Source organism: Ruegeria sp. P10 (genome assembly GCF_056534925.1).
The window spans coordinates 1-55,571 of sequence record NZ_JBQERJ010000009.1 but is presented as its reverse complement, the minus strand read 5'-3'; the positions used below and the strand labels follow the sequence as shown (position 1 = coordinate 55,571).

Here is a 55,571-nt window from a genome sequence, read left to right as displayed (position 1 = left end):
GATCAGAGCAGTACCGGCAAGGCAAGCCGCCGAGAGGTGAAAGACCGAGCGAACCATTGCGACACTCCCTTCTCTTGATATCCGTAAATTTTGTGAGGGCTGAAACGTCAACCTGACTTTGCCAATTGCTGTTTCAGCCTTTGGTTTTCCGCCTGCAACTCTGCCAACTGCTGCCCCAGCCTGTTCAGATGAGGGCGCAACTCTGCTTCGGTGAAGCGCGGCGTGATGTGGCTTGGGCAGTTCCAGTCCAACGCCTCGACGCGGATGACCACGGCCCGTTCGGCCGGTGCCTCGGCCTCTTCCGGGTAAAGGGTGGCGGCCGCTGTTTCGCCTTCCGTGAACACGACACGCCCAAGGATCTTGAGACGGCGTCGGTTGGCGTAATCCATCAGGATCATTGCAATACGATCATTGCCGTCCAGATTCCCGCGCGAGATATACTGTTTATTGCCGGAAAAATCCGCATATCCGATGGTCTGAGGGCCAAGCACCTTCAGAAACCCTGTCGGCCCGCCCCGATACTGCACATAGGGCCAGCCGGTCTCGGACACGGTGGATTGATAGAACCCATCCCGCGCCTGAATGAACTCTTTCTCGGGGTCTCCGATCAGATGGCCTTGCCGCGGGCCACCTGCAATGAACTTGGCATAGGTTCTGGCCGATCCCATCCTTTCTTGATGGGCGCGGACTGCGGGTGTGAAGGTCAGTTCGGAAAAAGCGCGGGGCATTGGAAAATCCTTTCAAAGACCCAGTTCGGACAACCCGGGGTGGTCATGAGGGCGTTCGCCCAAGGGCCAATGGAACAGCCTGTCATCTTCGGCTATCGGAAGATCGTTGAGCGAGGCATGGCGATGTGACATGCGCCCGTCATCGGCGAACTCCCAGTTTTCATTGCCATAGGATCTGAACCACTGACCGCTGTCGTCGCGCCATTCATAGGCATAGCGTACGGCAATGCGATTTTCGGCAAAGACCCACAGTTCTTTGATCAGGCGATAATCCAGTTCCTTCCGCCATTTGCGGGTCAGAAAGGCGTGGATGTCGGCATGGCCGGACAGGAATTCAGCCCGATTCCGCCATTGACTGTCATCCGTATAGGCGGGCGTCACGCGGTCGGGATCGCGGCTGTTCCAGGCATTTTCCGCCGTGCGCACTTTTTGAGTGGCAGTTTCCAACGTGAAGGGAGGCAAGGGAGTTCTGGACATTTCGCAAAGGCTTTCAGGTGAGGGAGGCGGCAAGAAGAGCCATGGTCAGAAGGAAGGGGACGTACTGAGGTGGAAAAATGCTGGCGCGACGTTTCATCGGTCAAATCCTCGGGTGTACAGATCGGTTAACTTACAGGCAAAGTGTACCGATCTGTAAACTTTTGCAAGTGGAAATTTCATGGTGAGACAAGGCGCCTGGTAAAACTATTTCAAAACAACGCTTTGGCCTGGGGTCATTGTACTTCACGCTCCATGGTAATATGTACAGAACGGTACACCATGGAGCCGAATCATGCGCCCAAACAAACGGGATGAGTTGGTCAGCAAGGCCCTGAAAGTCTTTTACCGCGACGGGTTTCACGCAACCGGCATGGACAAGCTGGTTGTGGAAACGGGCGTGTCCAAGACGTCGATGTACAAGCATTTCCGCACCAAGGAAGACCTGATTGTCGCCGCGCTGCGCCTGCGGGATGAGAACTTTCGCAACTGGTTCTTTCAACGCATCGACGAGATGGCGGAAACACCGGCCGAGCAGATCCTCGTCAGCTTCGATGCCCTGAAAGAGTGGTTCGAAGAGGACGGGTTCCGGGGCTGCATGTTCATCAAGGCCGGGGCCGAGTATCAGGACAAGGATCACCCGATCCATGTACAGGCCGCCGAACACAAACAGCTTTTGCTGGAACACTTCACGGCCATAGCCCAGCAAGCCGGCGCGCATGATCCTCGGAAGCTCGCGAGTCAGATCGTGTTGTTGCAAGAAGGAGCCATCGTATCCGCGGTCCTGCTCAAGAACTGCGATCCGGCGGAAGACGCCAAGGATGCGGCCAAGCACCTGTTGGCCAAAGCACTGGCTTAACCCCGCCGGTCAAAAGGGATTCTCTGACATTGCAGGCTGAGGAACGTTGCGTTGTTCCTCAAAGGGACGCCGCGTCACAAGGATTGGCGTGAATCGAACACGGCGCTAGCCTTTCCGGAAAGACCGATTGGAGGGCGTTCAATGTCACTTTTCACTTCGACTGCGGCATGGGTCACTGATGAACACCGCATGTTCGCGGATATGGCGGGTCGGTTCATGGATGACGAATTGTCGCCCAATATCGAAACCTGGGTTGAAAACGGCGTTGTGGATCGCGATTTCTGGCGCAAGGCCGGCGAAACCGGCCTGATGGCGGGTGCGATCCCCGAAGAATATGGCGGTGTCGGCGGCGGCATGGGCTTTGACGCCATCACGGCCTATGAACAGGGCGCGCGGGGTGATGCGGGTTGGGGTTATGGCATTCAGTCGATCGTGACCCACTATCTCACCGCTTATGGCAGCGAAGATCAGAAGCGGAAGTGGTTGCCCAAACTGGCGTCGGGTGAATTGGTCGGCGCGCTGGCAATGACCGAACCCAGTACCGGTTCGGACGTACAGGCGGTGCGGACGACTGCCGAGAAGGACGGCAACTCCTACCGGTTGAACGGGTCCAAAATCTTCATCACGAACGGACAGACTGCGGATCTGATCATCGTGGCCGCCAAGACCGACAAGTCCGCCGGCGCACGCGGCGTTTCGTTGATCGTGGTGGAAACCGACGGGTGTGAAGGTTTTCGCCGGGGGCGGAACCTCAAGAAACTGGGCATGAAGGGCAATGACACTGCCGAGTTGTTTTTCGAAGATGTCAAAGTGCCGATGACAAACCTGTTGGGCCCCGAGGAAGGGCAGGGTTTCTATCAACTGATGAAACAGCTGCCGTGGGAACGGCTGAATATCGCGATCATGGCGCTGGGCGCGATCGATTTCGCCATCGCCGAAACAGTGAAATACGTGCAGGAACGCAAAGCCTTCGGGCAGCGGGTGATGGATTTTCAGAATACCCGGTTCAAACTGGCGGAATGCAAGACCAAGGCCGAGGTTCTGCGCAGCTTCATCAATGATTGTATCGGGAAGCTGGAAGCAGGCGAACTGGACGCGGCCACGGCCTCGATGGCCAAATACTGGGGATCCGAGGTGCAGAATGAGATCATGCATGAATGCCTGCAACTGTTCGGCGGCTACGGGTTCATGATGGAATACCCGATTGCGCGTCTTTATGCGGATGCCAGGGTGCAGATGATCTATGGCGGCACCAACGAGGTCATGAAAGAGCTGATCGCGCGATCGCTCGACGTCTGAGCCCACCACGCGGGCTCTCCCGCACGTCGTCATCATTCCTGACGGAATGACTCCTCCGGTTGGGCCCGGCAGGCCCGGGCAAAGCCCGTTCCTGCCGGGCCTGTTTCGTTGTCGCAGCACGGGTCAAAAGGCCGCTTGCAAAGGGGGGGTGTCGGTATGATGATCCGCCGACAAGACTCAGAGGCCCGACGTGAACGATCCCGAGCATGCACTTTGGCAGACCACTTGCACCGAGACAGTCCCCGCACCGCCCCTGACCGCTGACGCAGAGGTTGATCTGGCTGTCATCGGAGGTGGCTATACCGGCTGTTCAGCGGCTTTGACCGCAGCCCGCGCCGGCGCGTCGGTCTGCCTGCTCGAGGCGCAGGAGATCGGGTTTGGCGGTTCGGGGCGCAATGTCGGTCTGGTCAATGCGGGGCTGTGGTTGCCGCCGAACGACATCCGCACGCATCTCGGTACTGAAACGGGGAACCGTTTGATCGACTTGCTGGCCAAGGCGCCGTCGGATGTGTTTGCCTTGATCGATGAATATGGCATTGCGTGTGAGCCCGTGCGCAACGGAACCCTGCATTGCGCTCATTCCGCGTCGGGTTTGAAGGACCTGCAAACGCGTCATGCGCAGTTGAGCGAAGCCGGAGCGCCGGTTGAGTTGTTGTCGGCGGACCAGGCCGGTGAACGCACCGGTAGCCAGGCCTTTCACGGTGCCTTGTTCGATCCACGGGCGGGAACCATCCAGCCTTTGGCCTATGCGGTGGGTTTGGTGCGCGCGGCGTCACAGGCCGGGGCACGGATATATACCCACAGCCCCGTGCAGACCATGACATATGAGGCTGGGCACTGGGTTCTGATGACACCGGGCGGGACGGTTCGGGCAAGATCGGTCATTCAGGCGACGAATGCCTATCATCTTGCGCTGCCGGAGACCGCGACTGCCTATGTGCCGGTCTACTATTTCCAGTACGCCACGGTCCCGCTGACCTACAACTTGCGCGCCAGTATCCTGCCATGGAAAGAAGGGTGCTGGGATACCGGGCTGATCATGACGTCATTCCGGCTGGATCAGGCCGGGCGGATGATCATTGGCGGCATGGGAGATCTGGGACATGCCGGTCGGGTTGCACATTCCGGTTGGGTCCGGCGCAAGCTGGCCGAGCTCTATCCGCAATTGGCCGACCAGCCGTTCGAACACGGGTGGCACGGGCGGATCGCAATGACATCGGATCATCTTCCGAAGATCACGCAGATCGGCCCCAACGCTTTGGCCGCACATGGGTATTCCGGTCGCGGCATCGGCCCGGGCACGGTGTTCGGCCGCATGATGGCCGAGAGCCTTCTGGCGGATGATCCCTCGCTTCTGCCGGTTCCCGCCGTGTCGGAACACCGCGAAAACTGGACGCGCGTGCGCCGCGCCTTTTTCGAATCCGGCGCGGCGCTGACACATCTTGTAAAGGCGCGGTTCTGAGCTCAGACAGACCGGGTGATACCGCCGTCCACCCGGATATTCTGTCCGGTGATGTAACCGCCGCCTTCCGAGGCAAGCAGAGCGACGACCGAGGCGATCTCGTCATAGCTGCGCCCATAGCGCCCCATTGGAATGCGGCTGCGGAATTCTTCCTTCTCGGGCAGGCTGTCAATGAAGCCCGGAAGGACGTTGTTCATGCGGATATTCTCGGCGGCATACTTGTCCGCGTACAGCTTGGTGAAGGCGGCCAGCCCGGCCCGGAACACGCCCGAGGTCGGGAAAACCGGATCCGGCTCGAACGCGGCAAAGGTCGAGATGTTGATGATCGAGCCCCCCCCCTGCGCCTGCATGATCGGGGTCACAAGCCGTGTGGGACGCACCGCGTTCAGGAAATAGACATCCATGCCGGTGTGCCAATCCTCATCCGTCAGTTCAAGGATCGGAGCGCGGGGGCCGTGACCGGCGGAATTGACCAGAACGTCAATGCGCCCCCAATGGGCCATGGCGGCATCGACAAGCTTCTGCAAATCCTCGGTGGACTGGTTCGAGCCGGTAATGCCAACGCCGCCCAACTCTTTCGCCAAGGCTTCTCCCTTGCCCGAGGAAGACAGAATGCCAACCTTGAACCCGTCCGCCGCCAGCCTCCGGGCGGAATCCGCACCCATGCCACTGCCGCCCGCTGTAATAAGTGCTACCTTTTCCATCTGACATCTCCGTTTTTCAGTTGATCCCAGGATGGCGGTCAGAGAGCGGTTTGACCAATCAGTTCTGCTGGCCTTATGCTGTAGAAAATCTACAGGACAACACGATGGCCGCCCTTCCACCCCTGAACGCTTTACGTGCCTTCGAAGCTTCTGCGCGTCATTTGAACTTTCGACTGGCCGCCGAGGAACTTGGCGTTACACAAGGTGCCGTGGCGCAGCAGGTGCGCGGGCTTGAGGCGCGATTGAACGAGGTTCTGTTCGACCGCCTGCCGCGCGGGTTGCGCCTGACGGATGCCGGGCGGCGGTTTCACGCGCCCCTGCGACGTGCTTTCAGGTTGATCGAAGAGGCTGTGGCCGACTTGTCTCCGGACCGGCGGATCACATTGTCGGTCACGCCCAGCTTTGCCTCGAAATGGTTGGTGCCGCGTTTGTCGGGCTTCACGGACCTGTATCCGGACGTCTCGGTTCAGGTGGATGCGCGCGAGCGTCTGGCGGATTTCAGTTCGGATGGCGTCGATCTTGCAGTCAGGCAGGGTCGGGCGCCGTTTGCGGCGGAACTGGAGGCGGTGCCTTTGTTCTCGACCGAATTCATCCCGGTATGCAGCCCTTCTGTTGCGGGCGGAATCAGCACCTCTTCTGATCTGCTGACGCAAGTGCTGCTGAACGACACCCACGGATTGTGGCCCTTGTTCCTTGAACGGGTGGGGGTAAGCGGAAAACCCAGAATGATGAGCTTCAGCCAGACCAGCCTTGCGATCGATGCCGCAGTTTCGGGGCAGGGGATAGCACTGGCCAATGCGCCTCTTGTCGCGCCCGAGGTGGCCTCGGGCCGTCTTGTTCAGCCGCTTGCGGATGTCCTGGTTGCAGATCTGGGGTTTTACGTGGTTGCGCCCCGCAAGCCGCGCCAGCCGCAACTGGTCAGGATCATGCGCGACTGGCTGTTGTCTCAGGTCTGAAGAGACGCGGCGATCGCCTCGATCCGGGCCCGCAACCAGCGATGTGCCGGATCATTGGCCGACCTTTGGTGCCAGACCATGTAGATCGACACCGGGGCGCATTCGAACGGCAGTGGCGCGCAATCCAGCATGGCCAGCGGGCCCTGTTTCATCAGCGCCGTGTCGGTCGAGATCAGGTCGCTGCCCAGTATGAAGGCCGGGATGGCGTTGAAATGCGGCAAGGTCACCACCGCTGGCCTGATCTGGCTTTGATCGACGCCACGCATGACGGCGCGGGCATTGCGGCCATCGGCAAAGCGAACCTCGACATGATCGCAGTTGCAATAGGCGTCCCAACTGTCCGGCGGCGTGCGCTGTGTGGCGTCATAGAACAGCATCAGCGGGCTGGTCATCAGGCGTTTTTGAAAGATATCCGGCCCATCCGGTGGCAACGGGGTCAGCATCAACTGGCATCTGTCACTGCGCAGCAGCTCGGGGTCGGGCACGCCTGAAGGAATGAATTCCAGCCGCAGACCTGCGTCTTCGGCACGTGTTTCTCGTAACAGCTGCGGAAAGATCAACTCGCGCGGCATGTCATTGGTGGCGATGCGGATCCTGATCTGTTCAGACTGCGGATCGAACGGCCGCCCTTCGGTCAGCGCCCGCATTCCGTCCAGCACCTTTTGTGCGGGCTCCTTCAGGGACAAGGCGCGCTCGGTCGGGGTCAGGCCCTGACCGGACCGAACAAACAACGGGTCGCCCAGCACCAGCCGGAGCTTGGCCAGCGTGTGGCTGATGGCCGATTGCGTGACGCCCAGCCGATCCGCAGCTTTCGAAACCGAGCTTTCCTCGAGAATGGTCAGAAAGGTGCGCAGAACCTTGCCGTCGAGATCAGTGAAATCGATTTTCTTCATACCGCTTATGATTATGCATGAATGGTTTCGCTGTCCATGACGGGGTAGGGGATGAGTGGCAACAGGAGGCGCATAATGGGATTCCGCTTTTTCTCGGACAAGAACCGGCCCGTTCACATGGGGCGATACCCGTTGGAGCGTTTGACCCGACAAGATACCATGCCGGATTTGTCGCGCGTGCCCGCCATGGGCGAACTGAGTTTCCTCCGGCCGGAACGGCCCTACAGCATCGTCAACGCCATGGGCGAGTTTCAGGCGATGCTGGACGCGATCCGCGACGGGTTGGTGAACCCGATTGCATCCGAGATCCCCTCAGATCCGCAGGAGCGCGCCAACCATCTGAAGGCATTTGGGTATTTCAACGACGCATCGATGATGGGCTGTGGGCCGTTGCCGTCGGATGCACTGCTGGAGGAACCACGCCGCAACCCCGATATCGACCGGCTTGCCCACGCATTGCGCACGCGCCAGACCAAAACGCTGGCCTCTGGGATCGATCTCATCATGGCCGATCTGAAAGACAGTATGGAGGCCGCGCCCAAGCCGATTGACGACCACCGTCACGCCATCGTCTTTCTTTACGAACACAACCGCGACCCTGACCCTTCCGAACCCGGTGCGGACTGGATCATCGACGCGCAGGATCATCGTGCCTGCCTGCTGGCAACCGAGAATGCCGTGGTCATCGCCAACTATATCCGACTGCTGGGTTTTGACGCCCGCGCGCACAGCATGATGTCGTCCGAAGTTGATCTGGGCAAGCTGGCCATGGCCGCCGGTCTGGCCTCGGTCGAGGGCGACCAGCTGGTTGCGCCTTGGCTGGGCACCCGGTTTGGCCTTGCTGCCGTGACGACCGAGATGCCCATCGCGCATGACCGGCCGCTGAGGCCCATGCCGCAACAGCCGTGGTTTCGGACCCAAGGTCCGGCATGGTGGCTGGGCACGGGATTTGCCAAGAACGCCCTCAACCGTGACCCATATGCCAAACGACGCTATGTGGACGGGGCCCATCCCTTCGAAAAGCTCAAACGGGTCGAGGCTCCGACAACCTATATCGACGAAGAGAATGTGGCCCGCGTTCCCAAGCGCGCCGACATGTTCGCCCGCGCCCAGTTCGGCGACATGGGCAAGTCATTGCAGGACGCCGCGAAAGGCGGGTACTACGTGCGCAAGGCCGCGCCCAGCTTTGCCCAGCGTCGCGCGCTGGGTGCATTCGTTCTGTTGCAGGATGGTGAAAGCGCCGAGGTCGCAGGACCCACCGATGCCGAGCGCAATGCGGCGAACATCAAGGCGGCGACCTATTTCCTTGGGGTCGATGCGGTGGGCCTCAGCCGCTGCCCGGAATGGGCGTGGTATTCTCATGACGCCACGGGCGAAGAAATCGTGCCGCCGCATGATCAGGCCATCAGCATGATCATCGATCAGGGCTATGAAACGATGGAAGGTGCCAGCGGTGACGACTGGATCAGCGTCGCCCAATCCATGCGCGCCTATCTGCGCTTTTCGCTGCTGGGCGGCGTGATTGCCCAACAGATCCGCAACCTGGGCTACAAGGCCAAGGCGCATACGGTGATGGATGGCGAGGTGCTGCAACCGCCGCTTTTGCTGCTTTCGGGGTTGGGAGAGGTCAGCCGGATCGGAGAAGTTATCCTGAACCCCTATCTGGGCCCGCGCCTGAAATCAGGCGTGGTGACGACCGACATGCCGATGACGCATGACAAACCCATCGATTTCGGCCTGCAAACCTTTTGCGAATCCTGCAACAAATGCGCCCGCGAATGTCCCTCGGGCGCGATCACCGCCGGACCGAAGCTGATGTTCAACGGTTACGAAATCTGGAAATCCGACAGCCAGAAATGCGCCACGTACCGTGTGACGACCCCGGGCGGCGCGATGTGCGGGCGCTGCATGAAGACCTGCCCGTGGAACCTCGAAGGCCTCTTCGCTGAACGCCCGTTCCGCTGGGCTGCGATGAACATCCCCACCGCCGCGCCCGCGCTGGCCAGGCTGGACGATGCGGTCGGCAATGGCGGGCTGAACGACACCAAGAAATGGTGGTGGGATATCGAGTTGCAGCCCGACGGCGCCTATCGCCCTACGACGCACCCGTTGAACCGGCGCGATCTGCAAAAGGATCTGGACCTGAAATATGAGGATCAGACCCTGGCCGTCTATCCCGCTTATCTGGCTCCGCACCCATGGCCCTATCCCTTTGCAATGGACCGAGAAGCCGGGATTGCAGCCTATGAGGCCATGGTGACGGCTGCCGAGTACAAGGCCCGCAAGGCAAGCGGGGACATGTCGATCATCCATCGCTATCAGATCGCCGGTGATGCGCCCGTGATGCGGGTCGCCGTGACCAAGGTTGAAAAGATGACGGCGGATGTCACGAAATACGAATTTGCATCGCTGGACGGTGCGCCCCTGCCGGGATGGACAGCGGGCGCACATCTGGACGTTCTGGTCGCGCCTGAATTTCTGCGGCAATATTCCATGTCCGGCGACCCGTCGGATCGTACGAAATATCAGATCGGAGTGCTGCGCGAGGATGACGGGCGCGGCGGGTCCGCGCTGTTGCATCGCATCTTCACCGAGGGCCGAAAGGTTTTCGTGTCCAATCCGATCAACCACTTTGAATTGGATGAAAGGGCCACCAGAACATTCCTCATGGGTGGCGGCATCGGCATCACCCCGATGATCGCATTTGCCCATCGTCTGCATGCGCTGGGCCGCGAGTTCGAATTACACTATTCGGCCAGCACACGGGGCGGGGCGGGGTATCTGGATGATCTGGCCGCCATGCCCTGGGCGGATCGAGTTCATTACCATTTCTCGGATGAAGGCACCCGCGCCGACCTGAATGTAATTCTGTCCGGCTACCGGGATGGATGGCATGTCTATACCTGCGGGCCGGATCGTTACATGGACGGCGTGGTTCAGGCGGCCGAGCAGCAGGGCTTTCCTGAAGAGGCGCGTCACCTGGAATATTTCTCGGTTCCTGAAACGCCTGAATATGAAAACCACGCGTTTGAGCTCAAGCTTGCGCGTTCGGGCCGGACACTGCCCGTGCCCGCAGACAAGGACGCCGCACAAATTCTGAACGAAGCCGGTATTCATGTGGATGTGAAATGCGCAGACGGCATCTGCGGCGTCTGTAAATGCGGTGTCATTTCGGGCGAGGTCGAGCATCGGGATTTCGTTTTGTCCCGCAAACAGCGCGAAGGCGCCATGATCCTGTGCCAAAGCCGCGCGGCGGAACCTGATGGGGTGATCGAGATCGATCTCTGAACCCTGTCCAAAAGCGACATTTGGAAGTTGAATTTTGATCGCTCGGCCCATGGACGCCGGACGAGGGGTGAATTAACGTCGCCGCGAACCCAGATATTCCTGACCAACAGGTACGAGGTAGCTTCATGGATTATCACAGCCCTGCCAGCTTTGCCGAAGCTTCGGCTCTGGCCGCGAACGCGACGGGCATCACACGTTTTCTGGCGGGCGGTACGGATGTACTTGTGCAACTGCGCTCGGAACTGGTGACGCCCGATACGCTGATCGACATCAAGAAGATCGACGGCGTGCGTGACATCACCCGCAATGCCGACGGCAGTTGGACGATCGGCGTGGCCGTCACCGGCGCCGAGATGAGCGAGCACCCCGAGCTTGGCCGCGACTGGCCCGGTTTGGTCGAGGCGATGGACCTGATCGGTTCAACTCAGGTTCAGGGCCGCGCGACGCTGACGGGCAATCTGTGCAATGGCTCACCTGCGGCTGATTCCGTGCCCGCCATGGTGGCCGCAGGCGTGACCGTCACCGTAACCGGCCCCGATGGCACGCGTGACGTTGCGGTCGAGGACATCCCGACCGGGCCCGGCAAGACCTCGCTGGCGAAGGGCGAGTTGATCTCGGCCGTCAACATCCCTGCCCGAGGCAAGAATGGGGGCGGCGCCTATCTGCGGTTCATCCCCCGTACCGAAATGGACATTGCGGTGGTGGGCGTAGGTGTGAACCTCCGTCTGGACGGTGAAGTCATCACAGAGGCGCGCGTGTCGCTGGGTGCCGTGGCACCGACCGTTCTGTTGGTTGAAGACTGTGCCAACGCGATCATCGGCAGCACTTTGGACGATGCCGCCCTTGACGCACTGGCCGCGGCCGCGTCCGCCGCCTGCAATCCGATCGACGACAAACGAGGTACGATCGCATTCCGTACCGAAGTCGCCGGCGTTCTGGCCAAACGTGCCGCAAAGATCGCCTATGCCCGCGCGAAGGGAGAAAACGCATGAGCAAGCTCCACGTATCCACCACCGTGAACGGGGACGCAGTCGAATACCTGTGCGACCCGCGCGAAACCCTGCTGGACTGTCTGCGCGACAAACTGAACCTGACCGGCGCCAAAGAGGGCTGCGGCACCGGTGATTGCGGCGCGTGTTCGGTCACCGTCGATGGCCGTCTGGTGTGCTCGTGCCTGATGCTGGGTGTCGAGGCCGAAGGCAAGCAGATCGAAACCGTCGAAGGGATTGCGGATGGTGACATCCTGCACCCGTTGCAGAAGAAGATGATCGAATACGCCGCGCTGCAATGCGGCATCTGCACCCCGGGCATTCTGGTGGCGGCGAAGTCGCTGCTGGAGAAGAACCCCAATCCGACCGAGGAAGAAACGCGTTATTGGCTGGCGGGCAACCTATGCCGCTGCACCGGTTACGACAAGATCATTCGCGCCGTGATGGACACGGCGGCTGAGATGCGGGAGGCGTCATAATGGCTCTGGACGATCGCAAAACTGACTTCACCTTCGTTGGCACCCGCCCCGATCGCCCTGACGGTCTGGACAAGGTGACGGGCCGGGCCAAGTTCGGTGCGGATATCTCGGCCCCCGGCATGTTGCACGGCGCGATTCTGCGCTCACCCCATGCCCATGCCCGGATCGTCAGGATTGATACCTCGAAAGCCGAGGCATTGAAGGACGTCAAAGCCGTCGTGACCCGCGCCGATTTCGCCGATGTCCCGTTCAAGCCCGGGCTTGAAGGCGAATTCTGGAATGTGCTGGAAAATGTCATGGCGGGGGAAAAGGCGCTCTATGACGGGCACGCGGTAGCTGCGGTGGCGGCCACATCTGCCTTGGCGGCACGTGATGCGCTGAAACTGATCGAGGTCGAATACGAGGTGCTGCCGCACGTCACCGATGTGGACAAAGCGATGGCCCCGGATGCGCCGGTGATCCGGGAAGGTGCTGCGGATTATTCGGTGCCGGAAGGGATGCACCCGAACGTCGTGCGTTATCACGAAAGCGGTCACGGTGACGTCGAGGCGGGCTTTGCCGAGGCCGATCTGGTTATCGAAGACAGCTTTGTCACCGAGGCGACCCATCAGGGCTATATCGAACCGCATGCCTGCCTGGGCATGCTGGGCAATGACGGCAAGGGCGAGTTGTGGTGCACAACCCAAGGCCACTGGATCGCGCAAAAGACCTGTGCGGCGCTGCTGGGAATCGAAACCTCTCAGCTGCGCGTCACGGCGTCTGAAATCGGCGGCGGTTTTGGCGGCAAGACCACGGTGTTCATCGAACCCGTCGCGCTGGCGCTCAGCCGCAAGGCCAACCGTCCGGTCAAGATCGTGATGACCAGGTCCGAAGTTTTTCGTGCCACCGGGCCGACCTCTTCGGCGTCGATGGACGTGAAGATCGGCATGAAGAAAGACGGCACGATCACGGCGGCGCAGGGTGTCTTCCGCCTGCAAGGCGGGGCCTTCCCCGGCGCCCCGGGCGATATGACGGCCATGTGTGCCTTTGCGCCCTACAACCTGACCAACGTCAAGCAGATCGGTTACGATGTGATGTCGAACCGTCCGAAACAGGCCGCGTACCGCGCGCCGGGCGCTCCGATGGGCGCCTTCGCCGTTGAATCCGTCCTTGATGAGCTCTGCAACAAGCTGGGCCTTGATCCTATTGATGTGCGTCTGAAAAATGCCGCGCATGAGGGCACGAAGGCCAGCTATGGCCCGACCTACGAACGCATCGGTCTGGTGGAAACGCTTGAGGCTGCCAAGGCGCATCCCCATTACGCGGCACCGCTGAAGCCGGGTCAGGGGCGCGGGGTTTCCTGCGGTTTCTGGTTCAACCACGGGGGCGAGACCAGCGTCTCATTGGCACTGTCCGAGGATGGTTCGGCGCAGTTGATGGTCGGCACACCCGACATTGGCGGGTCGCGCGCATCCATGGCCTTGATGGCGGCCGAGGTTCTGGGCATTCCGTATGAAAATATCCGCGTGACCATCGCCGACACGGCGACGCTGGGTTACAACGACGTGAGCCATGGTTCGCGCGTGACCTACGCGTCGGGCCTCGCGACGATCAAGGCAGCAAGACACGCGGTCGAGAAACTGTGCGAACGTGCGGCGGCCAAGTGGGGCATCCCGGTCGATGCGGTGAAATGGGAAGACGGCTGCGCGGTGCCCTCGGGGCCCAATGCGGGGGATTTCGACGCGATGCCTTTGGCCGACATCACGGCGGATATGGGATCGACCGGAGGCCCGATTTCGGGCCATTTCGAAGCAACCCCCGAAGGCGCGGGCGTATCCTTTGGCACCCATATCGTCGATGCCGAGGTCGACCCGGAAACCGGCAAGACATCGATCACCCGGTACACGGTCATTCAGGACGCCGGCAAGGCGATCCACCCGACTTATGTGGAAGGGCAGTTTCAGGGTGGCGCCGCACAGGGCATCGGCTGGGCACTGAACGAGGAATACATCTATGGCGAAGATGGCCGGTTGCAGAACTCGATCTTTCTTGACTACCGGATTCCCGTTGCCAGTGACCTGCCGATGATTGACACGGTGATCGTCGAAGTGCCCAACCCGGGCCACCCGTTCGGGGTGCGCGGCGTGGGCGAGACGGGCATTGTGCCGCCCCTGGCCGCCATTGCCAATGCGGTGTCCAATGCGGCGGGTGTTCGGATGAAGCAACTGCCGATGTCTCCGCCGCGCATTCTGGCGGCCCTGAAAGAAAATGGTTGAGGTCCACCTTTGGTCCGGCCTCCGGTCACTGACCGGGGGCCAGCAAGTGGTTGAGGTCGAGGCCAAAACCACCGGAGAGCTATTACGGGCTTTGGTCCGTGCCCACCCACAGTTGCAGGCCCCCATTGATGCAGGGGTCTCCATCGCGATCGACGGGCGCGTCATAGCCACCGGGCTTACCGAGCCGATTCCCGAAGGCAGTGAAGTCTATCTGATGCAACGTCTCAGGGGCGGTTAGGCGTCAGGTGACCAGGGCTCGCGCCCGACCATCCGGTCAGCTTCTGCCGTGATGTCGTTCATGTGCTGCTCCAGGCTCAGGCGCAGGGTCTCGATTTCCTCTTCGCTGGCCTTGCGGGGCACTGTTTCAGTCCATTCCCGGCACAGAAACACGCCTTCATTTCGCCAGGGGCGGGGCATCAGAAGGTGATCCCAGGTTCCCGCTTCGCGACCATGTTTCGCGGAAAAGGTGATACCGAATACGCGCTTGCCCGAGGTGCGCGCCCATACCAACGGAACCGTCGACAGAACCCGTTCCGGCCCGCGCGGTCCGTCTGCCGCGATCCCAATAGAGATACCCTGCTTCATCTTGCCCAGAACCTGGCGTGACAAGGCAACGTGGCGTGTCTTGCTGGCCATGGCGATCGTGTCCATGCCAAACAGCTTTTGTACCCGGCCCACCATGCTGCCCGCCCGGGCAGACGAGGTGATCGAACAGATGCGCCCCTTGTCCAGCGGGAAGAAATAGGGCGACTGCGCCAGCCGTTGGTGCCACAGCACAACGATGACCGGTTCACCTTGTTCGGCCAGCTGATCCAGTTCTTCGTATCCGATGCGCTGCCAGCGTGTGTTGCGGTTGACCAATCGAATGTAAGTGGCGATCCGGCGGGCCACCCAGTTCAGCACGGCTTCGCTGTCTGCGATCTTCTTGCGGAGGTTCACACGGGGTTCCTTTTGCTGACCGGACCTTGTCTTAGCGCACTGCACATTTTGCGCAACTTGTTTGTCCGCTCAGATAGTGGCGTGGAATTCGAAAAAGCCTCTTGAGTCCGCCGCGCGGCTGTCATATCTGGGGCTCACCATAGGGGTATAGCTCAGTTGGTAGAGCGACGGTCTCCAAAACCGTAGGTCGCGGGTTCGAACCCTGCTGCCCCTGCCATCCGCATTAAAACACCATTCGGCAATCGTGCCTGGCGCGTTTCCAGCGCGCGCGGCTTTCGGCTATGGCCGGGGCGGACCGGCAATAAGAACGCATGCAGGCTTTGTGAGCCGCAGTGCAGCCAAACCCTATATGCCATCTAAAAATACCGGCCCAGAGTGTGAACAGCGTCACTGACGGATGTTGGAAAGTCTGGTTGTTTGAGAATGTCAAAGAGTTGGCGTTCAGGTTCTGCACAGAACGCAGGTTTTCAGTTTCTCCCTTGTGACTGGGGCGCGCTTGTGGTCGAGCGCGCCCTTTCCGTTTCTGGTCAGCAACCCATAGTGACGATATCAGAACGTGCAGAGAATCCGTCCAAAGACGGTACTTGAGCAGAACCCGCAAAATCGGGCTTTGCACCATAGAAAGGTGTTGGGCGACCGGTCAGTCAGGCCAGCAGCGCCAGATCCCCGATATTTGTCTTGTGCCGGGTCGGCATCGTTTTTGCCGGATGGCCGTCGATCGTCAGGGCGAGGTCCTCATAAAACCCGCCGCTGTCGAACCACCAGCGATGCGACTTCATCATCTTGCGCTGCCCTTTGGGGACGTCTCGTTGATATTGGTGGTCACAGAAAATATCCCAATGACCTTTCGAGGTCAGCTTCGGCATCCCTACACGACCAGCGCGACGCCGACCGCCGTGAACAATCCCGCCGGCCAGGGCCAGCACCTTGTCTTTCCGGCTATAGTAATTGGTGAATCGCTTGCACCGTTTTTTCAGGACCAGATCGCCCCATGCGCCCTTTTCCAGCCATTCTGAATCGATGTCCGCTGATGCAAACATGACCTGATCCGCCGACCATATCTTGTTGCCTGGCCCGGCCGAATCCCCGAAGTCCGAGAAAGCGCGCAGTACCACCAACGCCCCCATGGAATGCGCGATCAGATGCACCTTGGGGCGTGGCGACATCCCCAACAGCGGCAAGATCCCGTCCCCCACCAGATGCGGCGCCACCGCCTTGGCATCGGAGCGGTCCGAGTCGTAGGTGTGCACCGATCCGTCGCTGGGCCGGTCAAAGGCAACGACCGCGCCCTGATACCCGTTGCCCCTGAGATTGGTTTCTATTTTCCCCAGCCGGTCCAGCATGTCCTTCTGGCTGGTGTTGAACCCGTGAACATAGATCAGGACGGCCGAATCCCCGCCCTCCTGTCGCACGAGATCCAGCCATTTGGTTTTTTTGATAATACTACCCTTACGAATTTTTCCACCAGGGCTTTGCTGGGTGATGTGAACATACCTGGTCTTTGCCGCCGGCTTAAACGTGAACTTTTTCTTCGGGGCGTTATAGGTGCGGCGTGAAAAAAACAGTGCCAAGTCGGAAACTCCCTTCTGAACAATTCCTGAATTGTGCCACGAACTGCCATTTTCACAAAGGGTTGGCCTTTAACCTCTTCGGGGCCAAATCGGCGTCGTTGGGAGAATGCGGGAATGCGCCAAGGTTGCATACCGGGGCATCCTGACGTCCAATGCCTGTTTCCTCTGCCGGCTTAATGCCCTAGTGTCCGCTGCAAACGAACACACGCACGAGGCCCCATGTCGCGTTTTGATGGATATTTCCTGCGGCAATTGCTGATTCTGTTTGGCTTTTTCACCCTGGTGCTTGTCGGTGTGTTCTGGATCACCCGGTCTGTCAGCCTGTTTGACAGGGTCATCAGCGGTGGGCAGTCGGCGATGGTCTTTCTGGAATTCACCGCGCTGACTTTGCCGACCCTGATCCGCACGGTCATGCCCATGGCGGTGTTTGCCGCCGCCGTCTATGCCACAAATCGCCTGAGCCGCGAAAGCGAACTGACGGTTATGCTGGCCACCGGATCCAGCCCTTGGCGGCTTGCCCGGGCGGTGCTGCTGTTCGGTGTGATTACCGGGGTGATGATGGCGATCATCAGCGTGTTCCTGCGCCCGGCCTCGGTTGAACAGCTGGAAATCCGGCAGGCTGAAGTGGCCGGAGATGTGACGGCTCAACTGCTGAACGAAGGCGAATTTCTGCACCCCGCCGAAGGTGTCACGGTTTACATAGGCAGGATTGATCTGGACGGCACACTTCATGAAGTCTTCGTGTCTGATCGCCGCGATCCTGAAAACGCGGTCAGCTATTCAAGCGTAACGGCCTATCTGGTCAACAATGATGCTGGCATTCACCTTGTGATGGTTGATGGGGTTGCATTGCGCCTGAACAAGGAAGGCAAGGTGTTGTCATCGACCCTGTTCCAGGACGCGTCCTACGACATCTCGGAACTGACGAATAAAAATCCGATGGCCCGGCGCAGCCTCGAAGCCATTCCAACCGCCGACCTGATCCGCAACCGGGATGAGGTTTCAGCCACGGAAGGGTTCAGCCAAGGCAAACTGATCGAAGAGCTGCACCAGCGGTTCTCGTGGATTGCGATTTGCATCGCCGTGGCGCTGGCCGGGTATTCAACCCTGATGCTGGGCAGCTTTTCCCGGTTTGGATTGTGGCCGCAGATATTGGGCGCCTTCACCATTCTTGTGCTGCTTGAAGGTGTGCGCGGGTTTGTTTCCCCGGTGGTGATCGATGACCCGGAGCTTTGGTTTCTGCTGTACCTTCCCGCAATCATAGGGGTGCTGATCTCGGGCCTTTTCCTGCTTGTTGCTGGTCGGCCGCTTGTGCGAAAACGGCAGCGCGATCCCCAGATCATGCCGACACCGGCCTGAGTTCTAGCAGCGAAGATCCACCAAACAGCTGTGAATGTCGTCAAATTCCTCGCGATCACCGCGGGTGACCAGATACATGGGCAGCGGCAAGCTGATACTGTCCTCGACCCGCTCCAGAGCACCCGAGGCCAGATGTTCGGAAATGACGTAATCGGGGAAATAGCCGTTTCCGCCTCGGTGCAGAACATATCGCAGCGCCATCATGCAATTGCCAAGAAACACTGTCTGACCCGACGCCCGTCGCGCAGCCGATCTGACATGGTCCTGATAGACCTCGCCCAGTTCAAGGTTGACGAAGATCATGTCATCGTCCGTGCCGTCAGCCTGTGGCGTCCGGACCAGGGACAATAGCTCGGGTTCAAGCGCGTACCATGTGACACGCCGGTCCGCCGGCTTTTCATGTGTGATCGCCGCGTCCAGCACATGGGTTGCCACCGCTTCGACCATGTTCAGGTCGTGGTCATAGTTCAGCGTCAACAGCAATTTGCCAAAGCGCTGTTCAAACCGAACCGCCAGGTCCACCAGCAACGGATCCCAGATGCTGAGCTGGCCGCCCAACCGCAGTGCCGGGCGGTTCTGTGCCTGTCCCGGCAGGTCGCGCGATGCAAAGCCCCAAAGGGACAACATCTGTTCCGCATAGGGTTTGAACTGCCGGCCGAACTCGGTCAGCGCCGTTCCTCCGGCACCGCGCGTGAACAGCGCCCTGCCGGTTTCCTCCTCGATCAGGCGAATACGCGCGCTGACAGCGGTCTGCGTCACATTCAACTTGCGAGCGGCGGCATGAAAGCCACCGGCTTCGGCCACGCAGAGAAAAGTTTCCAGAGCTTTGAATTGCATGTCGAAAGTATTTTTTGATCATTGCGATAAAATCAATTCATTTTTTTAAAGGGTGGTTTCGAACTACGCTTTCGCTCAGGACACATGCCAAAGGATCAGCCATGCTGGACAAAAGCCACAAACCCACCTGGACCAGTTTCGAAACAGCCACTAAGGCCGACTGGGACGCCGTGATGGAGTATGAAGAGGCGTATAATGCGGCCCTGCCAGACCGTATCCTCGATGCCATCCGCTCGTTGGACGAAGAATGGACGCCCTATCCGGTCAACCGCTACCAGCACAGCCTGCAAGCCGCGACCCGTGCTTACGAGGACGGTGCGGATGAGGAACTGGTGGTGGCGGCGTTGATCCATGATACCGGCGATATCCTGTCGCCCTACAATCACGGAGAGCTGTCAGCGGCGATGATGAAGCCTTACGTCAGCGAAAAGACGTATTGGATTCTCAAGCATCATTGTGTGTTTCAGGGGTACTACTACAACCACCATCTGGGCGGCGACCGCAACGCGCGCGACAAATATCGCGACAGTCCTTATTGGGAAGATTGTCGCTATTTCTGCCATGAATATGATCAGAAGGCGTTTGACCCGAATTATCCGACCAAGCCGCTGGAGTTCTTCGAACCTATGCTGCGCCGCGTCCTGAACAGGGGCGAAGGCCATATGGAGCTGAACGAAACCGCCGATGACGGCAAAACTGGCTAGGAACCGGATCAGGCGGGCCAGCCCGGCCCGCCTGTCTGATCAGCAGCTCGCCATCAGGCGATAGACGATCTGCGCCGCGGTGAAATCCCAGGCGGCATTGCCGTCGGGGGCCAGTTCGACCACGTCGAAGCCGACGCATTTACGACCCTTCAACGCATGTTCCACCAGGCGAAGCGCCTGATAGTATCCCAGCCCGCCCGGAACAGGCGTGCCGGTCGCGGGCATCTGCGCCGGGTCCAGCCCATCAACGTCAAAGCTGACATAGACCAGTTCGGGGAAGTCGTCGGGCAGGTCGACGGCATGGATGTTGCCGGTCACCAGCTCTTCGGCATCCACGTGGAAGACGTGGTTCCTCAGGCGGCTTTTGGCTTCCTCGGTGGAAAAGGCGCGCACGCCGAACTGGGCCAATGGGATACCTTCCTCGGCCAGCAGATGCATCACCGAGGCATGCGAGTGTTTTTCGCCCTGATAGGCGTTGCGCAGATCGGCATGGGCGTCGATCTGCACGATACCGACGGGCTGGCCCAGGGCGCGGGTCACACCCATGACCGCGCCATAGCTGAGCGAGTGTTCACCGCCCAGCGTGACCGGCACCTTGCCGGCACGGACGGCGGCCTCGGTGTGCTGGGCGAGGCGCTCCATGACGTCCGGCAGCGGGCCGGCGCAATCCAGTGGGGCTTCGGTAAAGATGCCTTCGACGCAGGGTTCCGCGTGACCCGTGATGCGTTCGAGTTCATTGCTGGCCTCGATGATCGCTTCGGGGCCTTTGGCGGTGCCAGACCCGTATGAGACCGTGCGCTCCAGCGGCACCGGGATCACACGGAACCGGGCGTCTTCGCTGCGTTCGGCCTCGGTCAGTTCGCTGTCGAGGAAAATGCTCATGAAAGTCTGTCCTTAAAGTCGTCATAGCCGAATTCCCTGATGATCTTCAGGTCATCGGTTTCGCTGTTCCACAGGGCGATGGTGGGCAGGGGCACGCCGTTGAACGTGTTGGTCTTGACCATCGAGTAATGCGCCTGATCGAGGAAGGCAAAGCGCTGCCCGATCCGCAGCGGCTCGGCCCAAGTGTAGTCGCCGATCACGTCGCCCGCCAGGCACGAGGGGCCGCCGAGGCGGTAGGTGTGGCCAGCTTCGGCCTCGTCCATCAGGGCGGGCCGATAGGGGGCCTCGATCACGTCGGGCATGTGGCAGGTGGCTGAGATATCGGTGATCGCCAGATCCATGCCGTTGTGCGGCAGGTCGAGGATTTCGCCCATCAGGATGCCCGCATCCAACGCCACGGCCTCGCCGGGTTCCAGATAGACTTCGACGCCGTATTTGGCGCGGATGTGTTTGATGAACTCTACCAGCCCGTCGCGGTCATAGTCGCTGCGGGTGATGTGGTGGCCGCCGCCGAAATTGAGCCACTTCAGGTCGTTCAGGAAGGGGGCGAGTTTAGGTTCGACCGCGGCCCAGGTGCGCGCCAGCGGTTCGAACCCCTGTTCGCAGAGCGTGTGCATGTGCAGCCCGTCCACGCCCTCCAGCGCCTTGGCGTCCAGCTGGCTGACCGGGGTGCCGAGGCGTGAACACGGTGCGCAGGGGTCGTATTTCGCGACCTCGCCTTCGGAGTGTTCAGGGTTGATGCGCAGCCCGACCTGCCGCCCCGCGGCCTGTGCCTTGGCAAGAAAGCGGTCTTTCTGCCCGGGGCTGTTGAAGATGATGTGGTCCGAGAGCGCAAGGATTTCGTCGATGTCGGAATCCTTGTAGCCCGCGCAGAATGTGGCGACCTCGCCGCCATATTCCTCGCGGCCCAGCCGGGCCTCGTAGATGCCGCTGGCGCAGGTGCCGCCGAGATACTGTCGCACCAGAGGGGCCAGCGCGAACATCGAAAAGGCCTTGAGCGCCGACAGGACATGCGCGCCAGAGCGCTCACCGATATCGGCCAGAACCTCCAGATTTCGCTCTACCGCCTTTTCGTCGACGACGAAACAGGGTGACGGCACGCGTGTCAGGTCGAAGTGGCGGAAGGCTCCGGCGTCTCCGGCCTGTGTGGTCATCATGTCGGACATGTCGGGCGTCTCCGATTGTGAAAAGCCCGGGGGGACTGCCCCCCGCACCCCCGGGGATATTTTTAGCCAGATGAAGCAGGGCGGTCGCGCGGACTGCCCCGAGGGATCAGAAGTCGACGGGGCCGTCGAGTTCGTGGACCTGCCAGGGAAGGCCGTGGGTGTTGAGCATGTCCATGAAGTCATCCGGGTCGAGCTGTTCCATGTTCCACACGCCCGGCTGGGTCCAGTTACCTTTCAGCACCTGTGCTGCTCCGATCATCGCGGGGACGCCGGTCGTATAGCTGACCGCTTGTGATCCGACCTCGGCATAGCATTCTTCGTGGTCGCAGATGTTGTAGATGTAATAGGTCTTTTCGCCCGATCCGTCCTTGGCCTGACCCGTGGCGATGTCGCCGATGCAGGCCTTGCCCTTGGTTTCGGCGCCCAGATCGCCGGGATCGGGCAGCAGGGTTTTCAGGAACTGGATCGGGATGATTTCCTTGCCGTCATGCATCACCGGATCGATGCGGGTCATGCCGACATTTTCCAGCACTTTGGCATGGGTGATGTAGGCGTCGCCGAAGGTCATCCAGAAACGCGCGCGTTCGATCTCGGGGAAGTGGGTCGAGAGCGACTCCAGTTCTTCGTGATACATTAGGTACATGTTCTTGGGGCCGATGGCGGGAAAGTCGAACTCGACCTTATGGGTCATGGCGGGGGAGTGTTTCCACTCGCCACCTTCCCAGTGGCGCACCTCGGCCAGCACTTCGCGCAGGTTGATCTCGGGGTTGAAGTTGGTGGCGAATTCTTGGTCGTTGCTGCCGCCATTGGCGTCGAGCACGTCGATCTGGCGGATCGTGTCCAGCTTGTGTTTCTTGAGCCACTTGGCGAAGACGGATGTCACGCCCGGATCAAAACCCGAGCCGAGGATGGCGGTCAGGCCAGCCTGTTTGAACTTGTCCTGATAGGCCCATTGCCAGTGATATTCGAACTTGGCCTCATCCTCGGGCTCGTAGTTCGCAGTGTCGAGATAGTGGCACCCGGCCTCGAGGCAGGCGTCCATCAACACCAGGTCCTGATAGGGCAGGGCCAGGTTCACCAGGATCTCGGCACCGGTTTCCTTGATCAGCTTGACCGTGTCTTCGACCTTGTAGGCGTCAAGCTCGGCGGTGGCGATGTCAACGCCCACGCGCTCTTTCACCGATTTGGCGATGGCGTCGCATTTCGACTTGGTCCGGCTGGCCAGTGTGATTTCGGTGAAGATGTCCGAATTCATCGCCATCTTGTGCACGGCGGCGTGGGATACGCCGCCCGCGCCGACAACCAGTGTTTTGCCACTAAGTGAACCCATGGGGGTAATCTCCTCTCACAGGGGGTTATTCGTAATAGGTGTAGCCGTTGATCGAGTCGCGATAAGCGCTCATCAGGGTTTTGCGGTCCTTGGCTTTCAGAGTACCGGTCGAGATCGCCTCGTCCACCATTTTGCGGAAGGCGGCGACGCAGTCGGTGGGGTCGAATTCGACATAGGACAGCACCTGACTGATCGTGTCGCCCTCTTGTTCGTGCAGCAGGTCGAACCCTCCGTCAGCGCGCAGGTCGATGGTGACGACGTTGGTGTCGCCGAACAGGTTGTGCAGATCCCCCAGCGTTTCCTGATAGGCGCCGACGAAAAAGACGCCCATGAAATATTCATCATCTTCCGGCAGGGTATGTACCGGCAGACTGGGTGAAACACCGTCTGCCAGGATGAACCGGTCGATCTTACCGTCGCTGTCGCAGGTGATGTCGGACAGGACTGCCCGGCGGTCGGGTGTCTGGTTCAGGCCCTGCAAGGGCACGATGGGATGCAGCTGGTCAATGGCCCAGACGTCTGGCAAGGACTGAAACAGAGAAAAGTTGCAGTGGTAGATATCGGCCACTTTCTCAAGCTGGTCGTCCACGTCGGTTTCCAGATCGTCACTGGCCGCCAGCGCCTTGAGGCGGGCCATCAGCGACAGGTAGATCCGTTCGGCCCGGGCCATCTGGCGCAGGTCTACATATCCACGGCGGAACAGGGCGCGCAATTCGTTGCGATAGAAGGTGGCGTCGTTCCAGCATTCCTGAAGACGGTCTTTGCTGAGATAGCCGTGCACCGCGGCAAGGTCTGAAACCATGTGGTGATCGTCGGCTTCAACCTCGGGGCCGTTGGGCGCATCATAGAGCGTGCTTTCCAGCACGTTGAACACCAGCATCGACGACGTCGCCACCACCGCGCGGCCGCTTTCGGTAACCAGCGTCGGGTGGTCCATCTCGGCCTCGTCCATGGCATAGGCCACGGTTTCCACCACATTAGCGCAGTATTCCTCGACCGTGTAGTTGATCGAGTTTTCAGCCGCCTTCTTTTCACCGGTATAGTCCACCCCCATACCACCGCCGAGGTCCAGATGGGTCAGCGGCACGCCCTCGCGCGTCAGTTCGGTGTAATAGCGGCAGGCCTCGCCCACCGCGCGGCGCACGTCGTTGACGTCCTGCACCTGAGAGCCCAGATGCGAATGCTGCAACTTCAGGCAATGCAGAAGGCCCGCGTCGCGCAGCTTGTCCACCGTGGCCACCAGTTGATCGGTGTTCATACCAAAGGCGGACCGGTCGCCCGAGCTTTCTTCCCATTTGCCGCTGATCTGGTTGGTCAGCTTGACCCGCACGCCAATCAGGGGTTCAATGCCCAGCTCTTTGTATACTTCGATCACCGTGTCAGCCTCTTTCGGGCTTTCAAGAACGATCACCGTGTTGAACCCGATCTTGCGGGACAGGATGGCCAGCTGGATGAATTCGGCATCCTTGACGCCGTTGCAGACGATCAGCGCTTCGCTGGCCAGCCGATGTGCCAGTGCGATCACCAGTTCGGGTTTGGACCCGGCCTCGAGCCCATAGTTGTACTTCTTGCCGAATTCGACGATCCGGTCGACGACCTGGGCCTGCTGGTTCACCTTGATCGGGAACACACCGCGATAGCTGCCCATGTAGCCGACGCGGGCGATGGCTTCGCGGAAGCTTTCGTTCAGATGTGCGATCTCGTGTTCCAGATAGGAAGAGACGCGCAGAACCATCGGGGCCTTGATGCCTCGGTCGTTCAGATCGCTGAGAATACCTGGCAGGCTGATCGCGCCAACATCGGGAGCCAAGGGATTGCGCAGACCGATCTCGCCCTGCTCCGTCACCTCGATGAGGCCTTTGCCCCATTTCTCAACTCCGTAGATCGAATGCGGTGCGTCGGGCGTCTGTTTCAATCAAGTCGGTCCTTAACGTTGGGGTGCCAGTTTCGCGCCCGGCAATACGGCAGCTGTTTGATTCTTCCAAGTCTAAACTATGTGACGGAAAAATCCGAATTTCATGCCGGTGGGCTGATCGGGACCAGATGATTGTCCCACTGGCACATCGCGCGGGTCCGGATCTCGGGGTGCGCAGTGGTCAACGCGCCGAACACACCGGTTCCGGTGGTGAAAACCAAATCGTTTGGGCCGGAACCAAGCCCGCAGACATCCTCAAGCTCGAACGCATCGCTGAATGTGCCACTGGCCACGTCGAACCGCTGCAACGCATTGCCGCGTGGACAGGTGATGGCAACGGTTGCACCATCCGCCGAAAACGCGATGCTGCCCGCATAACCTTGCAGCGTGCTCTGATCCTGCACCGGCGCAGACAGAAGGTGCGGGTTTTCCCCCTGACGGTGCAGGCCCAGCAAGGGCGGATGTTCGGCTTTGCTGCCCTGCCACTGCATCGCAAAGCCCACCAGCCCGTCGCGACGGACCGCCAGATGGCGGATCGAGTTCTTGTGAAGCGCAGGCGACAGCGACACCTGTTCCTGAACCAGGCCCGTCAGGGAAAGGTAGGTCAGGTTGGGCTTCATCGTCGGCAGGTTCAGTTTCGTGCGCCCGGTTTCGGGATGGGTTTCGATACCGCCATTGGCAATCACAAGCGTTTTCCCACCCGGCATCAACCGCATGTCATGCGGCCCGACGCCGCCGGACGGGAATTCGCCCAAGCGCGCAAAGGTTTCAGCGTTCCAGACGCCTATGATACCTTTTCCGGCCTCGTAATCGTTTTCGGTGGCAAAGAAAATCGTGCCGTCGGCTGAAAAAGTACCGTGACCATAGAAATGCCGGCCTTCCGGCGCCGTCAGCCGCGCGATCGGTGATCCCGTCACGCAATCAATCACCACGGCAAAGGTGCCCGGACGGCGCGCAAAGGCGACGGCCTGTGCTTTGACCGGATGTGCCGCCGCCGCATGCCCGCGCGCGGGCAGGGGCACGGAAAACAGAAGGGTTCCCTGTGCATCCAGCCCGGCCAGTCGATACGAACCATCCGGAAACAGCGCTGCGGCCAGAAACTCCGGCGTGCCCACCGAGGCCCATCCATGGATCGGAGGAAGAGAGGTTGCAGCAAGCCCTGCAAGGAAACGGCGGCGCGATGTCACGGATCAATCTCCGTCCAGAGAATTGAAGCCTGCGCTGATGCCCAGCGTCGGGCCAAGTTCAGTCGAAGCAATGGCGCGAATATCGTGGATGGACTGTTGCAGGGCCTCGATACGGAACCGGGCCTGCGGATCCGAAACGCCCGCCAGCGCCGGGTCGTCAATGGGCTGGGCATTCTCAATGGCGCGCGCAAAGGCAGCATCCAGATCCGCGGCGATATCGGGATGATCAAAGGCCAATCGCGATGCAAGATCACGAAGGGCCATCAGCGAAAGTTCGACATGGCGCAAGGATCGCTTCGACCGCCACGCTTCGGCGCGGTTCGGACGCGGGCGGTCGAACGTGCCCAACGGGCGACCAAGCCGAGTGTCGGCCGTGAACTCAAGACCCGTGGACAACGCCTTGAACAGTTCCTGCATCGCTTCGTCCTGCGTTCGGTAGCGGCCGTTCTTGCCGGGCCGGGTCAGGCTGGGGGCATAGCTTTGCCAGTCATCGGCCATCGCCCGTGCGTTGGCATCAATGTCCGCCGCGATCGCCTGAATCAGCGCGCAGCGGTAATCCGCATTGCCCTGCTCTGCAAAGGCGGGATCGAACAGCATTCGTTCCAGCGCAAAGAACCCGCGTCCGGCTATGGATGTCTCGGCATAGGCTTCGGGGTCTTGCACGGCGTCATCCTCGGTTGCGATATGCTGGGACAGGGCTTTGGAGGTGAACCCTTTCGTGTCGGGCCAGAACGCCATGGCAAATGCACGATCATCGACCTCGGTCGGACCGAACCGCAGGTGACTGGCGGAAATCCAGCTGTCGAAGGCCGCATCATAAGCCGCGCGCAACGCAGGTGAGGTCGGATCGCAATCCACCCGCGATGCACTGACCAGAGCCCCGGTCGTTTCCGGCAGCTTGTCGAACCTGGGCAGTATATGTGTCTCGGCAACGTCCATCAGGATCGGTGCGCGGTCCTGCGCCTGTGCGGCAAGCGGCATCATCAACGCGGCAATAATTGTAAGAATACGCATGGGTCAGAGGCTCTCCAGAAAACGGATCAGGGCGTCGCGGTCAGTTTTCGGCATCGACACAACCGCATCGCGCGCGGCCTGGGCTTCGCCGCCGTGCCACAGGATCGCCTCGAGCAGATTGCGTGCCCGCCCGTCATGCAGAAACTGCGTGTGGCCCGAGACGCGTTCGGTCAGACCAACACCCCACAAAGGCGGCGTCCGCCATTCGCGCCCCGTCGCGCGGGCCTCGGGGCGGTGATCCGCCAGACCTTCGCCCATGTCATGCAGCAGCAGATCCGTGTAAGGCCAGATCAGCTGAAAACTGTGCTCGGGCCGATCTTCCAACCGGTGGGTGACATGGGCCGGAGTATGACAGGATGCGCAGCCGGTCGTGTGAAACACCTCTTTGCCGCGCAAAACCTCGGGGTCGTCGACATCACGGCGGCCGGGCACGCCCAGATTGCGGCTGTAGAAATCCACCAGGTCCATGCCCTGCTGATCGATCTCGAACTCGCGGGTATCGGTGTCGCCATGCGGGGCCTCGACGCAGTTCACCTGCAAGTCCGTGCAGTCCCCCTGAGGTGCCGGGTAAAGCGGGCTTGAAATACCGATATCCCCGGCAAAGGCTGCGGCGGATTGCTCCATCACCGTCGGCATGCCTGCCTTGTGCCCGAACCGGCCCATCATCGGGGCGCCGTATTCAACAGACCAGACGATGTTCGGACGGCCCGAGATGCCATCCCCATCCACGTCGTCGGGATCAGCCTTGGCCAGAAGGTCTTCGACCGGGATCGCCTCGAGCAGGCCAAGCCCGATCATCTGTGGTGCGACCCGCGGGCTCAGCATTGCATCCGGGTGCAGCGGGCCATAGCCCAGATCAGCGGCCCTGTAAGTCGGGCGGCGCAGTGACGCGGTCTCGCCGTCAGAGAGTTCAACAGGGACTTCTTCGTAAGAGATATCCAGCCGATATTCCGCCGGATGCCCCGTAAGCGCGAAATCCTGCATCTGCCCGCCATAGTTGGGATCGGGCCGGGTGGCGATGTAATCCTCGATCTCGGCATACCCGTCTTCCGGCGCGCCGGGGATCGAGACCCGAAGGAACATTGAGACCGCGTTGTCATCGGGCCCGTTCGGTGTGTGCCCCCGCCCATCCTTTATATGGCAACGCTGGCAGGATCGCGCGTTGTACAGCGGCCCCAACCCGTCAGAGGCCAATGTGGATGATGGTGACGACACCCAGATTTTCTTGAACAACCCGTTGCCGACCTTGAAATCCAGCTCCTGCTCGAAGCTCAGATTGCCCGAGGGTTGCGAGAACGCATCCGCGTCGTTGCGGACCCGGACAGTTGCCGCCCCGGCCGAGAGTTCTTCGAACGGCTGCGACACGCCAAAATCCTGCGGGGGTGCCGTCACGGCGGCAATGCGGGCGCGTTCCTCGTCGGTGCGGGGGGTGAATTTCAGATGCAGGTCCCGCAGCTCGGCTGCCAGGGAGGGGGTGGCCGCCAGGGCGGCCACTGACAGGGCAAAAAGACTATTCGCCTTCGTCCATTTTCGATGCGTTGAGTTGCGCATAATTGGCTTCGCCGATCCTTTCATACAGGTCGAGCTGCGTTTCGAGGAAGTCGATATGTCCCTCTTCATCGGACATCAACTGTTCGAACAGCGACATGGAGACAAAGTCGCCGGCCTCCCGACAATACTCGCGCGCTTCCTTGTAAAGTGCCCTGGCGTCGATCTCGGCCGCCAGGTCGCATTCCAGCGTTTCCTTCGGCGTCTGACCGATCCGCAACGGGTCCAGTTTCTGAAGGTTGGGGTGACCTTCCAAAAAGATGATCCGTTCGATCAGCTTGTCCGCGTGGCCCATCTCTTCGATGCTTTCCTCGCGGCTTTTCTTGGCCATATGGCCAAGGCCCCAGTCTTCTTGCAGGCGGTAATGCAGCCAGTATTGACTGACGGCAGTCAGCTCATGCCGCAGAGACTTGTTCAGATATTCGATGACCTTCGGATCGCCTTTCATCAGCCTTCTCCTGTGTTGCTCCGGCACGCAAAGTGCGGAGTTGCATGGGGACTTCCAGATTACCGCTGGCCCGCATTGTGTCTAGGAACAGCGGCATGCACCCGCCACAATCCGCCGATTTGCCAAGGGCATGGTAGATCTTGCCGGGGGTGATTATGGTCCGCGGATCCGCCGTGCGCATCCAATCGATGGCGGCACGGATGTCGTGATCGGATATGTTGGTGCAGTGGCAGACAATCATTGGTCTTGGCTCGTTTCGCCGCCCTGTCAGGCGATCAGTAAGGTTTGCAGGGGCCGGAAAGAAACCCTCTCCGGCCCGCTTGAAGATTAATGGAAGACGGCGTCCGGGTTATCCAGGCTGTCTGACCCTTCAAACGCAACCCCGTCCAGCTCCAGCGCGGTTACGATGCGCTCGATCGTTTTGGTCTGATCGATCAGGCCGTTGACGCCTCCCATGATCAGGGCCTCACCGCCTTCGTTACCGCGCTCAAGCATCTGGTCATAGGCAAATCCCGCCTCGGCCGTTGTCTTGATCTTGCCCAGGGCCTGCATGGTGGCGGCCAGTTTCGCTTTCATCTCGGTATCCAGCGCCGGATCGGTGGCGATGACCAGATCGGCCAGAGATGCGCCCGAAACCGGGGTGCCATCAATGCGGGTATAGCTGCCCAGATAGACGTTCTGGATGCCCAACCCGTCATAGTAATGGCTGTTGTGGGTGTTGTCCGAAAAGCAGTCATGTTCTTCTTCGGGATCGTTCAGCATCAGGCCAAGGCGCATCCGTTCGCCGGCTTGCTCGCCATACGAGAGAGAACCCATGCCGGTCAGGATCGCGCTGATGCCTGCTGCTTCGTTCTCCACAAGGGCTGCGCGCGCCGCTCCGCCGTCTTTCCACTGATCCGCCATCCAGGCCAGATCGCTGACCAGCAGTTCGGTCGCAGCGCTCAGATATTGCGCGCGACGGTCGCAATGGCCGCCGGTACAGTCCTCGCCCTGCGCATAATCGGTCGCTGGGCGGTTGCCGGCACCGGCGCCATGGCCGTTCATGTCCTGACCCCACAGAAGGAACTCGATGGCGTGATAGCCGGTTGCCACATTCGCCTCGATACCATCGGCTTCGTGCAAGGTGTCGCTCAGCAGTTCGGGGGTGATTTCGCTGGCATCAATGGTCTCGCCCGACAGTTGGAAACTGGGGTTGGCGATGACGTTCAGCACGGCAAATTCGTTTTCGTCCGTCGCGCCGCCGTAGGCCGCGTCGACATAGTCGATCAGCCCTTCGTCCAAGGGCCAGGCGTTCACCTTGCCTTCCCAGTCATCAACGATGGCATTGCCGAAGCGATAGACTTCCGTCTGCTGATAGGGGACACGCGCAGCAACCCAGGCCGCGCGCGCCGCGTTCAACGTTGCGTCCGAGGGATCGGCGATCAGCGCGTTGACCGCATCCTGCAATTTCCTGGCTGAAATCAGGCTGTCCTCAAATTTGGCTTCCGCAATATTGGCATAGGTGTTCAGTACATCTGCCTTGGTGGGGGCATCACCCGAGATCGCGGGGGTTGCCATGCAAAATGTCAGGGCGCTGGCAGTGGTGAATAACTTGGTCATAGGAGTTCGGTGCTTTCCTGTCAGAACTGTCGGACCGCGCGGGGATGCCCCGCGGGTTTTGCGAAGAAATAACTGAGTGATTTAGTCGGCAATGTCAACCTGAGTTTTATTGTCGGATATAGGTGGTGATGGTTGAATCCCACGCTCCTCCCCAAATCTGGCGAGCTCCGATCCGAGGGTTAACGTTGCGTGGCAGGTGATTCGCGATAAAATCACTGTTGTGATTCTGTTAAAGGCGGTTTTTGGTTAATGAAGTGCTCTGTTCTGGCGTTGTCTCTTTTTCCGGCAGCTCTTGCCGCTCAGGCGACGCAGATCACGCCCACCCATCAACATGGGTCCGGTCAATTGGAAATCGTGTTTACGGACACGAAATTTACGCTGTCGCTCAGGGTTCCAAGCATTGACATCATTGGGTTCGAGACCCCGGTGGCAAGTGATGACGAGCGTACGCGTGTCGCCATCGCGATTTCCGAACTGTCCAAACCACTGGATCTGTTTGTCGTCCCGCCCGACGCCGTGTGTTTTACCGCATCTGCAAACGTGATCCTGACGCATGATATTCCGGGGCAGCAGGACAACGCGGGCGAAGGGGGCACGTCATTCGCAACGGGCGAACATTCGGAATTTCAGGCTGACTACGTTGTTCAATGTCAGGATATGGATGCGCTGACCACGATGGAATTTGCGTATTTCCAGCGGTTCAACGGGACAGAGAAGCTGAACGTTCGCGTCGGATCAGGCGCGGCGACCAGCGCCCATGAAATCACGCGCGCCGCGCCCAGGCTGGATATGACGCAAATCCGTTAGAAACGGCGCTCGAGCGCCTGTTGGGCGGTTTCAGGCACGCAGCCGAATCTGTCGAGCCAAGATTGCCCCGTCCATCCGTGGGGTGCCGGGCAGAAAACGAACACCTCAGATCGAAGCATATTGCTCCCCGGTGCGATCTTTGAATGCAGCAAGGACGAAACCTGTAATTTATATTTTTTGCAAGTGGTTATGGCCTTTGAGGTTGCCGGACTTCGCTGAATCAAAAGTCTCCAATTGAGGCAAAGATTAACGAATAAGGGCACAAGAATCGCATGTATGACAAGTTCTCGCAAAACTTATGCCAATATCCAAATCTATTGGTACATCATCCTGCCGATCTGTTGACTAGTCCGGTTTTAATGAGGGGGTATCTCGGCAGGGTTAGGGGGATGCCCGTTCAGGCCCGTCATGGGCCGACAAAGCGCGGCATCCCCTGCCGTTTCGATTGCGGCAAAACCACTACCACACAATGTCAGTCGATCTTGTTGCGTTGCGCGTGCGGGGTGACGCCAAAGCTTGATCGGTAGACGCGCGAAAAATGGCCCGGGTTTTCAAAGCCGCAGGCCACGGCAATCTCGGTGACGGATGCTTCGGTCTGAAGCAGCAGTTTCTGGGCGCGTTCCAGCCGCATTTCCATGAAGTATTTCTTGGGCGACGTGTTGAGGTATTTTCCAAACAGCCGCTCAAGCTGCCGAGTTGAAATGCCAAGTTCTTCTGCAATGAACGAAGGGGAAACCGGGGTTTCGATACTGTCCTGCATGATTGTAATTGCCTTGGCGAGGTGCGCATTGCGCATTCCGTTGCGTGATTGCAGGGAAACCCGTTGTTTGGCCGTGGCATTGCGTACCGCGTTATAGACCATCTGATCCGCCACATCGATGGCCAGTTCTTCACCGTGATCGCGTTCGATCAGGTGCAGCATCAGATCCGCCGTTGCCGTTCCGCCAGATGCGGTAATGTGCTTTTCATCGGCCACGAACACGCTGCGTACCAGGTTGACCTCGGGAAAGGCCTCCATGAACGCGTCGTGATATTCCCAGTGGATTGCCGCTTGCATTCCGTCGAGAAAGCCAGCCTCGGCCAGCACCCATGCCCCCGAGCACAGGGCGCCGATTTTCGTGCCGCGCGCGCGTTCGCGGCGCAGGGTTGCAAGCAGGGGGCGGGTGACGTGGTCACGCATGTGAATGCCCGACAAGACAAACAGCTGATCACATTTGGCCAGACCCTGAAGGCCGGAATGCACCAGCGTGATGGATCCGTTCGAGCACACGGCCTGCTCGCCATGTTCTGACAGAAAGGACCAGCGGTACAGTTCATCGCCGCTCACAAGATTGGCGATCCGCAAGGGTTCGACTGCGCATGAAAACGCAAGGTGCGAGAACTCCTCGACAAGGATGAAAGTGATGTGCCGCGTCTGAGGCATGAGCAGTACCGTTTGCAAGCTGGGACAATGCCCAGAACATGAGTCTATTTCGCAGGCTCTTATGCTGCACGAACTATTATTGTATACAAGTTGTATTTTTATGGAATACAAAACTGTGACCGCACGCGATTCGACCGCGTTCGCCGAACAGAAGGATGAGGCCAAAGCATGAAAGACGAAGCCATGTCTCGCAAAAGCGCGCTGAAAGAGCACCTGAAAGTGTCCATCCTCACGCTGCGCCTGCGCCCGGGCGCCGATCTGGACGAGGCGCACTTGTCCGAGGAATTCGGCTTGTCGCGCACGCCGCTGCGCGAGGTGTTTCGACAATTGGCTGGCGAAGGCTATCTGGATCTGCGGACAAACCGCAGCGCCCGGGTTTCCGAGATGTCCTACACCACACTGCGCGACTTCTTCCTTGCCGCGCCCATGGTATACGGAGCGATCCTGCGTTTGGCGGCTTTGAATGCGTCGAACGCCCAGATCAATGATTTGAAAAAGGCCCAGCAGGCGTTCAAGGCGGCCCTTCGGTCCGGGTCCGGCGAGGACCGAGCCTTGGCCAACAACCGCTTTCATGACGTGACCGGCGAAATGTCCGGAAATGTCTACCTGCTGCCGTCGTTCAACCGGCTGTTGATCGATCACGCCCGGATCGGCATGACGTTTTACCGGCCTCAGACGGCTGAGATGTCCGAGAACCTGTCCGAAGCAAGCCGCCAGCACGACGCCATCATCGCCGCCATCGAGGCGCGCGACGAGGCGGCTGCTGCGCAGCTGGCCGAAGATCACTGGAACCTGTCACGCGATCAGATCGAGATGTTCGTGATGCCTGACGCGCTGGATGTCCCGATGGGCGTCCCGCCCCTTTCGAAACCTGCATGAGGACGGAATGAACCCGATTTTCAAGTTTGAGGGGATCTATACCCCTGTGGTCACGCCCTATCACGACGATGGCAGCGTGAATTGGGACATGCTGTCCGACGTGATCGAATACCTGATCGAAAACGGCGTGCATGGCCTGATCTCGGGTGGCTCAACCGGCGAGAACTATGCCCAGACCGTCCACGAACGTGTGGAACTGGCCCGGTTCACGCATGAGCAGTTGAAGGGCCGGTTGCCATTGGTGGTTGGCACAGGCGCGATGCTGACGCCGGATTCGATTGCCCTTGCCGCTGGCGCGCGCGAAATCGGCGCCGATGCGATCCTGCTGGCCAGCCCGCCGTATTCGGTGCCGACTGATCGGGAAAACGCGCTGAATGCGCTGGCCATCGACAAGGCCGCGGACCTGCCGGTGATGCTGTACAACTACCCGCACCGCACCGGCACGATGATGGGTGAGGAATTCCTCGACCGCGTCGGCCGCAGTCGCAACTTCTGCGGCATCAAGGAAAGCTCGGGCGATATCAACCGGGTGCATTTGCTGGCCCGCGACTATCCGCATATCCAGCTTGGCTGCGGCATGGATGATCAGGCGCTCGAATTCTTTGCCTGGGGTGCGCCGTTCTGGGTGTGCGGCGGGTCCAACTTCCTGCCTGCCGAACATGTGGCTCTGTATCAGGCCTGCGTGGTCGAAGGGAATTTCAACAAGGGCCGCCGGATCATGTCGGCGATGATGCCGCTGATGCGGGTGCTGGAACAGGGTGGCAAGTTCATCCAGACCATAAAGCATGGCGTGACCATGAACGGGATCGATGCGGGCGCTATGCGGCCTCCGTTGAAGGGCTTGAACAAGGACGACAAACGCGCGCTGGAACAGGTCACGCGCGTGCTGAAGAAGACAATCGCCGACATCGTGGCGGAAGGGTAAGAGACATGGATCTGCTAACACAGGACGAATACCAATCCATCGCCGCAGGCCTGAACCTGCCGACCGGGGCGTTCATCGACGGCGCATTCCGCCCGGCGATCTCGGGTGAGACGTTTGCAACCGTAAACCCGGCCACCGGCGACAAGCTTGCCAATATCGCATCCTGCGGTGCGGCGGATGTGGATTTTGCAGTCGAAAAAGCGCGCGAGGCCTTCGACGATGGCCGCTGGTCGAAACTGCACCCGTCCGAGCGCAAGGACGTGCTGATCCGGCTGGCCAAGCTGATGACCCGCAATGCCCGCGAACTGGCGGTGATGGAAAGCCTCGACAGTGGCAAGACCATCTATGACTGCGAAACCGTGGACGTGCCCGAAACCATTCACTGTCTGAAATGGCATGCCGAGGCGATCGACAAGATCTACGATCAGGTCGCACCTGCCAGCGACGACCATATCGCCATGGTCGTGCGTGAGCCGATCGGCGTCGTGGGGCTGGTACTGCCGTGGAACTTCCCCCTGCTGATGCTGGGGTGGAAGATCGGCCCGGCACTGGCGGCGGGATGTTCAGTGGTTGTGAAACCCGCGGCTGAAACCACACTGACCGCGCTGCGTATGGCCGAACTGGCGATGGAGGCTGGCCTTCCCCGCGGCGTGCTGAACATCGTACCGGGTGGCGGTGCCGACGTGGGCGAACCCATCGGGCGGCACATGGATATCGACATGGTGTCCTTCACCGGCTCGACGGTGACGGGCAAACGGTTCCTGACCTATTCGGCGGAAAGCAACGCCAAGGAAGTGGTGCTTGAGATGGGCGGCAAGAACCCTGCCATCGTCATGGATGACGCCGAAAACCTAGACCGGGTGGCGGCGCATGTGGTGAACGGTGCGTTCTGGAACATGGGCGAGAACTGCTCTGCCTCGTCGCGCCTGATCGTGCACAAAGACGTGAAAGCCGAACTGCTGGACCGCATCGCGCATCACGCCAAACAGTGGAACATCGGCGACCCGCTGGATCCTGAAACCCGCATGGGCGCGCTGGTCAGCGAAGGGCATTACAACAAGGTCTGCGGATATCTCGATCAGGTTGAAAACGTGGTGATCGGCGGCAAGGCCGATAAAGGCTTTGTCGAGGCGACCGTCGTCGAAGTGCCGGGCAATGACGCCGTGCTTGCCCGAGAGGAGATCTTCGGCCCGGTCCTGTCGGTGATCGAAGTGTCGGGCTTTGACGAGGCCATCAAGATCGCCAATGACACCGATTATGGCTTGTGTGCCTCGATCTTTACCGCCAACGCCAAACGGGCCATTCGTGGTGCGCGGGCGATCCGGGCGGGCACCGTGACCGTCAACAGCTTTGGCGAAGGCGACATCACCACGCCGTTTGGCGGCCACAAGCAATCGGGCTTTGGCGGGCGCGACAACTCGATCCATGCGCATGATCAGTACACCCAGCTGAAAACCATCTGGATCGATCTTGCAGACGACGCCGACGAGGCTGTGGATTGACACGATACGAGGCCAAAAGACTGCCGCGGCAGACCGGTCCGGCGGGATGGAATGCCATCCTGCCGCCCCAGGACCCTCTGCCAGAGCTCGAACAGGACCTGACCGCCGACATCACCATTGTCGGCGGAGGGTTTGCCGGGCTGACGGCGGCGCGGCGATTGCACCAACTGGACCCTTCGCTGAAGATCGCCCTGCTGGAAGCGGGCCGATTTGCCGATGGTTCGGCGGGACGGAACTCGGGGTTCATGATCGACCTGCCGCATGATCTGGCCTCGGACAATTACGCAGGCGATGGGCTGGAAGCGGATCGCGCCGCCATTGCCCTGAACCGCAAGGCCATCGCTTTCGCGACCGAGGTCGCCGCCGATTGCGACCTGCCGCAGGAAATGTTCGACCCTTGCGGAAAATACAATGCAGCCGCCACACGGGCAGGAGACGCCCATAACCGCGCCTTCGCCGAGCATCTGACCAAACTGGGTGAGCCGCACACGCTGTATGACCAAAAGCAGATGCAAGAGATCACGGGCAGCCCGCATTATGTTTCGGGGCTGTTTGCGCCGGGGACGGTGATGATCCAGCCCGCAGCCTATGTACGGGCGCTGTCGGGTCAACTGGCTGGCCAAATCAACGTATTCGAGAACGCGCCAGTCACCAGCTTTGAAAAGCAGGGCGCAGGTTGGGTGGTCAACACCGCCAGGGCCAAAGTCAGCACCGGGCGGATCGTTCTGGCCAACAATGGCCATCTGGAAAGCTTCGGATTCTACCAACGGCAATTGATGCATATCTGCCTCTACGCCTCGATCACGGCGCCGCTGACCGAGGCGCAGATCAAGACACTGGGCGGGCAACCGCGCTGGTCGGTGACCCCGGCGGATCCGATGGGCACCTCGGTCCGGCGCATTTCGGGCAGCTATGGGGATCGCATCCTGATCCGCACCGGGTCCAGTTTTCACCCGACGATAGAAACCACCCGGATGCGGTTGCGCAATGCCGGCTGGGTGCATGACCGGAAGTTCCGTGAACGCTTTCCGCATCTGCCCGATGTACGGATGGAGCATCGCTGGGCCGGGATGCTGTGCCTCAGCCGCAATGGGTCTGCGGCGTTCGGCGAAGTGGCGGATGGCGTGTTCTCGGCCTGCTGCCAGAACGGCCTGGGCATCGCCCGCGGCACCCTGCAAGGCATGGGCATCGCGGAACTGGCGCTGCAAGGCGGATCAGAGATCGCGGATCACTTTCTGGCGCAGCCGGATCTTCCGCGATTGCCGCCCGAGCCTTTCGCCTCGCTTGGGGCGAACAGCTATCTGATCTGGAAAGAATGGCGGTCCGGCAAGGAATGACGCGTGGGCATCAGGGCAAGCTCAGCTTGGCCATACGCCCACCATCTATCGTAAAGACCTGCCCGGTGATGAAACCCGCATCCCCGGACGCCAGAAACGCGACGAGCGCGGCAACTTCTTCAGACCGCCCTGTTCGGGCCACCGGGTGGATTTTGGCGATGTCGCGACGGAATGCGGGCGGGTCGGGCATGGATTCGATGAAATCCTCGTTCAACTCGGTATCGATCCAACCGGGCGCGACGGCGTTGCAGCGGATACCTTCGCCCCCGTGATCCACGGCAACGGCGCGGGTCAGGCCGTGCAACCCTGCCTTTGATGCGCAATAGGCAGCGTGACCGGGATTGCTGCCCAGGCCTTCTATGGATCCGGTGTTGACGATGGCGCCCTTGGTCTGGCGCAGATGCGGCAGCGCGGCCTTGATCATCAGGAACGGGGCGGTCAGGTTCACCGTCAGGTTGCGGTGCCAGTCCTCAAGGCTCATTCCTTCGACCGAGGCTTCCTGCATCATGCCGGCGTTGTTGACCAACACGTCCAGACGCCCGGCTTTCGCGATCACTTTGTTGACCACCTGTGCCGGGCTGTCGGGAAGGGTGAAATCTGCAGCAATGCCTTGGAATTCGGTGTCCTGACCACGTTGGGCGGTGAAGACCAGTGCGCCTTCGTCGTGCAAACGCCGGGCAATGGCCTTGCCGATGCCGCTGCGCCCGCCGGTGACCAGTGCCACCTTTCCATCGAACCGCCTCATGATACCGGTTTCCCTCCATTCACCTCAACCAGCGTGCCGCAAACATAACGCGACGCGTCCGAGACCAGGAACATGATGACGTCGGCGATGTCCTCGGGCTCGGCGATCCGGCCCAGCGGCACGGTCCGGCCCAGTTCGGCCACGGCTGTATCGGGGTCAAACCCCCGCTTTTCAAAGCCTGATCGCAGCATCGGGGTATTCACTTCGTTCGGGCAAACGGCGTTGATGCGGATACTCTGATGGGCGTGATCCATGCCCATGCACTGGGTCAGGGACGCGATGGCCGCCTTGGTCATGCAATAGACCGCATGATTGGGGCCGGGGCGCAGCCCCCAGCAGGACGCAGTGTTGACGATGGCCCCGCCGCCAGCGTCCGCCATGATCGGAATTGCCGCACGACAAATGCGGAACGGGGCTTCGACATTGACACCCAATGACAGAGACCAATCCGCATCAGACGTATCCGTGACCGACCCGCGCGTGATGACGCCCGCATTGTTGATCACGATGTCAAGCCCGCCCAATGCGGACGCGGCTGCGCCGGGCAGCTGGTCTGCATATTCGGGAACAAGCAGATCACCGGGCAGATGTGCCTCGGCCTCGATGGCATCGACAGCCCGGTCGGCGACTGCGACCCGCGCCCCGGCATTGCGCAGGCGTTGAACGATTGACGCCCCGATGCCGCCAGCCGCGCCAGTGACCAGAGCCGATTTTCCTTTCAGGTTCATATTGTCATCCATTTCTTAGAATGATGCGACAGGTGCGCCGAGCAGGCTTTCATCAGGAACCACGCCCAGCCCCGGCCCGGTTGGCAGCGCGATATGCCCGGCGTCGACCCGGATGCCGTTTTCGGGATCGTAGTTGCCTTCGATATATGGCGCAGCCAGCCAGACGCCTTCCAGCAGGTCGGGCCGAACGGTTGCACCGATATGGGTGCATGCAGCGGCGATGATGTCCCCGCCCCAGCTGTCATCGCAGGTATGGGGCAGGTTGCGCGCCTCGCAGATATCACGGAAGGCGCGCATCGGGTGCAAGCCGCCGATGCGGGTGACCTTCATGCCGAACCCGTCGACCAGACCGGTGCCTGCCGCCGAGACCACGGTGTTCAGGCTGGTGCTGTTTTCATCCATATAGATACCATGCGTGACCTGAGGCCGGATCTTCCTGAGATCTTCGATTGTGTTGCAGGGCTGTTCCATGATGAAGGGGATTTCGGGGCATTCGCGACTGACCCGCAGGGCGTCTCGTGTGGTCCAGCCCCGGTTGCCGTCGACGGCCAGACGCATACCCGATCCCTTGACCACGTCCCAAACCTTTCGGATGGTTTCGATGTCCATCTCGACCGGGCGGCCTCCGACCTTGATTTGCAGACGCGGGTAGCCTTCGGCCATTTTCTCGGCAGCCAGTTTCGCGATGTCGTCGGGTGCACCGACGCCCGTGGCATAATAGGATGGCACCTTGTCCGTCATCTTTCCGCCCAGCAGATCGCAGACTGGAACACCTAAATGTTTGCCCAGCAGGTCATGCGAGGCGATGTCGATGGCCGCCTTGGCATAATTATGCCCGTTCAGCAGCCCGTCCATCCGGCGGTGAAGGGGCAGGGGCAGCGCCTCAACCCCGATCAACCCGGGCGCCATTTCAGCCAGCGCGGCGCGCGCCCCGGCGGCGTGCGCCTCGGCATAGGTCGGGCCAACCGGGCAGGTCTCGCCCCAGCCGGTCAGACCGTTGTCCGACACGATTTTGACCAGCGTGGTATCTAGCGCCCAGACCTGAGCGTTGGCCATGGTATAGGGCCCGTTTTTGACCGGCAGGTCGTGGCTGTAGATATGCAGTTCGGCGATCTTCATCTTGGTTTACGTGTCTTGAGTGGAAAAAAGGGCCCACCCGGATGACGGGTGGGCAAGTACGGGGAGTGTGGATCAGTATGTTTGGTTCAACTCGTCCGCCGCCGGGATTTCCCTTTCGCGGCGGGCGATATAGTCCAGAAGGGCCTCGTTCTTGGCCTCGTCCAGCTTTGGTTCTTCATATTCGGCCAATAGTTTCCGCGCATGTTTCAGGGCGCGTTCGGTGATTTCCACCTCCCCCTCGGCCACCCATTGCTCGATCGAGTTGTTGTCGAACAGTTCCGGCATGAAGAACGCGGTCTGAAAGTTGTCCTGCGTGTGCGGATGACCCAGATAATGCCCGCCGGGCCCCACATCGGGAACCGCTGCCAGGGCCTGATCGAAATCGTGCCACTTTGGGCCTTCCGCCATCCGGTAAGCCATCGCGCATTGTTCGGCGTCGACGATAAACTTGGCGACCGAACAGTGCATGCCCGCCTCGTTCCAGCCTGCCGAATGCCAGATGTAATTGGCCCCGGCATGAATGACCGCGCTGAGCGTCGTGGCGGATTCGTACCCGGCCTGTGCATCAAAGGTCTTGGCCCCACCCAGAGTGTTCGAAGTGCGCCACGGTACGTCGTAGAAGCGCGCCATCTGGCCGATCATGAAGTTCATCAGGCTGATTTCGGGCGTGCCGGCCATCGGCGCGCCGGATTTCATCGAAACGGTCGACAGGTAATGCCCCCAGATCGCCGGGCAGCCCTTGCGGATCACCTGCGTATAGGCCAGCGCCGAAAGCGCCTCGGCGGTCAGCTGCGCCACGGTCGCGGGCACCGATGCCGGTGTGTTCGCGCCACCCAGAACAAAGGGCGAGCACAGAACCGGCTGATTGCGGCGGCAGAAGGCCCGCATCGCACCCAGCATGGTTTCGTCCCACACCAGTGGGCTGTTGCCGTTGCAGTTTCCGGTGGTGACCGGATGATCGTCAATGAACCCTTCGCCGAACAGGATATCGCACATATCCATCACATCCTCGGCATTCCTGGGCGAGGTGGTCATGCCCATGAAGGTCTTGTCCGAGTACTTCATCGACGAGTAGGTGATGCGCAGGTGCCGCTGGCTGATCGGGTGGTCGTAGGGCTCGACAATGTGATGGGCCGAGCTGTGCAGCGCCGGCATCATGTGCGACAGCTTGTGGAACATCGCCAGATCATCCAGCGTCGGGTTCCGGCGCACGTCATCCAGATCGCGCAGGAAAGGGGCCCCGGTCATTGGCACGAAGATCGCGTGCTTGCCACCCAGTGCAAGGTTCTTTTGCGGATCGCGCGCGTGATAGGTGAACTGCGCCGGAATGGTCGAGATCAGCTCGCGCACCATATTTCGGTCCAGATAGACCAGTTCGCCGTCAACCTTGGCCCCGGCTTTTTTCCAGTCTTCCAGCGCGATGGGGTCGCGGAACTGAACGCCGACATTTTCCAGAATGTCCATCGCCGCATTGTCGATGCGCTCAACCTGGGTTGCGTCCATGACTTCGCACAGCGGGATGCCTCGGGTCAGGCCCGGCAGCATGTCGAAATTTGGAGCGGTGCGTTGGGCTCGGCGGGCAGAACGTCCGCCGGAACGCGTGACAGTGCGAGTGGTCAAGGGGCAATCCTCCAATTTTGAAACAAACTGACGGATTCGCGGCGCAACCACCTCTCTGATTGCGATATGTGCTTGCAATAAGCGACACGGGTCATTCCAAATAATTTTGTCCCTGCGTAACGAAAAAGACGCCGGGTCATTGTTACCTGTGTGACCTACTTCACAGCCAGGCAAGTGCATATATCTGCAACAGATAAACGCAGGGTTGTTTCAGAAGGCACTCACTCATGCACCACAAAACAGAGATGCTGATCGTCGGCGCCGGGTTTGCCGGGCTGACGATGGCGCTTGAGGCGCGCAAGCGCGGTATCAAGGATATCGCGATTTTGGAAAAGGCCGATGATATCGGGGGGACATGGCGCGAAAATACCTATCCCGGTGTCGCCTGTGATGTGCCGTCGCATCTGTATTCCATGGCGACCCATCTCAACCCGCATTGGAGCCGCGCCTATGCCGGTGGCGCGGAAATTCAGGCTTATCTGCAAAATGTCGCGCGTCAGGAAGGGTTGTATGACCTGTGCCATTTCCGGCAGGAGCTGAAATCGGCCAGCTGGGATGGAACGCGATGGCAAGTTGAAACGATGGATGGCCAGCAATGGTCGGCGCGGTTTCTGGTCTCGGCCATTGGCGCACTTCATTATCCCAGCATCCCGGATATCCCCGGCGCCGACGGTTTTTCGGGGCCCAGTTTCCACTCGGCCGAATGGAATCACGAAGTCGATCTGACCGGCAAGCGCGTGGCGGTCGTTGGAACCGGCGCATCCGCCGTTCAGTTTGTACCCGAGATCGCCAAGATTGCAGGCCACGTCGCGATCTTTCAACGCAGTGCGCCTTACGTGATGCCGCGCCCGGACGGTCCGATTGCGCCCTGGGTGCGCAGCCTTTACGCTTGGCTTCCCATTTTGCCCCGCATTCGGCGCAAGCTGATATTCATGATCTTCGAATTTCGCCACCGCGTGTTTCGTGGTGAGGAACGCGCGGTGAATTTTGCTTTGAAGATGTGGCAAAAGGCATTGGAGCGCGCCATCACCGATCCGGTCGAACGGCGGACTCTGACCCCCGACTATCGGATCGGCTGCAAACGTATCCTGAGTTCGAACGATTGGTACCCGACCCTGGCCCGCGACAATGTCAGCGTTGTTCCGAAGGGCGTCGCTCGAATCGAAGGTGACACGGTCATCGCGGCGGATGGCACCCGGACCAAGGCGGATGTCTTGATCTGGGGCACCGGGTTTCACGTAACCGACGTGGTCGAGCGTCTGGACATTACCGGTACGGACGGGCTGACGCTGCGCTCTGCCTGGTCGGATGGCATGTGCGCGCATCTGGGTACCGCAGTTTCGGGTTTTCCCAATTTCTTCCTGCTTCTGGGGCCGCATACCGGGTTGGGGCACAACTCGGTCGTGCTGATGATCGAGGCCCAGGTTGGCCATATCGGCCGGGTCCTGAGCGAGATGCAGCGCGAAGGATTGTCCGCAATCACTCCAGACGCCGCAAAACAGGCGGCGTTCACGCGGGAAATGCACAGCCGCCACGCGGACGGCGTCTGGCAGGCCGGCGGCTGTACATCCTGGTACATGGATGCGGAAGGCCGAAACACGACCTTGTGGCCCGGCACCGTTGCCGAGTTTCAGAAACGCATGGCACAATCAGGGTTGGAGCAATACGGACCCGCCGCCCCTGGCAATGGAGAAAGTTGAATGACAACCGTTCTGATCGCAATCGCCGTCCTTGTTGCGGTTCTGTTTGTCTTGAACCTGTGGACCCGGAAGATTACCCGCCGGGGTCGTGAAACCGTGCCGCAGCTGGGTCAGATCACACCCGTTCGCGGCGGCAGCATCCACTATGTGGAAAAGGGAAATCCCGAGGCGCAGACCATCGTCATGATTCACGGTCTGGCCGGGCAGTTGCAGCACTTTACCTATGCGCTGGTGGATCTTCTGGCCGACGACTACCACGTTATCGCGCTGGACCGACCGGGATGCGGGTATTCAACGCGCGATACGGCCGAGCTGGCGCAATTGCCCCACCAGGCAGGCATGATTGCCGAGTTTCTGGACAAAAAAGGCGTGGACCGCGCCGTTCTGGTCGGCCATTCACTGGGGGGCGCGGTTTCACTAGCGATGGCACTGGACCATCCGGCCCGGGTCGCCGGTCTGGCGCTGCTGGCGCCGCTGACGCACAAACTGCCCGAAACCCCGGCGATCTTCAAACCGCTTGAGATCCGCTCCGAATGGATGCGCAGCCTGATCGGCAACACGCTTGCCGTTCCCCTTGCGTCCAGAACCGCGCCGCACACGCTGAGCGCAGCGTTTGACCCGGAAACCCCGCCGGACGACTTTTTGGACCGGGCAGGCGGCGCGCTTGGCCTGCGGCCTTCCGCCTTTGTCACGGCCTCTCAGGACGTTGCCGGGGTCGATGCAAGTATCAATGCGCAGGTCGCGCGCTATCCGAAACTGACTGTCCCCGGGGGCATCTTGTATGGCCGTCAGGACGCGATACTGTCACCGCCGCTGCACGGGCCGACAATGACCGAGTTCGGGCTGAGTTACGAAGAGCTGGACGGGTTCGGCCACATGATTCCGATCACAGAGCCCGAAATATGTGCCGTCTTCATCCGCAGGATGACCGACGCGACCACATCCCCTCGAACATCCTTGCAGGACAGGCCATCAGAGCAGGCGTGAAAGAAATCTTGAGGTTGGTTGATTTCCCTCTTGACCCTCCCGGGCCCCTCGCTTACATCGCCTCTCACTCACGGCGGAGTAGCTCAGTTGGTTAGAGCAGCGGAATCATAATCCGCGTGTCGGGGGTTCAAGTCCCTCCTCCGCTACCAAAACCCTTCCCATTTTGTTGAATGGTTTGAGGCCGCAACGCCGGGGATCCTCCTTCGCTTGTGTATCTACGTATCCAGCCGGCAACACCCGTCTTTGTGCAGATGCTGCCAGCTTGTTCTGGCGTGCCTTGTGCGTCAGATCCGCCCCATGCCGTTAAACAGCCGGGGGGCTGCGTCCTTGATCGCCCGGCGGCCGTGCTTTACCAGTGTGTGTTGTCGATCACGGCGATATCCCCGTCCTGCCAGTTGATTTCGACCGTGCAGCTTTCGGCGATGTCGTGTTCTTCGTTCGTCAAGAAAACCTCCGCCGCCCCACATCAGGGAATTTACAGGAAGTGTCCCGAGAGTCCGAGCATATCTACAACATCGACTAAATCGGAAATCATGGTGCTGCTGGAGAGAATTGAACTCTCGACCTCTCCCTTACCAAGGGAGTGCTCTACCTCTGAGCTACAGCAGCGCTGTGGGCGGGTGATTAGACTCAAACGAAACGCGGCGCAAGGGTGTCTGGACGGTTTTTTTCGCCTCCTGTAGAGAAAGATCATGACGAATAAAAATTCACCCAAAAAACAAGGCAAATCCGGGGATGCGCGCGAAGAGCGGCTGAAAGCGGCGCTGAAGGCCAATATGGCCCGGCGCAAAGCGCAGGCCAAGGCGCGGGCGACCTCTGGGGACAAGGCTGACAAGGACAAGGGATAAGAGCAGATGGATTCGATTCTGGTGACGGGCAACGGCCCGCTGAATGGTCAGATACCGATTGCGGGGGCCAAAAACGCGTGTCTGACGCTGATGCCTGCAACCTTGCTGAGCGAAGAACCGCTGACGCTGACGAACGCACCACGCCTCAGCGACATCAAGACCATGACCGCTCTGCTGCAATCACTGGGGGCCGAGGTGTCGTCGCTGCAAGATGGTCAGGTGATCGCGATGTCGAGCCATAGCCTGACCAGCCAAACGGCGGATTATGACATTGTGCGCAAGATGCGTGCCTCGAATCTGGTGCTGGGCCCCTTGCTGGCGCGGTTCGGGCAGGCGGTTGTTTCTCTGCCAGGTGGCTGCGCGATTGGTGCCCGTCCGATGGACTTGCATGTGGAAGGGCTCGAGGCGCTGGGCGCCGAGATCGAGCTGAAAGACGGGTATCTGCACGCCAGGGCTCCGGGAGGGCTGAAAGGCGCGGTGCACGAGATGCGCTTTGCCTCGGTCGGGGCCACCGAAAACATCGTCATGGCGGCGACGCTGGCCAAGGGCACCACGGTGCTCAAGAACGCCGCGCGCGAGCCCGAGATCGTCGATCTGGTCGAATGCCTGTGCAAGATGGGTGCGCAGATTTCGGGCGAGGGCAGCTCGACCATCGAAATTCAGGGCGTCGACCGGCTGCACGGTGCCACCCATCAGGTTGTCACCGACCGGATCGAACTGGGCACCTATATGCTGGCCCCGGCGATTTGCGGTGGCGAGGTCGAACTGCTGGGCGGGCGCATGGCGCTGGTTGAATCCTTTGCGGCCAAGCTCGACGCGGCAGGGGTCAGTGTCACCGAAACCCAAAACGGCTTGAAAGTGGCGCGCAAGAACGGCCGTGTGCAGGCTGTGGATGTGGTGACCGAACCCTTCCCGGGCTTCCCGACCGACCTTCAAGCGCAGATGATGGCGCTGATGTGCACGGCTGAGGGCACCTCGGTTCTCGAAGAACGCATTTTCGAAAACCGCTTCATGCATGCCCCGGAACTTGTGCGCATGGGCGCGAATATCGAGGTGCACGGCGGCACCGCCACCGTCACGGGTGTCGAAACCCTGAAAGGCGCCCCGGTGATGGCGACGGATCTGCGGGCTTCGGTGTCGCTGATCCTCGCCGGATTAGCGGCAGAAGGTGAGACGACGGTAAGCCGGGTCTATCATTTGGACCGCGGATATGAACATGTGGTGCGCAAGCTGGAAGGCGTGGGCGCAAAAATCGAACGGATCAAGGGCGAATGACGGACGCAAGTTTTGAAGACGGGCGCGAAGCCCCGCTGAATCTGGGGGCTGAGGATGCAGATGACCTGAAGGTGATCTCGACCCTGGTGCAGGATGCGGTTTTTCCCGTGACCGAGATGAAATGGCAACCGTCGCACCGCCGCTTTGGCCTGTTGCTGAACCGTTTTCGCTGGGAAGACAAAGATGCCGCCGCCCGCCGTGACCGCCCGTTTGAACGGGTGCAGTCGGTGCTGGTCTTCGATTCCGTTCTGTCCGTGGCCAGTCAGGGCATTGATCGCAGCGAGAAAGACATGGTCATGTCGCTGCTGTCCGTCGAATTCGAACCCGGTGAGGATGGCGCGGGCCAGGTCTTGCTGACCCTGGCGGGTGACGGCGCGATCCGCCTGAAGGTCGAGGCGTTGGATGCCACGCTCAAGGACGTCACGCGCCCATATCGGGCCCCATCCGGCCGGGCGCCGCAGCACCCCGAATAGATGCAGAACAAGCGCGGCATTTCTCAGGCGTTTTCAAATGTGCCCGAGGGTATTGCCCTGCGTCCCGCGACCGTGTTCGATGTGTTCGACATCAGTCGCGTGCTGATACGGTCGATCACGCAGCTTTGTGTGGCCGATCACAACAACGATCTCGACCATCTGGAACAATGGACCGCGAACAAAGACCCGGCGACCATCCGGGGCTGGTTCAAGCCGGGATCACAGATCTGGCTGGCCGAGCGTGAAGGGCGGGTGGCCGCGGTCGGTGGGTTGTTCGAAACCGGCAAGATCACCTTGCTCTATGTTGACCCGGATCACGTCGGCAGCGGGGTGGGGGCCGCGTTGCTCTACCGGCTGGAACGGCAACTGGCTGCGTGCGGCTGTACCGAGGTGCATCTGGACGGCACGAAAACCGCCCGGGAATTCTATTTGCGCCACGGCTGGAAGGTCACCGGTCAATGCAGTGACAGTCGGGACCTGACCTGCTTTGCCATGCGCAAATCGCTGCACCCCCAGGGCTGAGGGTTGAGGCCGCGCCCCGTGGGCGATATGTCCCGTGGCGCAACGCCCGGAGTGCCAGATCATGCCCGTTTTCCTTGACGCCACATCACCCGATTTCGAAACCACCTTTCAGGCCCTGCTGTCCGCCAAGCGCGAGGACAGCCCGGATGTGGACGCGGTTGTGGCGCAGATCATCGACGATGTCCGCAACCGGGGTGACGCGGCGGTCATCGAACTGACCACGAAATTCGATCGGCTGGAGCTGACGCCCGAAACGCTGGCCTTCAGCGCTCAGGAAATCGCGGACGCGGTGACGCAGGTCTCGGCCGAGGATCGCGCGGCGCTGGAACTGGCCGCCGCCCGCATCCGGGCCTATCACGAAAAGCAGATGCCCAGCGATCACAGCTGGACGGATGAGGCCGGGGCCACGCTGGGCTGGCGCTGGTCGGCGGTTTCTGCCGCAGGTCTCTATGTGCCGGGCGGGCTGGCTTCTTACCCGTCATCGGTGCTGATGAATGCCATCCCGGCCAAAGTGGCGGGCGTGGACCGGCTGGCCATCGTGGTGCCCACCCCGGACGGGCAGGTGAACCCGCTGGTGCTGCTGGCAGCGCAGCTGTCGGGTGTGGACGAGGTCTATCGCATCGGCGGCGCGCAGGCCGTGGCGGCGCTCGCCTATGGCACCGACACCATCGCGCCGGTCGACAAGATCACGGGCCCGGGCAACGCCTTTGTTGCGGCGGCCAAACGCCGTGTCTTTGGCAAGGTCGGCATCGACATGATTGCGGGCCCTTCCGAGATTCTGGTTATCGCCGACAAGAACAACGATCCCGACTGGATCGCGCTGGACCTGCTCAGCCAGGCCGAACACGATGAAAGCGCGCAGTCGATCCTGATCACGGATGATGCCGCTTTTGGCCAAAGCGTCGCTAAGGCGGTCGAAAAACGCCTCGAAACCCTGCAACGCCGCGCCATCGCCGGGGCCAGCTGGCGCGACTTCGGCGCCATAATCTCCGTCCGTGATCTGGATCAGGCTGCAATCCTATCGAACCGTATCGCCCCGGAACATCTGGAGCTTTGCGTCGCAAACCCGGTGGCGCTGAGCGAAAAAACCATCCACGCCGGGGCCATCTTTCTGGGCCAGTACACACCTGAAGCCATCGGTGATTATGTGGGCGGTCCCAACCACGTGTTGCCCACCGCGCGTTCGGCACGGTTTTCGTCAGGCCTCAGCGTGCTGGATTTCCTCAAACGCACCACGCTCAGCCAGATGACCCCCGAAGCCCTGCGCGCCATTGGTCCTGCCGCCGAACAGTTGGCGTGCTCGGAAAGCCTCGAGGCGCATGGCCTCTCGGTCACCGCGCGCCTGAACCGCCTGAATGGCTGAAATGACGCAAAGACCTGGCGCATATGGCGTTTCTGTGCGTTGCCCGTTGAATATCATTGCTATAGGTCTGTGCTGACGCAAGGAATGTGACTGTAAAGATGACCCGCATCTCGCATATCGAACTGGATGATAGAAATCTGCCGCCGCCCACGCCCGAGATCGAGCAGGAACGCAAGGTTGCCATCTATGATCTGCTGGAAGAAAACAGCTTCTCGCTGCCCAAACGCGACGACCGCGTTGTGCCCGAAGGCCCCTATCGCCTTCAGCTTTCGATCCGCGACAAACGGCTTGTCTTCGACATTGAAACCGAGGCCAACGAAAAAGCGGCCGAGTTTCACCTGTCGCTCGGTCCCTTCCGGCAGGTGGTCAAGGATTACTTCCAGATCTGCGAAAGCTATTTCGATGCGGTGAAATCACTGCCGCCCAGCCAGATCGAAACCATCGACATGGCCCGCCGGGGTATCCACAACGAAGGCAGCCGCGTGTTGCAGGAACGGCTGGAAGGCAAGGCAGATGTCGACACCGACACCGCCCGTCGCCTGTTCACGCTGATCTGCGTTCTGCATTTTGGGGGCTGACGCGTGAAGCCTCTGCCGCAGTCGGTCTTGTTCTGTTGCGACCACAACGCGGTTCGGTCCCCGATGGCCGAGGGGCTGATGAAGAAATTCTATGGCACCGGCACCTATGTTCAGTCCGCCGGCGTGCATAACGATCTGGAAATTGACGGCTTCAGCATCGCCGTCTGCCACGAGGTCGGCGTAGAACTGTCCCGCCACCGCTCGCGCTCCTTTGACGAGATGCAGGAATGGGGTGATGACCTCAGCTCGTTTGATCTGGTGGTGGCGCTTTCACCCGCCAGTCAGCGGCAGGCGCTGGAACTGACCCGGGTTTTTCACCTCGATGTCGATTATTGGCCAATAATGGACCCTACCGGGTTGGGCGAGACCCGCGAAGAAAAGCTACATCACTACCGACAGACCCGCGATCAGATCATCAAACATCTGAAAGACCGCTGGGGCGAACCTACGGAGTGACCATGAACCAGACCGTCAAAACCTATTTCGAAGCCTTCAATGCCGGTGACGTGGATGCCATGCTGGCCTGCCTGTCCGATGACGTGGCCCATCACGTGAACGAAGGCCAGATCCGCATTGGCAAGGACAAGTTCGCCGCGTTCTGCGCGCATATGAACCGCTGCTACAAAGAAAACCTGACCGACATCGTCGTGTTCGAAGCCGAAGGCGGCACCCGCGCCGCAGCCGAATTCATCGTCAACGGCACCTACTTGGAAACCGATGATGGCCTTCCGGATGCGCATGGCCAGACGTACCGCCTGCCTGCCGGTTCGTTCTTCGACCTGAAGGATGGCAAGATCACCCGCGTCACCACTTTCTACAACCTGGCAGACTGGACCAAACAGGTTTCGAATGGCTGAGGTCACCGACGTCCGCCCCCTGACCGGAGCGGCACTCGGGGCCGCTCTGGACGATGTCGCCCGCCTGCGGATCAGAGTGTTTCACGCCTGGCCCTACCTCTATGACGGCGATCTGGAATACGAACGCAAATACCTGCAATCCTACCGCGACAGCGACAAGGCCATCGTGATTGGCGCCTTCGACGGCGACCGCCTGATCGGCGCCTCGACCGGCGCACCGCTGACTGACCACGCTGACGATTTCGCGGCGGCCTTCGAGGGCTCCGGGCTTGACCTGCATGACATCTTCTATTGCGCCGAATCGGTGCTGTTGCCCGACTATCGTGGGCAGGGTGTCGGCCACAGGTTCTTTGACGAACGCGAAGCCCACGCCCGCGCGCTGGGTTTCACCAAATGCGCATTCTGCGGCGTGCAACGCCCGGCAGATCATCCGATGCGGCCCGACAATTACCGCCCGCTGGATGCCTTTTGGCGCGCGCGGGGATACACGCCTTTGCCCGGTGCGATCGCACAGTTTTCGTGGAAAGATATTGGCGAAGAAGGCGAATCGAAGAAACCCCTTCAGTTCTGGATCCGGGATCTCTGAACGCCAAACGCAAAAAAATTCCCGAATCATGGTAGTGTTGGGTTTTCTGTGGGGGAATTGCCATGAAACGCTATGTTATCGAACGCGATCTTCCGGGTGTCGGTTCCATGTCCGGTGACGAACTGTGCGGCGCGTCTGCGAAGTCGAACGAAGCGCTGGCGCAAATACCCGGCGTGCAGTGGGAGCATTCCTATGTTGCTGGTGACAAGACCTTTTGCATCTATCTGGCCGAGAGCGAGGACGCGATCCACAAGCATGCGGAACTCAGCGGGTTCCCGGCCAGCACGGTCACCGAAGTGACCACGATCATCGATCCGACGACCGCAGGGTAAATGGGCTGTACTCCGGTCTGCGTCCGCGACTAAGGTCACGCGAATTTGACCGAACGGGGACGCTGCCATGAAAGTCGCAACTGCCGCCTACAACCTCGACTGGCTGAATAGCTGGGCGCAATACGAAGACAAGCTTGAGGGGTGGGTGTCCCAGGCCGCAGGGCAGGGGGCCGAATTGCTGGTCTTTCCCGAATATGGCGCGATGGAGCTGTCGACCCTCGAAGGGGCCGAGATTGCCGGCGATTTGGAGCGGTCGATCCGGGCCGTGTCCGACCGGATGGAGGATGTACAAAACCTGCACACCCGCCTCGCCAAGACGTACAAAACCTACATTCTGGGTGCGTCGGCGCCGGTTGTTGATGGCCCCGGGCGTCCGGTGAACCGTGCCGCCTTCTACGCGCCGGATGGCAGTTTCGACCATCAGGACAAACAGATCATGACCCGGTTCGAACGCGAGGATTGGGACATCGCCCCGGGGGGTCCGCTCAAGCTGTTCGACACCGCACTGGGCAAGATCGGTGTGTTGATCTGTTATGACAGCGAGTTTCCGTTGCTGGGCCGCGCGCTGAGCGAGGCAGACCTGATCCTTGCGCCATCCTGTACCGAAGCGCTTTCGGGTTACTGGCGCGTGCGGATTGGCGCAATGTCAAGAGCTTTGGAAAATCAATGCGTTACGGTCATGGCCTCGCTGGTCGGGAACAACCAGTGGTCCGAGGCGGTGGATATGAACACCGGGACCGGAGGCGTCTTTGGCCCGCCCGACAAGGGGTTCCCGGCCACCGGTGTGCTGGCCGAAGGCACTTTGAATCAGCCGGGCTGGACCTATGCGGATGTCGACCTGTCAGCCATCGCCGAGGTCCGCGCGGACGGTCACGTGCTGAACCGAACCCATTGGGAGGAACAGGCCGCCCGAGTCGAATCGGTCACAATATCCGCTCTTTAGGTGATTCCGCCCTTGAAATAAGGCCGAAATAGGCTCATTTAAGCGCACACCCCCGCAGATTCTGCGGGTGCAACGTAATGATGGAGACAACATGGCCAAGGAAGATACGCTCGAATTTCCCGGTGTCGTGAAGGAACTCCTGCCTAATGCGACGTTTCGGGTCGAGCTGGAAAACGGCCATGAGATCATCGCACATACGGCAGGCAAGATGCGCAAGAACCGCATCCGTGTTCTGGCCGGCGACAAGGTTCAGGTCGAGATGACCCCATATGATCTGACCAAGGGTCGGATCAACTATCGCTTCAAGTAACGCCTGCCGCAATGGCGTTCATTCTCGGATCGGGCAGCCCAAGACGGCTGGACCTGCTGGCCCAGCTTGGCGTGCGGCCCGATGCCATTTGCCCTCCTGACATCGACGAAACGCCCTTGAAGGGCGAGCTTCCGGTTCCGTATTGCCACCGCATCACGCGCCAAAAAGTGCAGGCTGTTCAGGCAGATAGAGGTGACGTTACCCTATGTGCAGATACCACCGTGGCCTTGGGGCGTCGGATTCTGGGAAAGCCCGAGGATGCGGGGCAGGCAGCGGAGTTTCTGCATTCCCTGTCTGGTCGTCGTCACCGCGTGATCACCTCGGTTGCGGTCCGGCGCGGAGACCGTGTGCTGCAGCGTGATGTCGTCTCACAGGTCAAGGTCAAACGTCTGTCGGATGTCGAGATCAACGCCTATCTGGCGACCGGAGACTGGCGCGGCAAGGCAGGCGCCTATGCGATTCAGGGGCCCGCAGGGGCTTTCATTCCATGGATTTCGGGGTCGTTTACAGGCATCGTTGGCCTGCCCCTGTCCGAGACCGCGGCCTTGCTGCAAGGCATCGGCTATCCACTGTATCGAGAGGCATCATGAAAGGTCGCACCATTGTTCTGGACCACATCCAAGGCCGCGAAGCGGCTGCGCTGATGGTCGACGGCAAGTTGGATGACTTCTTGATCGCCGCGGACGCACCCGCACCCGGTACGATCTATCGCGCTCGCGCTGACCGCCCGGTCAAGGGGCAGGGCGGCATGTTCCTGACCACGCCAGATGGCCCTGCTTTCCTGCGACAAGTCAAAGGCTTGGGTCCTGGTGCCCTGTTGTTGGTACAGGTTACCGGCTTTGCAGAGCCCGGCAAAGCCATACCGGTGAGCAATCGCATCCTCTTCAAAAGCCGCTATGCGATTGTTACGCCGGACGCTCCGGGCCTGAACATTTCGCGCAGTATCAAGGACGAGGACACACGCGATCAACTGCTTGAAATCGCCCACGAGCAGATGGGTGACAGCGCCTATGGATTGATCCTGCGCTCCTGCTGCGCTGTTGCGGATGCCGAAGAAATCGCGGAAGACCTCTCGGCCATGTTGACGCAGGCCGAGCAGGTGATGAATGACGACGGGACCGAGCCTGAACTTCTCAGCGAAGGTGACAGCCCCCATATCCTTGCCTGGCGCGACTGGACCGACCCGGCCGAAGTCGTGACACAGGCGGGCGGGTTCGAAACCCACGGCGTTCTGGATGCGCTGGATACCGTGCGTGGAGCGTCCGAGCCTTTGCCGGGCGGAGGGTATCTTTACATCGAACCCACACGCGCGTTGGTCGCCGTGGATGTGAACACCGGAGCGGACACCTCGCTGGCGGCGGGCACCAAGGCCAATTTCGCCTGCGCCAAGATGCTGCCCCGTGCTTTGCGCGTACGTGGGCTGGCTGGTCAGATAACGCTGGACCTCGCTCCCATGCCAAAGAAGGATCGCCGCGGGTTTGAGTCCGCTTTGCGTGCCGCGTTCAGATCAGACCCGGACGAGACGATTCTTGCAGGCTGGACCCCGCTGGGCCACTTTGAGTTGCAGCGAAAGCGTGGTCGCGTTCCTGTAATGGAGATCCTGAAATGAACTGCCCGATTTGCGGAGGCGAGACCGAGCAGAAATTTCGTCCGTTTTGTTCCAGGCGGTGTGCGGACATTGATTTGGCCAAGTGGCTGAACGGGTCCTACTCGGTTCCGTCGCAGCGCGAAGATGACCTTGAAGCCGAGGATGACACGCAGGACTTCACGCCAAAGCGACCGCATTGAAAAAATGTGAAAAAGCCTCTGGACACCGCTGGTAGCAAGTCATAGAAGGCCCCCACCCAACGACGAACGTCGTTCCCGTGCCCGGGTAGCTCAGGGGTAGAGCAGTGGATTGAAAATCCTCGTGTCGGTGGTTCGATTCCGCCCCCGGGCACCACTTCCTCAGGTAAGCCCTTGGTTTCACTCCGGCTTTTAACAGCAGGTTGGAGCCGTAGGCCATGGCAGAGACCATTTCACCCAAGTACACCTTCGTGAAAGAGGGTGTTTTTTACTTCAGTCGCCGCATCCCTAAGGAGCTTTGCCGCTACTACTCGTCTTCTCGGATCGCATTTTCTTTGCGTACTCACTCGGCAAACGTAGCGGCGACGATAGCAAGAAGAGCAGCTGATCAACTGGATGAGTATCGGTTTCATCTGAAGTCGAAGGATGCGCAACTGCGTGGAAAGTACATGTTGCGTCTTGGCGCAGCCAACTCCGCCGTAGCGCCAGTTGTTCTAAACGAGACTTCTGCTGCTTCTGTGCTGTTGTCAGAGGCAGTCGAGATTTATCTTACACAGAAAGGTCAAGGACGCCCCGTGACGTTTCACCGGGGTGCCGAGAGAACGTGCGGCTACGTGATTGATGCCTGTGGCGACAAACACCTTGAAGTCTATGTCAAAGCCGACGTGAACGGGTGAACAACCTGACGGTCTGACCGCGGATTACCTGATCAGGTCGGGCTTCCCGGCGATCTGGTCAGGTGAGCACAAGCAGTTTGCTGAACTCAGATCTACAGACTCTCCCAAGGTCACCAAACTCGTACCGCCGGAATGGCGAACTGAGACTGCGGCCCGAAATCGACCATTGTTGCGCATAAACTCGGGTCTCAGCTGGAGTAGCCGGATGATAACCCTCTGAAAACACGCGCTAATAGGCGGCCAAATTCTCAGTGCGTGATTCTAGAGAAAATCATGGCTGGGGTGGTAGGAATCCTTGCCGACCGATGAAACCTATGGGCTTTTCAGCGAAGCCCGAGAAACTGGGGCGGTTTCGGGGGCATTTA

Annotated in this window: 56 protein-coding genes and 4 tRNA genes; 37 read left to right on the top strand and 23 right to left on the bottom strand. The window is 60.2% G+C overall.

The features are described from left to right. Positions 1-107: 107 nt before the first annotated feature. Together ACR0FB_RS15490 and ACR0FB_RS15485 are read right to left on the bottom strand one after the other, a co-directional pair. On the bottom strand, positions 108-728 hold the full coding sequence (locus tag ACR0FB_RS15490; RefSeq protein ID WP_171634247.1) for a pyridoxamine 5'-phosphate oxidase family protein: 621 nt from the start codon (positions 726-728) through the stop codon (positions 108-110). 12 nt (positions 729-740) lie between these two features. After that, a complete protein-coding gene (locus ACR0FB_RS15485) occupies positions 741-1,205 on the bottom strand; it encodes a nuclear transport factor 2 family protein (RefSeq protein WP_480621182.1) in 465 nt (154 codons plus the stop codon). A gap of 292 nt (positions 1,206-1,497) precedes the next feature. Between ACR0FB_RS15485 and ACR0FB_RS15480 the strand changes: the two genes are divergently transcribed. The 3 genes from ACR0FB_RS15480 (at position 1,498) to ACR0FB_RS15470 (ending at position 4,822) form a co-directional block, all read left to right on the top strand. Further along, the gene (locus ACR0FB_RS15480; RefSeq protein WP_170346133.1) at positions 1,498-2,061 is read left to right on the top strand and encodes a TetR/AcrR family transcriptional regulator; all 564 of its coding nucleotides are present in this window, start codon (positions 1,498-1,500) and stop codon (positions 2,059-2,061) included. Between the two features lie 141 nt (positions 2,062-2,202). Further along, entirely contained in the window at positions 2,203-3,360 is a 1,158-nt protein-coding gene (locus ACR0FB_RS15475; protein ID WP_425078793.1) for an acyl-CoA dehydrogenase family protein, read from the top strand. A 190-nt stretch (positions 3,361-3,550) separates the two neighbouring features. Then, positions 3,551-4,822, top strand: a complete 1,272-nt coding sequence (locus ACR0FB_RS15470) for an NAD(P)/FAD-dependent oxidoreductase (RefSeq protein WP_480621180.1) — start codon at positions 3,551-3,553, stop codon at positions 4,820-4,822. A 2-nt stretch (positions 4,823-4,824) separates the two neighbouring features. On the opposite strand, the gene ACR0FB_RS15465 is transcribed toward ACR0FB_RS15470, so the two are convergent. Then, positions 4,825-5,526 (bottom strand): SDR family oxidoreductase, encoded by a 702-nt coding sequence (locus ACR0FB_RS15465; protein ID WP_170346136.1) that lies wholly within the window; start codon positions 5,524-5,526, stop codon positions 4,825-4,827. 104 nt (positions 5,527-5,630) lie between these two features. Between ACR0FB_RS15465 and ACR0FB_RS15460 the strand changes: the two genes are divergently transcribed. Further along, positions 5,631-6,482, top strand: a complete 852-nt coding sequence (locus ACR0FB_RS15460) for a LysR substrate-binding domain-containing protein (protein WP_480621178.1) — start codon at positions 5,631-5,633, stop codon at positions 6,480-6,482. On the opposite strand, the gene ACR0FB_RS15455 is transcribed toward ACR0FB_RS15460, so the two are convergent. Next, positions 6,473-7,375: a LysR family transcriptional regulator gene (locus ACR0FB_RS15455; RefSeq protein ID WP_171722791.1), complete on the bottom strand. Its 903-nt coding sequence runs from the start codon at positions 7,373-7,375 to the stop codon at positions 6,473-6,475. The genes ACR0FB_RS15460 and ACR0FB_RS15455 overlap by 10 nt on opposite strands. Positions 7,376-7,450: 75 nt before the next feature. On the opposite strand from ACR0FB_RS15455, the gene ACR0FB_RS15450 reads away from it, so the two are divergent. The 5 genes from ACR0FB_RS15450 (at position 7,451) to ACR0FB_RS15430 (ending at position 14,624) form a co-directional block, all read left to right on the top strand. Beyond that, a complete protein-coding gene (locus tag ACR0FB_RS15450) occupies positions 7,451-10,663 on the top strand; it encodes a reductive dehalogenase (protein ID WP_480621176.1) in 3,213 nt (1,070 codons plus the stop codon). Between the two features lie 125 nt (positions 10,664-10,788). Then, positions 10,789-11,655: an FAD binding domain-containing protein gene (locus ACR0FB_RS15445; RefSeq protein ID WP_480621174.1), complete on the top strand. Its 867-nt coding sequence runs from the start codon at positions 10,789-10,791 to the stop codon at positions 11,653-11,655. Further along, positions 11,652-12,131 (top strand): (2Fe-2S)-binding protein, encoded by a 480-nt coding sequence (locus ACR0FB_RS15440; protein ID WP_152458906.1) that lies wholly within the window; start codon positions 11,652-11,654, stop codon positions 12,129-12,131. The genes ACR0FB_RS15445 and ACR0FB_RS15440 overlap by 4 nt, the downstream gene beginning before the upstream one ends. Continuing rightward, the gene (locus ACR0FB_RS15435) at positions 12,131-14,386 is read left to right on the top strand and encodes a xanthine dehydrogenase family protein molybdopterin-binding subunit (RefSeq protein ID WP_171634214.1); all 2,256 of its coding nucleotides are present in this window, start codon (positions 12,131-12,133) and stop codon (positions 14,384-14,386) included. Before ACR0FB_RS15440 ends, ACR0FB_RS15435 begins: the two co-directional genes overlap by 1 nt. Further along, positions 14,379-14,624, top strand: coding sequence for a MoaD/ThiS family protein (locus ACR0FB_RS15430; protein WP_152458904.1), 246 nt, complete (start codon positions 14,379-14,381; stop codon positions 14,622-14,624). The genes ACR0FB_RS15435 and ACR0FB_RS15430 overlap by 8 nt, the downstream gene beginning before the upstream one ends. On the opposite strand, the gene ACR0FB_RS15425 is transcribed toward ACR0FB_RS15430, so the two are convergent. Then, complete coding sequence (locus ACR0FB_RS15425) at positions 14,621-15,325, bottom strand: lysophospholipid acyltransferase family protein (RefSeq protein WP_171634212.1); 705 nt, start codon at positions 15,323-15,325, stop codon at positions 14,621-14,623. The genes ACR0FB_RS15430 and ACR0FB_RS15425 overlap by 4 nt on opposite strands. Before the next feature lie 141 nt (positions 15,326-15,466). Here ACR0FB_RS15425 and ACR0FB_RS15420 point away from each other — a divergent pair. After that, positions 15,467-15,542 (top strand) — tRNA-Trp (locus ACR0FB_RS15420). 427 nt (positions 15,543-15,969) lie between these two features. On the opposite strand, the gene ACR0FB_RS15415 is transcribed toward ACR0FB_RS15420, so the two are convergent. Continuing rightward, the gene (locus ACR0FB_RS15415; RefSeq protein WP_480621172.1) at positions 15,970-16,737 is read right to left on the bottom strand and encodes an alpha/beta fold hydrolase; all 768 of its coding nucleotides are present in this window, start codon (positions 16,735-16,737) and stop codon (positions 15,970-15,972) included. 378 nt (positions 16,738-17,115) lie between these two features. On the opposite strand from ACR0FB_RS15415, the gene lptF reads away from it, so the two are divergent. Next, positions 17,116-18,255, top strand: a complete 1,140-nt coding sequence (gene lptF / locus ACR0FB_RS15410) for an LPS export ABC transporter permease LptF (protein ID WP_480621170.1) — start codon at positions 17,116-17,118, stop codon at positions 18,253-18,255. Positions 18,256-18,258: 3 nt separating this feature from the next. On the opposite strand, the gene ACR0FB_RS15405 is transcribed toward lptF, so the two are convergent. Then, entirely contained in the window at positions 18,259-19,092 is an 834-nt protein-coding gene (locus tag ACR0FB_RS15405; protein WP_480621168.1) for a LysR family transcriptional regulator, read from the bottom strand. A gap of 101 nt (positions 19,093-19,193) precedes the next feature. On the opposite strand from ACR0FB_RS15405, the gene ACR0FB_RS15400 reads away from it, so the two are divergent. Then, a complete protein-coding gene (locus tag ACR0FB_RS15400) occupies positions 19,194-19,796 on the top strand; it encodes an HD domain-containing protein (protein WP_152458899.1) in 603 nt (200 codons plus the stop codon). A 39-nt stretch (positions 19,797-19,835) separates the two neighbouring features. On the opposite strand, the gene speB is transcribed toward ACR0FB_RS15400, so the two are convergent. From speB to ACR0FB_RS15350, 10 genes are all read right to left on the bottom strand, one after another. Then, positions 19,836-20,678: an agmatinase gene (gene speB, locus ACR0FB_RS15395; RefSeq protein ID WP_171634201.1), complete on the bottom strand. Its 843-nt coding sequence runs from the start codon at positions 20,676-20,678 to the stop codon at positions 19,836-19,838. Next, a complete protein-coding gene (nspC, locus tag ACR0FB_RS15390; RefSeq protein WP_480621165.1) occupies positions 20,675-21,844 on the bottom strand; it encodes a carboxynorspermidine decarboxylase in 1,170 nt (389 codons plus the stop codon). The genes speB and nspC overlap by 4 nt, the downstream gene beginning before the upstream one ends. Before the next feature lie 106 nt (positions 21,845-21,950). After that, on the bottom strand, positions 21,951-23,174 hold the full coding sequence (locus tag ACR0FB_RS15385; protein ID WP_480621163.1) for a saccharopine dehydrogenase family protein: 1,224 nt from the start codon (positions 23,172-23,174) through the stop codon (positions 21,951-21,953). A 25-nt stretch (positions 23,175-23,199) separates the two neighbouring features. Further along, a complete protein-coding gene (speA, locus tag ACR0FB_RS15380) occupies positions 23,200-25,089 on the bottom strand; it encodes a biosynthetic arginine decarboxylase (RefSeq protein ID WP_480621161.1) in 1,890 nt (629 codons plus the stop codon). A gap of 101 nt (positions 25,090-25,190) precedes the next feature. Further along, complete coding sequence (locus ACR0FB_RS15375) at positions 25,191-26,276, bottom strand: DUF1513 domain-containing protein (protein ID WP_480485474.1); 1,086 nt, start codon at positions 26,274-26,276, stop codon at positions 25,191-25,193. A gap of 3 nt (positions 26,277-26,279) precedes the next feature. Further along, on the bottom strand, positions 26,280-27,290 hold the full coding sequence (locus ACR0FB_RS15370) for an imelysin family protein (RefSeq protein WP_480621159.1): 1,011 nt from the start codon (positions 27,288-27,290) through the stop codon (positions 26,280-26,282). A 3-nt stretch (positions 27,291-27,293) separates the two neighbouring features. Beyond that, a complete protein-coding gene (locus tag ACR0FB_RS15365) occupies positions 27,294-28,841 on the bottom strand; it encodes a di-heme oxidoreductase family protein (RefSeq protein WP_480621157.1) in 1,548 nt (515 codons plus the stop codon). Further along, positions 28,801-29,286: a bacterioferritin gene (gene bfr, locus ACR0FB_RS15360; RefSeq protein ID WP_170346155.1), complete on the bottom strand. Its 486-nt coding sequence runs from the start codon at positions 29,284-29,286 to the stop codon at positions 28,801-28,803. The genes ACR0FB_RS15365 and bfr overlap by 41 nt, the downstream gene beginning before the upstream one ends. Beyond that, the gene (locus ACR0FB_RS15355; protein ID WP_171722804.1) at positions 29,234-29,527 is read right to left on the bottom strand and encodes a (2Fe-2S)-binding protein; all 294 of its coding nucleotides are present in this window, start codon (positions 29,525-29,527) and stop codon (positions 29,234-29,236) included. The genes bfr and ACR0FB_RS15355 overlap by 53 nt, the downstream gene beginning before the upstream one ends. A gap of 86 nt (positions 29,528-29,613) precedes the next feature. Beyond that, entirely contained in the window at positions 29,614-30,885 is a 1,272-nt protein-coding gene (locus ACR0FB_RS15350; RefSeq protein WP_480621155.1) for an imelysin family protein, read from the bottom strand. A gap of 249 nt (positions 30,886-31,134) precedes the next feature. On the opposite strand from ACR0FB_RS15350, the gene ACR0FB_RS15345 reads away from it, so the two are divergent. Further along, positions 31,135-31,692: a ZrgA family zinc uptake protein gene (locus ACR0FB_RS15345; RefSeq protein ID WP_480621153.1), complete on the top strand. Its 558-nt coding sequence runs from the start codon at positions 31,135-31,137 to the stop codon at positions 31,690-31,692. Between the two features lie 472 nt (positions 31,693-32,164). Here the strand turns inward: ACR0FB_RS15345 and ACR0FB_RS15340 are convergent, their stop codons facing one another. Further along, positions 32,165-33,115 carry a GlxA family transcriptional regulator gene (locus ACR0FB_RS15340; protein WP_480485464.1) on the bottom strand — a complete coding sequence of 317 codons (951 nt, stop codon included), beginning with the start codon at positions 33,113-33,115 and terminating at the stop codon, positions 32,165-32,167. Between the two features lie 168 nt (positions 33,116-33,283). Between ACR0FB_RS15340 and ACR0FB_RS15335 the strand changes: the two genes are divergently transcribed. From ACR0FB_RS15335 to ACR0FB_RS15320, 4 genes are read left to right on the top strand one after another with little or no spacing between them, the layout of a single operon-like run. After that, on the top strand, positions 33,284-33,994 hold the full coding sequence (locus ACR0FB_RS15335; RefSeq protein WP_480621151.1) for a GntR family transcriptional regulator: 711 nt from the start codon (positions 33,284-33,286) through the stop codon (positions 33,992-33,994). Between the two features lie 7 nt (positions 33,995-34,001). Beyond that, positions 34,002-34,919 carry a dihydrodipicolinate synthase family protein gene (locus ACR0FB_RS15330; RefSeq protein ID WP_480492577.1) on the top strand — a complete coding sequence of 306 codons (918 nt, stop codon included), beginning with the start codon at positions 34,002-34,004 and terminating at the stop codon, positions 34,917-34,919. 5 nt (positions 34,920-34,924) lie between these two features. Beyond that, a complete protein-coding gene (locus tag ACR0FB_RS15325; RefSeq protein ID WP_480621149.1) occupies positions 34,925-36,421 on the top strand; it encodes an aldehyde dehydrogenase in 1,497 nt (498 codons plus the stop codon). Beyond that, positions 36,418-37,758: an NAD(P)/FAD-dependent oxidoreductase gene (locus ACR0FB_RS15320; RefSeq protein ID WP_480492579.1), complete on the top strand. Its 1,341-nt coding sequence runs from the start codon at positions 36,418-36,420 to the stop codon at positions 37,756-37,758. Before ACR0FB_RS15325 ends, ACR0FB_RS15320 begins: the two co-directional genes overlap by 4 nt. A 10-nt stretch (positions 37,759-37,768) precedes the next feature. Here the strand turns inward: ACR0FB_RS15320 and ACR0FB_RS15315 are convergent, their stop codons facing one another. The 4 genes from ACR0FB_RS15315 to ACR0FB_RS15300 all read right to left on the bottom strand — a co-directional run bounded on the left by ACR0FB_RS15315 (position 37,769) and on the right by ACR0FB_RS15300 (position 41,970). Further along, complete coding sequence (locus ACR0FB_RS15315; protein WP_480485456.1) at positions 37,769-38,503, bottom strand: SDR family NAD(P)-dependent oxidoreductase; 735 nt, start codon at positions 38,501-38,503, stop codon at positions 37,769-37,771. Next, a complete protein-coding gene (locus ACR0FB_RS15310) occupies positions 38,500-39,231 on the bottom strand; it encodes an SDR family NAD(P)-dependent oxidoreductase (protein ID WP_480621147.1) in 732 nt (243 codons plus the stop codon). The genes ACR0FB_RS15315 and ACR0FB_RS15310 overlap by 4 nt, the downstream gene beginning before the upstream one ends. Before the next feature lie 15 nt (positions 39,232-39,246). Then, positions 39,247-40,350 carry a mandelate racemase/muconate lactonizing enzyme family protein gene (locus ACR0FB_RS15305; protein WP_480621145.1) on the bottom strand — a complete coding sequence of 368 codons (1,104 nt, stop codon included), beginning with the start codon at positions 40,348-40,350 and terminating at the stop codon, positions 39,247-39,249. A 72-nt stretch (positions 40,351-40,422) separates the two neighbouring features. Then, entirely contained in the window at positions 40,423-41,970 is a 1,548-nt protein-coding gene (locus ACR0FB_RS15300) for a trimethylamine methyltransferase family protein (RefSeq protein ID WP_480621143.1), read from the bottom strand. Positions 41,971-42,197: 227 nt separating this feature from the next. Here ACR0FB_RS15300 and ACR0FB_RS15295 point away from each other — a divergent pair, with 227 nt between their 5' ends. From ACR0FB_RS15295 to ACR0FB_RS15285, 3 genes are all read left to right on the top strand, one after another. After that, a complete protein-coding gene (locus tag ACR0FB_RS15295) occupies positions 42,198-43,670 on the top strand; it encodes a flavin-containing monooxygenase (RefSeq protein WP_480485448.1) in 1,473 nt (490 codons plus the stop codon). Then, positions 43,671-44,657 (top strand): alpha/beta fold hydrolase, encoded by a 987-nt coding sequence (locus tag ACR0FB_RS15290; RefSeq protein WP_480485446.1) that lies wholly within the window; start codon positions 43,671-43,673, stop codon positions 44,655-44,657. A 72-nt stretch (positions 44,658-44,729) separates the two neighbouring features. Continuing rightward, positions 44,730-44,806 (top strand) — tRNA-Met (locus ACR0FB_RS15285). 385 nt (positions 44,807-45,191) lie between these two features. Here the strand turns inward: ACR0FB_RS15285 and ACR0FB_RS15280 are convergent. Then, a tRNA-Thr gene (locus ACR0FB_RS15280) sits at positions 45,192-45,266 on the bottom strand. Between the two features lie 83 nt (positions 45,267-45,349). On the opposite strand from ACR0FB_RS15280, the gene ACR0FB_RS15275 reads away from it, so the two are divergent. The 17 genes from ACR0FB_RS15275 (at position 45,350) to ACR0FB_RS15195 (ending at position 55,206) form a co-directional block, all read left to right on the top strand. Further along, positions 45,350-45,505: a hypothetical protein gene (locus tag ACR0FB_RS15275; protein WP_171118532.1), complete on the top strand. Its 156-nt coding sequence runs from the start codon at positions 45,350-45,352 to the stop codon at positions 45,503-45,505. Between the two features lie 6 nt (positions 45,506-45,511). Continuing rightward, on the top strand, positions 45,512-46,780 hold the full coding sequence (murA, locus tag ACR0FB_RS15270) for a UDP-N-acetylglucosamine 1-carboxyvinyltransferase (RefSeq protein WP_480621141.1): 1,269 nt from the start codon (positions 45,512-45,514) through the stop codon (positions 46,778-46,780). Next, complete coding sequence (locus tag ACR0FB_RS15265) at positions 46,777-47,253, top strand: DUF2948 family protein (protein WP_210092685.1); 477 nt, start codon at positions 46,777-46,779, stop codon at positions 47,251-47,253. The genes murA and ACR0FB_RS15265 overlap by 4 nt, the downstream gene beginning before the upstream one ends. Continuing rightward, positions 47,254-47,775 carry a GNAT family N-acetyltransferase gene (locus ACR0FB_RS15260; RefSeq protein WP_480621138.1) on the top strand — a complete coding sequence of 174 codons (522 nt, stop codon included), beginning with the start codon at positions 47,254-47,256 and terminating at the stop codon, positions 47,773-47,775. A 61-nt stretch (positions 47,776-47,836) separates the two neighbouring features. Continuing rightward, positions 47,837-49,138 carry a histidinol dehydrogenase gene (gene hisD, locus ACR0FB_RS15255; RefSeq protein WP_480621136.1) on the top strand — a complete coding sequence of 434 codons (1,302 nt, stop codon included), beginning with the start codon at positions 47,837-47,839 and terminating at the stop codon, positions 49,136-49,138. Between the two features lie 98 nt (positions 49,139-49,236). After that, the gene (locus ACR0FB_RS15250; RefSeq protein WP_171722821.1) at positions 49,237-49,716 is read left to right on the top strand and encodes a UPF0262 family protein; all 480 of its coding nucleotides are present in this window, start codon (positions 49,237-49,239) and stop codon (positions 49,714-49,716) included. Positions 49,717-49,719: 3 nt separating this feature from the next. Beyond that, on the top strand, positions 49,720-50,172 hold the full coding sequence (locus ACR0FB_RS15245) for an arsenate reductase/protein-tyrosine-phosphatase family protein (protein WP_171634118.1): 453 nt from the start codon (positions 49,720-49,722) through the stop codon (positions 50,170-50,172). Between the two features lie 2 nt (positions 50,173-50,174). Then, positions 50,175-50,573 (top strand): ketosteroid isomerase-related protein, encoded by a 399-nt coding sequence (locus ACR0FB_RS15240; protein WP_152458860.1) that lies wholly within the window; start codon positions 50,175-50,177, stop codon positions 50,571-50,573. Beyond that, a complete protein-coding gene (locus ACR0FB_RS15235) occupies positions 50,566-51,159 on the top strand; it encodes a GNAT family N-acetyltransferase (RefSeq protein WP_171722822.1) in 594 nt (197 codons plus the stop codon). The genes ACR0FB_RS15240 and ACR0FB_RS15235 overlap by 8 nt, the downstream gene beginning before the upstream one ends. 62 nt (positions 51,160-51,221) lie before the next feature. Beyond that, positions 51,222-51,491: a DUF4242 domain-containing protein gene (locus tag ACR0FB_RS15230; protein WP_480621134.1), complete on the top strand. Its 270-nt coding sequence runs from the start codon at positions 51,222-51,224 to the stop codon at positions 51,489-51,491. 67 nt (positions 51,492-51,558) lie between these two features. After that, positions 51,559-52,434 (top strand): carbon-nitrogen hydrolase family protein, encoded by an 876-nt coding sequence (locus ACR0FB_RS15225; protein WP_171634107.1) that lies wholly within the window; start codon positions 51,559-51,561, stop codon positions 52,432-52,434. A gap of 91 nt (positions 52,435-52,525) precedes the next feature. Next, positions 52,526-52,744: a translation initiation factor IF-1 gene (infA, locus tag ACR0FB_RS15220; RefSeq protein WP_005978431.1), complete on the top strand. Its 219-nt coding sequence runs from the start codon at positions 52,526-52,528 to the stop codon at positions 52,742-52,744. Between the two features lie 11 nt (positions 52,745-52,755). Continuing rightward, positions 52,756-53,334, top strand: a complete 579-nt coding sequence (locus tag ACR0FB_RS15215) for a Maf family protein (protein ID WP_171634104.1) — start codon at positions 52,756-52,758, stop codon at positions 53,332-53,334. After that, complete coding sequence (locus ACR0FB_RS15210) at positions 53,331-54,353, top strand: ribonuclease E/G (protein ID WP_480621131.1); 1,023 nt, start codon at positions 53,331-53,333, stop codon at positions 54,351-54,353. Before ACR0FB_RS15215 ends, ACR0FB_RS15210 begins: the two co-directional genes overlap by 4 nt. Beyond that, on the top strand, positions 54,350-54,532 hold the full coding sequence (locus ACR0FB_RS15205) for a DNA gyrase inhibitor YacG (protein WP_171634093.1): 183 nt from the start codon (positions 54,350-54,352) through the stop codon (positions 54,530-54,532). Before ACR0FB_RS15210 ends, ACR0FB_RS15205 begins: the two co-directional genes overlap by 4 nt. Before the next feature lie 79 nt (positions 54,533-54,611). Then, positions 54,612-54,686: transfer RNA gene (locus tag ACR0FB_RS15200), tRNA-Phe, on the top strand. A gap of 61 nt (positions 54,687-54,747) precedes the next feature. Continuing rightward, entirely contained in the window at positions 54,748-55,206 is a 459-nt protein-coding gene (locus tag ACR0FB_RS15195) for a DUF6538 domain-containing protein (RefSeq protein ID WP_480621129.1), read from the top strand. Positions 55,207-55,571: the final 365 nt, after the last annotated feature.

Coding starts and splice junctions, on each gene's coding strand:
- ACR0FB_RS15480 (WP_170346133.1), top strand. CDS start 1,498: ATGCGCCCAAACAAACGGGATGAGTTGGTCAGCAAGGCCCTGAAAGTC.
- ACR0FB_RS15325 (WP_480621149.1), top strand. CDS start 34,925: ATGGATCTGCTAACACAGGACGAATACCAATCCATCGCCGCAGGCCTG.
- ACR0FB_RS15335 (WP_480621151.1), top strand. CDS start 33,284: ATGAAAGACGAAGCCATGTCTCGCAAAAGCGCGCTGAAAGAGCACCTG.
- ACR0FB_RS15440 (WP_152458906.1), top strand. CDS start 11,652: ATGAGCAAGCTCCACGTATCCACCACCGTGAACGGGGACGCAGTCGAA.
- speB (WP_171634201.1), bottom strand. CDS start 20,678: ATGAGCATTTTCCTCGACAGCGAACTGACCGAGGCCGAACGCAGCGAA.
- ACR0FB_RS15210 (WP_480621131.1), top strand. CDS start 53,331: ATGAAAGGTCGCACCATTGTTCTGGACCACATCCAAGGCCGCGAAGCG.
- ACR0FB_RS15435 (WP_171634214.1), top strand. CDS start 12,131: ATGGCTCTGGACGATCGCAAAACTGACTTCACCTTCGTTGGCACCCGC.
- infA (WP_005978431.1), top strand. CDS start 52,526: ATGGCCAAGGAAGATACGCTCGAATTTCCCGGTGTCGTGAAGGAACTC.
- hisD (WP_480621136.1), top strand. CDS start 47,837: ATGCCCGTTTTCCTTGACGCCACATCACCCGATTTCGAAACCACCTTT.
- ACR0FB_RS15445 (WP_480621174.1), top strand. CDS start 10,789: ATGGATTATCACAGCCCTGCCAGCTTTGCCGAAGCTTCGGCTCTGGCC.
- ACR0FB_RS15450 (WP_480621176.1), top strand. CDS start 7,451: ATGGGATTCCGCTTTTTCTCGGACAAGAACCGGCCCGTTCACATGGGG.
- ACR0FB_RS15455 (WP_171722791.1), bottom strand. CDS start 7,375: ATGAAGAAAATCGATTTCACTGATCTCGACGGCAAGGTTCTGCGCACC.
- ACR0FB_RS15225 (WP_171634107.1), top strand. CDS start 51,559: ATGAAAGTCGCAACTGCCGCCTACAACCTCGACTGGCTGAATAGCTGG.
- ACR0FB_RS15215 (WP_171634104.1), top strand. CDS start 52,756: ATGGCGTTCATTCTCGGATCGGGCAGCCCAAGACGGCTGGACCTGCTG.
- ACR0FB_RS15310 (WP_480621147.1), bottom strand. CDS start 39,231: ATGAACCTGAAAGGAAAATCGGCTCTGGTCACTGGCGCGGCTGGCGGC.
- nspC (WP_480621165.1), bottom strand. CDS start 21,844: ATGTCCGACATGATGACCACACAGGCCGGAGACGCCGGAGCCTTCCGC.
- ACR0FB_RS15430 (WP_152458904.1), top strand. CDS start 14,379: ATGGTTGAGGTCCACCTTTGGTCCGGCCTCCGGTCACTGACCGGGGGC.
- ACR0FB_RS15465 (WP_170346136.1), bottom strand. CDS start 5,526: ATGGAAAAGGTAGCACTTATTACAGCGGGCGGCAGTGGCATGGGTGCG.
- ACR0FB_RS15490 (WP_171634247.1), bottom strand. CDS start 728: ATGCCCCGCGCTTTTTCCGAACTGACCTTCACACCCGCAGTCCGCGCC.
- ACR0FB_RS15350 (WP_480621155.1), bottom strand. CDS start 30,885: ATGACCAAGTTATTCACCACTGCCAGCGCCCTGACATTTTGCATGGCA.
- ACR0FB_RS15405 (WP_480621168.1), bottom strand. CDS start 19,092: ATGCAATTCAAAGCTCTGGAAACTTTTCTCTGCGTGGCCGAAGCCGGT.
- ACR0FB_RS15345 (WP_480621153.1), top strand. CDS start 31,135: ATGAAGTGCTCTGTTCTGGCGTTGTCTCTTTTTCCGGCAGCTCTTGCC.
- ACR0FB_RS15315 (WP_480485456.1), bottom strand. CDS start 38,503: ATGAGGCGGTTCGATGGAAAGGTGGCACTGGTCACCGGCGGGCGCAGC.
- murA (WP_480621141.1), top strand. CDS start 45,512: ATGGATTCGATTCTGGTGACGGGCAACGGCCCGCTGAATGGTCAGATA.
- ACR0FB_RS15275 (WP_171118532.1), top strand. CDS start 45,350: ATGACGAATAAAAATTCACCCAAAAAACAAGGCAAATCCGGGGATGCG.
- ACR0FB_RS15295 (WP_480485448.1), top strand. CDS start 42,198: ATGCACCACAAAACAGAGATGCTGATCGTCGGCGCCGGGTTTGCCGGG.
- ACR0FB_RS15265 (WP_210092685.1), top strand. CDS start 46,777: ATGACGGACGCAAGTTTTGAAGACGGGCGCGAAGCCCCGCTGAATCTG.
- ACR0FB_RS15290 (WP_480485446.1), top strand. CDS start 43,671: ATGACAACCGTTCTGATCGCAATCGCCGTCCTTGTTGCGGTTCTGTTT.
- ACR0FB_RS15370 (WP_480621159.1), bottom strand. CDS start 27,290: ATGCGTATTCTTACAATTATTGCCGCGTTGATGATGCCGCTTGCCGCA.
- ACR0FB_RS15460 (WP_480621178.1), top strand. CDS start 5,631: ATGGCCGCCCTTCCACCCCTGAACGCTTTACGTGCCTTCGAAGCTTCT.
- ACR0FB_RS15205 (WP_171634093.1), top strand. CDS start 54,350: ATGAACTGCCCGATTTGCGGAGGCGAGACCGAGCAGAAATTTCGTCCG.
- bfr (WP_170346155.1), bottom strand. CDS start 29,286: ATGAAAGGCGATCCGAAGGTCATCGAATATCTGAACAAGTCTCTGCGG.
- ACR0FB_RS15355 (WP_171722804.1), bottom strand. CDS start 29,527: ATGATTGTCTGCCACTGCACCAACATATCCGATCACGACATCCGTGCC.
- ACR0FB_RS15485 (WP_480621182.1), bottom strand. CDS start 1,205: ATGTCCAGAACTCCCTTGCCTCCCTTCACGTTGGAAACTGCCACTCAA.
- ACR0FB_RS15230 (WP_480621134.1), top strand. CDS start 51,222: ATGAAACGCTATGTTATCGAACGCGATCTTCCGGGTGTCGGTTCCATG.
- lptF (WP_480621170.1), top strand. CDS start 17,116: ATGTCGCGTTTTGATGGATATTTCCTGCGGCAATTGCTGATTCTGTTT.
- ACR0FB_RS15195 (WP_480621129.1), top strand. CDS start 54,748: ATGGCAGAGACCATTTCACCCAAGTACACCTTCGTGAAAGAGGGTGTT.
- ACR0FB_RS15340 (WP_480485464.1), bottom strand. CDS start 33,115: ATGCCTCAGACGCGGCACATCACTTTCATCCTTGTCGAGGAGTTCTCG.
- ACR0FB_RS15260 (WP_480621138.1), top strand. CDS start 47,254: ATGCAGAACAAGCGCGGCATTTCTCAGGCGTTTTCAAATGTGCCCGAG.
- ACR0FB_RS15475 (WP_425078793.1), top strand. CDS start 2,203: ATGTCACTTTTCACTTCGACTGCGGCATGGGTCACTGATGAACACCGC.
- ACR0FB_RS15305 (WP_480621145.1), bottom strand. CDS start 40,350: ATGAAGATCGCCGAACTGCATATCTACAGCCACGACCTGCCGGTCAAA.
- ACR0FB_RS15330 (WP_480492577.1), top strand. CDS start 34,002: ATGAACCCGATTTTCAAGTTTGAGGGGATCTATACCCCTGTGGTCACG.
- ACR0FB_RS15235 (WP_171722822.1), top strand. CDS start 50,566: ATGGCTGAGGTCACCGACGTCCGCCCCCTGACCGGAGCGGCACTCGGG.
- ACR0FB_RS15400 (WP_152458899.1), top strand. CDS start 19,194: ATGCTGGACAAAAGCCACAAACCCACCTGGACCAGTTTCGAAACAGCC.
- ACR0FB_RS15365 (WP_480621157.1), bottom strand. CDS start 28,841: ATGCGCAACTCAACGCATCGAAAATGGACGAAGGCGAATAGTCTTTTT.
- ACR0FB_RS15385 (WP_480621163.1), bottom strand. CDS start 23,174: ATGGGTTCACTTAGTGGCAAAACACTGGTTGTCGGCGCGGGCGGCGTA.
- ACR0FB_RS15250 (WP_171722821.1), top strand. CDS start 49,237: ATGACCCGCATCTCGCATATCGAACTGGATGATAGAAATCTGCCGCCG.
- ACR0FB_RS15240 (WP_152458860.1), top strand. CDS start 50,175: ATGAACCAGACCGTCAAAACCTATTTCGAAGCCTTCAATGCCGGTGAC.